Source organism: Streptomyces sp. NPDC007905, assembly GCF_042959345.1.
Taxonomy (GTDB): domain Bacteria; phylum Actinomycetota; class Actinomycetes; order Streptomycetales; family Streptomycetaceae; genus Streptomyces.
Window position 1 is genome coordinate 292,510 of record NZ_JBIBKS010000006.1, and the last position, 55,170, is coordinate 347,679.

Sequence of the window (55,170 nt, forward strand, 5' to 3'; positions counted from 1 at the left end):
GGTGTGAGCGTCGTGCACAGCCACACGTGCAACCATCGTCGCTACCCGGAAGTCCTCATCCATATGCGTCCCTCGCTAGGGTGTGGGGCTGTGATGGCCAGCGAGACCTGTGGGGAAGCCCGTGCGTGAATACCTGCTGACGCTCTGCATCACGGCCGCGGTGACGTATCTGCTGACAGGGCCGGTACGAAAGTTCGCGATCGTGGCCGGAGCCATGCCGGAGATCCGGGCACGTGACGTGCACCGGGAGCCCACTCCGCGCCTCGGCGGTATCGCGATGTTCTTCGGCCTGTGCGCGGGCCTGCTGGTCGCGGAGCACCTCACCAACCTCAACGAGGTGTTCGCCAAGTCCAACGAGCCGCGGGCGCTGCTCTCCGGGGCCGCCCTGATCTGGCTGATCGGCGTCCTGGACGACAAGTTCGAGATCGACGCGCTGATCAAGCTGGGCGGTCAGATGATCGCCGCGGGCGTGATGGTCATGCAGGGTCTGACGATCCTGTGGCTGCCGATCCCGGGCGTCGGCAACGTGGCGCTGACCCAGTGGCAGGGCACGCTGCTGACGGTGGCGCTGGTCGTCATCACGATCAACGCGGTGAACTTCGTGGACGGCCTGGACGGCCTGGCGGCGGGCATGGTCTGCATCGCCGCAGCGGCGTTCTTCCTCTACTCGTACCGGATCTGGTACTCGTACGGCATCGAGGCCGCGGCTCCGGCGACGCTCTTCGCGTCGATCCTGATGGGCATGTGCCTGGGCTTCCTGCCGCACAACATGCACCCGGCGCGGATCTTCATGGGCGACTCGGGCTCGATGCTGATCGGCCTGGTGCTGGCGGCGGGCGCGATCTCCATCACGGGCCAGGTGGACCCGGACGCCCTCGCCCTGTTCACGGGCTCGGAGAAGGCGGCGGTCCACCAGACGGTGCCCGTGTACATCCCGCTGCTGCTGCCGCTGACGATCATCGCCGTCCCGGCGGCCGACCTGGTCCTGGCGATCGTGCGCCGCACCTGGCGCGGCCAGTCCCCGTTCGCCGCGGACCGCGGCCACCTGCACCACCGCCTGCTGGAGATCGGCCACTCGCACAGCCGGGCTGTGTTGATCATGTATTTCTGGTCGGCCCTGATCGGTTTCGGCGCCCTCGCCTACTCGGTGAACTCGGCGTCGATGTGGATCGGGCTGGGCGTGGTGTTCCTGAGCGCGGTGGGCCTGGTCCTGCTGCTGCTCCCGCGCTTCACCCCGCGCACCCCGAGGTGGGCGGAACGGTTCGTGCCGCCGCGCTACCGGCGGCGCCGGGCTGCCGAGGCGCTCGCCCAGCAGGCGGGATCCACCTCGGAGGAGACCTCTGCGCCCGAGGAGCGGGCCCCTGTCACGGCCGGTGCGACGGGGGTCAACGGGGCTACGGCCATCGGCCCGCGCTCCCGTATCAGTAAGGGCCGCAAGGTAAGAATCTGACGAGAGCATTGCCAACTCATGGGGGAACAAAGCCCCCCAATACCAGACAAGTAGGCGCGGTTTCTGCACAGACGCGCGCTGTCACTCTCATGTGTGATGGCAAGCACACGTACCAGGTAAAGACCTCATCAAATAGTTTGTGATACGGTTCACGAGAACCCCGGATAGAACCGAAGGACCGTAGTGCGACGGTCCCTTGGTGTGAGGTCTCGATCACTCAGCCCGGGACTACGCTCGTCCATGACGACACCCTGCCCCCTGTGAAAGCGGAGTTGCCGCCATGCCGTCCAATGACGCCCGGAACCTTCTGCAGATTGCTGTGCCCTCAGCGGCTGCCGGCGTGATCGCCGTCGCCGTGAGCGCCGCGGTCGCGGGAGGCAAGGGTGCGCTCGGGGCGGCCCTCGGCACGGTGCTGGCCATTCTGTTCATGGGAATCGGCCTCTACGTGCTGCAGTGGACGGCAAAAACGCTCCCGCAGCTGTTCCAGGCCATGGGGCTGATGCTCTACATGGCCCAGCTCTTGCTCCTCTTCATCTTCGTCGCCGTCTTCAAGGGCACCTCTCTCTTCAACCCGAAGGCGTTCGCCTTGTCGCTGGTTGTCACGACCGTCGTGTGGATGGCCGCGCAGGCGCGCGCCCACATGAAGGCCAAGATCTTCTATGTCGACCCGGACTCCGAGAAGAGCGAGAAGCACGAGAAGACGGGGCCGTCGTCGTGAGGGGTAGGGGCGGGATAAAGGCCTGTGAGATCTCCTGCTATCGTCCGGTGCCAACTGCGGCATCGCGGGCGCGGGCATCTGAGCTGACGCCTGCTCGATCGCGAGGCTCGATGCCCTCCAGCCGCCCTCACATTCGTAACACCAGTCCGGTGCCGATCCGCGGCCGTGCGCCGCGCCGACACAACGAGGTTGCCGTACCTATGCGTCACGCCGAAGGAGCCCGCGGTGAGTGCTGACCAGACCCAGCTCGCCTTTGACTGGAGTTGTCGGATCATGTCCGACAACGGGTGCGGCTTCCCGGCCCCGGGCCTGCAGTCCTTCCTCTTCAAGCCGCTCGCCACGGTCGGGGGCTTCGAGTTCAACAAGGTGATGCTGCTCGCGCTCGTCACCTCCGTGGTCGTCGTTGCCTTCTTCTGGGCGGCTTTCGGCAAGGCCAAGGTCGTTCCCGGCAAGCTGCAGATGATCGGCGAGGCCGGCTACGACTTCGTGCGCCGCGGGATCGTGTACGAGACGCTCGGCAAGCGCGAGGGCGAGAAGTGGGTGCCGCTCATGGTCTCCCTCTTCTTCTTCGTCTGGATCATGAACATCTGGTCCGTGGTACCGCTGGCCCAGTTCCCGGTCGCCTCGGTCTTCGCCTTCCCCGTGGTCCTCGCCGCGCTCGTCTGGATCCTCTGGGTCGGGCTGACGTTCAAGCGTCACGGCTTCGTCGGGTTCTTCAAGAACATCACCGGCTACGACAAGTCGCTCGGTGCGGTGCTGCCGCTGGTGATGCTCATCGAGTTCTTCTCGAACCTGCTGGTCCGCCCGTTCACGCACGCGGTGCGACTCTTCGCCAACATGTTCGCCGGTCACCTGATGCTGGTGATGTTCACCGTCGCCTCCTGGTACCTGCTGAACAGCTGGATGATCCCGGCCGCCGGTGTCTCCTTCGTGATGACCATGGCCATGATCTGCTTCGAACTTTTCGTTCAGGCCGTCCAGGCGTACGTCTTCGTACTGCTGGCCTGCTCCTACATTCAGGGCGCTCTCGCCGAGCACCACTGAGCCACAACACACCCCCAGCCGTCCGGTGGCCAATCCCCACCGGTCCGTAAAGAGAAGGAAGATTCAGCATGGCTGCCACTGAGACCCTCGCCGCTGTCTCCGGTTCCATCGGCTCCGTCGGTTACGGCCTCTCGGCCATCGGCCCCGGCATCGGCGTCGGCATCATCTTCGGCAACGGCACCCAGGCCCTCGCCCGTCAGCCCGAGGCCGCCGGCCTGATCCGCGCCAACCAGATCCTCGGCTTCGCCTTCTGTGAGGCGCTCGCCCTCATCGGCATCGTCATGCCGTTCGTGTTCGGTACCAAGTAAGACCTCCGTACCGACACGTATCGACGAAAGGCACTGATGTGATCGCCAACCTGGCACAGCTGGCGGCCGAGGAGACGAAGCAGAACCCGCTCGTCCCCGCCGGCCCCGAGCTGCTCATCGGCACCATCGCCTTCGCCATCGTGTTCTTCTTCTTCTGGAAGAAGCTGCTTCCGAACATCAACAAGGTTCTGGAGGAGCGCCGCGCGGCGATCGAAGGCGGTATCGAAGAGGCCGACGCCATGAAGGTCGAGGCCCAGAGCGTCCTTGAGCAGTACAAGGCCCAGCTCGCCGAGGCCCGGCACGAGGCCGCGCGCCTGCGCCAGGAGGCGCAGGAGCAGGGTGCCGCGCTCATCGCCGAGATGCGTGCCGAGGGCCAGCGGCAGCGCGAGGAGATCGTCACCGCCGGTCACGCGCAGATCGAGGCCGACCGCAAGGCCGCCGCGTCCGCTCTGCGTCAGGACGTCGGCAAGCTCGCCACCGAACTGGCCGGCAAGCTCGTCGGCGAGTCCCTCGAGGACCACGCCCGCCAGAGCCGTGTGATCGACCGCTTCCTCGACGAGCTCGAGGAGAAGGCCGAGGCCACCCGATGAACGGAGCGAGCCGCGAGGCCCTGGCAGCCGCACGCGAGCGTCTCGACGCGCTGACGGACTCCACGTCCGTGGACGCGACCGCGCTCGCCGACGAGCTGGCGGCCGTCACCGCGCTGCTCGACCGCGAGGCCGGCCTGCGCCGGGTCCTCACCGACCCGGCGCAGCCCGGAGAGGCCAAGGCACAGCTGGTTCAGCGCCTGATCGGTGGCCAGGTGAGCGGCGCGACCGCCGATCTGGTGGCCGGCCTGGCCCGCTCCCGCTGGTCGCAGCCCCGCGACCTGGTCGACGCGGTGGAGGAGCTGGCGAACATCGCCGACCTCACCACCGCGGAGAAGACGGCCACGCTCGACGACGTCGAGGACGAGCTGTTCCGGTTCGGCCGGATCGTCTCCTCCAACACCGAGTTGCGTGCCGCGCTGACCGACCGCGCCGCGAGCGCCGCGGCCAAGGTCGAACTGCTGCACCGGCTCCTCGGCGGCCGGGCCAAGCCCGTCACCGAGCGTCTGGTGGTCCGCCTCGTCACCGCGCCGCGTGGACGTAGCCTGGAAGCGGGACTGGAGTCCCTGTCCAAGCTCGCCGCCGAGCGCCGTGACCGTCTGGTGGCGACCGTGACCTCGGCGGTACCGCTGAGCGACCCGCAGAAGCGGCGCCTGGGCGATGCCCTGGCGAAGCTCTACGGCCGCCGGATGCACCTCAACCTGGACGTGGACCCCGACGTGATCGGCGGGATCCGGGTGCAGGTCGGGGACGAGGTCATCAACGGCTCCCTCGCGGACCGGCTGGACGACGTCGCCCGCCGCATGGCGAGCTAGCAGCAACTGAAGAAGCAGTACGCAATTACGGCCCTGGTTGGGCCGTGCAGAGGATTCACCTCTTTCAGGGGGGAGTCCCCATCCCCCCAAGTGAAACTTCGGGCCCAACAAGGAGAGCAGGGAACCCAGATGGCGGAGCTCACGATCCGGCCGGAGGAGATCCGGGACGCGCTGGAGAACTTTGTCCAGTCGTACAAGCCGGACGCGGCCTCGCGCGAGGAGGTCGGTACGGTCACCGTCGCCGGCGACGGTATCGCCAAGATCGAGGGTCTGCCCTCGGCCATGGCGAACGAGCTGCTGAAGTTCGAGGATGGCTCCCTCGGTCTCGCGCTGAACCTGGAAGAGCGCGAGATCGGTGCGGTCGTCCTGGGCGAGTTCAGCGGCATCGAGGAGGGTCAGCCGGTCACGCGTACCGGTGAGGTCCTCTCCGTCGCGGTCGGCGAGGGCTACCTCGGCCGTGTCGTCGACCCGCTCGGCAACCCGATCGACGGCCTCGGCGAGATCGAGACGTCCGGCCGCCGCGCCCTCGAGCTGCAGGCCCCCACGGTCATGCAGCGCAAGTCGGTGCACGAGCCGATGGAGACGGGCTACAAGGCCGTCGACGCGATGACCCCGATCGGCCGTGGTCAGCGTCAGCTGATCATCGGTGACCGCCAGACGGGCAAGACCGCCCTGGCCGTCGACACGATCATCAACCAGCGCGACAACTGGCGCACCGGCGACCCGAAGAAGCAGGTCCGCTGCATCTACGTCGCCATCGGCCAGAAGGGCTCCACCATCGCCGGCGTGCGCCGCGCGCTGGAGGAGAACGGCGCCCTGGAGTACACGACCATCGTCGCCGCCCCGGCGTCCGACCCGGCCGGCTTCAAGTACCTGGCGCCGTACACCGGTTCGGCCATCGGTCAGCAGTGGATGTACGAGGGCAAGCACGTCCTCATCATCTTCGACGACCTGTCGAAGCAGGCCGACGCCTACCGCGCCGTGTCGCTGCTGCTGCGCCGCCCGCCGGGCCGTGAGGCCTACCCGGGTGACGTCTTCTACCTGCACTCCCGGCTGCTGGAGCGCTGCGCCAAGCTCTCCGACGACATGGGTGCCGGTTCGATGACCGGTCTGCCGATCGTCGAGACCAAGGCCAACGACGTCTCGGCGTTCATCCCGACCAACGTCATCTCCATCACCGACGGCCAGTGCTTCCTGGAGTCGGACCTGTTCAACGCCGGTCAGCGTCCCGCGCTGAACGTCGGTATCTCCGTCTCCCGAGTCGGTGGTTCCGCGCAGCACAAGGCGATGCGCCAGGTCTCCGGCCGCCTGCGTGTCGACCTCGCCCAGTTCCGTGAGCTGGAGGCGTTCGCCGCCTTCGGTTCCGACCTGGACGCGGCGTCGAAGTCGCAGCTGGAGCGCGGTCAGCGCATGGTCGAGCTGCTGAAGCAGGACCAGTACCAGCCGATGGCCACCGAGGACCAGGTCGTCTCCGTCTGGGCCGGCACCAACGGCCGTATGGACGACGTCCCGGTCGCCGACATCCGCCGCTTCGAGCGCGAGCTGCTGGACTTCCTGCACCGGAAGCACCAGGGCCTGCTCACCTCCATCCGTGAGGGCGCCAAGATGTCGGACGACACGATCCAGGCCATCGACGACGCGATCGCGGAGTTCAAGAAGCAGTTCGAGACCTCGGACGGGAAGCTGCTCGGCGAGGACACTCCTGCCGCCGCTTCCAAGTGACGTAAGGAAGGGACCTGACTCATGGGAGCTCAGCTCCGGGTCTACAAGCGTCGCATCCGATCCGTCACCGCGACCAAGAAGATCACCAAGGCGATGGAGATGATCGCCGCCTCGCGCGTCGTCAAGGCGCAGCGCAAGGTGGCGGCCTCCACGCCGTACGCGAGCGAACTGACGCGCGCGGTCACGGCGGTCGGTACGGGTTCGAACACCAAGCACCCGCTCACCACGGAGGCGGAGAACCCGACCCGTGCCGCGGTCCTGCTCCTCACGAGCGACCGCGGTCTGGCCGGCGCCTTCAACTCCAACGCCATCAAGGCGGCGGAGCAGCTGACCGAGCGCCTGGAGCGCGAGGGCAAGCAGGTCGACACGTACATCGTCGGCCGCCGGGGTGTCGCCCACTACAACTTCCGTGAGCGCAAGATCGCGGAGTCGTGGACCGGGTTCACCGACGAGCCGACGTACGCGGACGCCAAGAAGGTCGCGGCGCCTCTGATCGAGGCCATCGAGAAGGACACGGCCGAGGGTGGTGTGGACGAACTCCACATCGTCTTCACCGAGTTCGTCTCGATGATGACGCAGACGGCGCTCGACGCGCGGCTGCTTCCGCTGCGCCTCGAAGAGGTCGCCGAGGAGGCGAAGCCGCAGGGCGAGATCCTGCCGCTGTACGACTTCGAGCCGTCGGCGGAGGACGTCCTCGACGCCCTGCTGCCGCGGTACGTGGAGAGCCGCATCTACAACGCGCTGCTCCAGTCGGCCGCTTCGAAGCACGCCGCCACGCGGCGCGCGATGAAGTCGGCCACCGACAACGCGGGCGAGCTGATCAACACGCTCTCCCGTCTTGCCAACGCGGCCCGCCAGGCCGAAATCACCCAGGAAATCAGCGAGATCGTCGGTGGCGCGAGCGCCCTGGCCGACGCGACCGCGGGGAGTGACCGATAAATGACCACCACTGTTGAGACCGCGACGGCTACGGGCCGCGTCGCCCGGGTCATCGGCCCGGTCGTCGACGTGGAGTTCCCCGTCGACGCGATGCCGGAGATCTACAACGCCCTGCACGTCGAGGTCGCGGACCCGGCGAACGAGGGCGCGAAGAAGACGCTGACCCTGGAGGTCGCCCAGCACCTGGGTGACGGCCTGGTCCGCACCATCTCCATGCAGCCCACCGACGGTCTGGTGCGCCAGGCCCAGGTGACGGACACGGGCTCCGCCATCTCCGTCCCGGTCGGTGACTTCACCAAGGGCAAGGTGTTCAACACCCTCGGTGAGGTGCTGAACGTCGACGAGACGTACGACGGCGAGCGCTGGCCGATCCACCGCAAGGCCCCGAACTTCGACGAGCTCGAGTCGAAGACCGAGATGTTCGAGACGGGCGTCAAGGTCATCGACCTGCTGACCCCGTACGTCAAGGGCGGCAAGATCGGCCTGTTCGGCGGTGCCGGCGTCGGCAAGACGGTGCTCATCCAGGAGATGATCTACCGCGTCGCCAACAACCACGACGGTGTCTCCGTGTTCGCCGGTGTCGGTGAGCGCACCCGTGAGGGCAACGACCTGATCGAGGAGATGTCGGACTCGGGCGTCATCGACAAGACCGCGCTGGTCTTCGGTCAGATGGACGAGCCCCCGGGCACCCGTCTGCGCGTCGCGCTGGCCGGCCTCACCATGGCCGAGTACTTCCGTGACGTCCAGAAGCAGGACGTGCTGTTCTTCATCGACAACATCTTCCGCTTCACGCAGGCCGGTTCCGAGGTCTCCACGCTGCTCGGCCGCATGCCGTCCGCGGTGGGTTACCAGCCGAACCTGGCCGACGAGATGGGCCTCCTGCAGGAGCGCATCACCTCGACCCGTGGTCACTCGATCACCTCGATGCAGGCGATCTACGTCCCCGCGGACGACCTGACCGACCCGGCCCCGGCCACCACCTTCGCCCACCTCGACGCGACGACGGTTCTCTCCCGTCCGATCTCCGAGAAGGGCATCTACCCGGCCGTGGACCCGCTGGACTCCACGTCCCGCATCCTGGACCCGCGCTACATCGCCGCGGACCACTACAACGCGGCCATGCGGGTGAAGTCGGTGCTGCAGAAGTACAAGGACCTCCAGGACATCATCGCGATCCTCGGTATCGACGAGCTGGGCGAAGAGGACAAGCTCGTCGTCCACCGGGCCCGTCGTGTGGAGCGCTTCCTGTCCCAGAACACCCACGTCGCCAAGCAGTTCACCGGCGTCGACGGGTCGGACGTCCCGCTGGACGAGTCGATCGCGGCCTTCAACGCGATCATCGACGGCGAGTACGACCACTTCCCGGAGCAGGCGTTCTTCATGTGCGGTGGCATTGAGGACCTCAAGGCCAACGCCAAGGAGCTGGGCGTCTCCTGAGCCTCGTGCTCCCGATGAGGGGGCGGGTGCGTCCCGCCCCCTCTTCCACGCCCACTAGAATTGACCCCAACACCCGGCACTACCGCCGGGTGGTGACCCGAGGAGCCACCCTTGGCTGCTGAGCTGCACGTCGAGCTGGTCGCCGCCGACCGCCAGGTCTGGTCCGGCGAGGCCACCCTGGTCGTCGCGCGCACCACGTCCGGCGACATCGGCGTCATGCCCGGTCACCAGCCGCTGCTCGGTGTGCTGGAGTCGGGCCCGGTGACCATCCGTACGAGTGAAGGTGGAACGGTCGTCGCCGCGGTGCACGGCGGTTTCATCTCGTTCGCGGACAACAAGCTGTCGCTGCTGGCCGAGGTCGCCGAGCTGTCGGACGAGATCGATGTCCAGCGCACGGAGCGCGAGCTCGAGCGCGCGAAGGCGGAGGACGACGCCGAGGCCGAGCGCCGGGCGGATGTCCGTCTGCGGGCGGCGACGGCGGCGCGTTGATCCACCGCGCCGTGTGATGACGTCACTCAGCCGCGGTCGGCCCGGAGCAATCCGGTGCCGACCGCGGCTGAGGCAGATGTGGGTGTCTTTTCCGTTCCATTACCTAGTTCGAGCCTAGTTCCATTACCAGGGAGACGAGGAGGTCGGTGCCGATGGTCCTCGCTCTGACTGTGTGCGGGATCGTGATCGCGCTCGTGGTGGTGGGACTGTTCCTGTTCGGGCTGCGCCGCAGGCTGATCCAGCGTTCCGGCGGCACCTTCGACTGTTCCCTGCGCTGGGACGTGCCCGACAAACCGGACGCCAACGGCAAGGGCTGGAGCTACGGGGTCGCCCGCTACAACGGCGACCGCATCGAGTGGTACCGCGTCTTCTCCTACGCTCCCCGCCCCCGCCGCACCCTGGAGCGCGCCGCGATCGAGGTGGCCGGCCGCCGGCTGCCCGAGGGCGAGGAGGAGCTGGCACTGCTCTCCGACGCGGTGGTCCTCGCCTGTACCCACCGGGGCACCCGCCTGGAACTCGCGATGAGCGAGGACGCGCTGACCGGTTTCCTCGCGTGGCTGGAGGCGGCCCCGCCCGGCCAGCGGGTGAACGTGGCCTGACTCCCGCGCTTCACCCTTTCCCCCGGATGACACGCCGGAGGTGCGAAAGGGCGTACAACAGTGCCGCGGGCAGACCCGGAGGTCCACCCGCGGCGCTCTCGTGCGGCGGAACGTGATCGTGCGGCGGAACGTGATCAGCTCAGTCCGCTGTTGATGGCGCTCACCAGCTCACCGTTGCCGGTGTCACCGCTGAACTCCCAGAAGAACGCACCGCCCAGGCCCTGGTTCTTGGCCCACGCCATCTTGGTGGCGATGGTGGCGGGGGTGTCGTACGACCACCAGTTGCTGCCGCAGTGCGCGTAGGCCGTGCCCGCGACGGTGCCGGTGGCCGGGCAGGACGTCTTGAGGACCTTGTAGTCCTCGATGCCCTGCTCGTAGGTGCCCGCCGCCGGGCCCGTGGCGGTGCCGCCCGGGGCGTCCTGGGTGACGCCGGTCCAGCCGCGGCCGTAGAAGCCGATGCCGATGAGCAGCTTGCTCGCGGGGACGCCGATCGCCTTGTACTTGGCCATCGCGTCGGAGGTGGTGTAGCCCGCCTTCGGGATGCCGGAGTACGAGGTGAGCGGGGAGTGCGGGGCGGTCGGGCCCTGTGCGTCCCAGGCGCCGAAGAAGTCGTACGTCATCACGTTGTACCAGTCGACGGACCGGGCGGCGCCCGCGTAGTCCGCGGCCTCGATCTTGCCGCCGGAGGAGCCGTCTGCCGTCACCGCGGCCGTGACCAGGGCACTGGAGCCGAACTTGGCGCGCAGTGCGGCCAGCACGTTCTTGAAGGCGGCCGCCCCGCTGGTGTCACAGCTCAGCCCGCAGGCGTTCGGGTACTCCCAGTCGATGTCGATGCCGTCGAAGACGTCGGCCCAGCGGGGGTCCTTCACCAGGTTGTAGCAGGACTGCGCGAAGGCGGTCGGATTGGCCGCGGCCTGGGCGAAGCCGCCGGACCAGGTCCAGCCGCCGAAGGACCACAGCACCTTGATGTTCGGGTACTTCGCCTTCAGCTCGCGCAGCTGGTTGAAGTTGCCGCGCAGCGGCTGGTCCCAGGTGTCGGCGACACCGCTCACCGACTGGTCGGCGGTGAAGGCCTTGTCGTAGTCGGCGTAGGAGTCGCCGATGGCGCACTGGCCGTTGGTGACGTTGCCGAAGGCGTAGTTGATGTGGGTGATCTTCGCGGCCGAGCCGGACGTCACCAGGTTCTTGACGTTGTAGTTGCGGCCGTAGATGCCCCACTCGGTGAAGTAGCCGAGCTTGACCTTGTTGCCGGTGGGCGGGGGAGTGGTGCCGCCGCCGGTGGTGTGGACGGCGACCGCTGCGCTGACCGGTCCTGTCTGGTCGGCGGTGTCACGGGCCCGCACGGTGTAGGAGTAGTCGGTGCCGGCGCTCAGGCCGGTGTCCGTGTACGACGTCGTCGTCACGGTGCCGACGACCTTGCCGGCGCGCAGGACGTCGTAGTTCTTCACGCCCTTGTCGTCGGTGGCCGCGCTCCAGGAGAGCTTCACCGAGGTGTCGGTGATGCCGGAGGCGGTCGGGGTGCCGGGCGCGGAGGGCGCCGCGTCGCCGGGGACCGTCGTACCGTCGCAACTGTCGCCGTTCAGCTTGCAGTTGGACGGGGAGCCGGGGCCGGCGCCGTTGAAGCCGAAGGAGACGGAGGCGCCGGGGGCGAGGGTGCCGTTGTAGGACTTGTTCTTGGCGGTCCAGTGAGTGCCGGAGTTCGTCACGTCCGCGTCCCACGCGGAGGTGACGGACGTACCGGAAGGGAAGTCCCACTCGACGGTCCAGGAACTGAGGCTGCTGGTACCGGTGTTCTTGATGGTCCACTGACCGCCGAAGCCGGTTCCCCAGTCGCTGGTCTTGGTGAAGCCGGCCGTCGCGTTCGTAGCGGCCTGGGCGGGGCTCGCGAGACCGACCAGGCCGGCCAGGGGGAGCAGCAGGGTCGCGAACCCTGCCGCGGCTCTGTGTCTGAAGCGCATGCTGCGCCTCCCTCTTTATTGGGGGTGTCAGGGGCATGACTGAGCCTTCACGCACACGGTGCCGCGAGAATAGAAAGGTCTGGACCACAGGTCAATAGGTCTGGACCACTTCCCCGTCCGGCCGACTTGATCCTCAACTCCTGCGCCGGCGCGGCCGCTTGGGCACCTGCGCACCGCGGGCTCGGCCCGCACAGGGCTGACGTGCTACTTGTCGGTGTCCTCGGTCCTTCACGGCCGCCCCGCGTACCCTGACCCGACGACGAGGAGGGTGCATGAGTGACACGGTGGGCCCCGGCGCGGTCTTGGTCGTCGACGACGATTCGGCGATCCGGCGCTCGCTCGAGCGGGGCCTCAGGCTGAGCGGCTTCGCAGTGCGGACCGCCGCCGACGGGCCCGAGGCCCTGGCGGCGGTACGGGACGCGCCGCCCGACGTGCTCGTGCTCGATGTGTCGATGCCCGGCATGAGCGGCATCGAGGTGTGCACCCGGCTCCGCGAGGAGGGCCGGGACCTGCCCGTCCTCATGCTCTCCGCACTGGACGAGACCGCCGACCGGATCGCCGGGCTCCAGGCGGGCGGCGACGACTATCTGGTCAAGCCCTTCGCCCTGCAGGAACTGGTGCTGCGGCTGCGGGCCCTGCTGCGCCGCCGGCCGCCGACGGGCCGCGCGGTGCTGCGGGTGTCCGATCTGGTGATCGACCCGGCCGCCCGCACCGCCGAGCGGGCCGGCCGGCCTCTCGACCTGACCCGGCGTGAGTTCGAACTCCTGGAGGTGCTCGCCCGCAACGCGGGGCTGGTCCTCACCCGTGACCAGCTGCTGGAACGGGTGTGGGGCTACGACTTCGACGTGCGCACCGACGCCGTCGACACCTTCGTCAGCTATCTGCGGCGCAAGCTGGAGGCGGACGGGCGCGACCGGTTGATCCACACCGTGCGCGGCGTCGGCTTCGTCCTCCGGGAGCCGCGGGAGATGCGGGGGAGGGGGGAGCCGCGGGAGTCGCGGAGGCGGCGGGAGTCGCGGGACGAGGGGGATATAAGAGATGGGAGAGACGCGCCATGAGACTCTCCACCCGCATTGGCCTCGCCGTCGGCTGCACCGTCCCGCTGCTGGTGCTGGCCGCCGGCTGGCTGCTGCTGCAGCTGGTGGCCCGCGACCTGCACCGCGCCGAGGACCAGCACCTGCGGCAGCGCGCCGTGGCCGTCGCCCCCGACGCCCGGGCGCTGCTGCGGGCCACGGCGAACGGCCGCCCCAAGGCGGCGGACACCCGGGAGCGGCAGCTGTTCAGCGCGGCCCTCGACGTCGGCGTACGTGTCGTCGCACCGGGCGCGACCTTCAGCGGCGGCCCCCAGCCCGGTCCCTCGGTGACCCTGCCCGAGCGAACCACCGGACCCGTCACCGTCCGCGGCGGCGGGCGCGGCTGGCGGGCCCTGGCCCGCCCCGTCCGGGGCGGCACCGTCTCCGGCACGCTGTGGGTCTTCTCGCCCGACACCGCCGACCGCACCCAACTCCGCCTCGTCCGGCGCCGGGTGATCCTCACCGCGCTGCTGGCCGCGCCCCTGTCGGGCCTGCTCGCCTGGGGCCTGGCCGCCGGCACGAGCGCGCCGCTGCGCCGCCTCACCCGCCGTACCGCCGGCCTCGACCCGCGCACCAGCACGGCCCGGCTCCCCGAGGAACGGACCGGGGTGCGTGAGGTGGACGAGCTCGCCGCCACGGTCCGCACCGTCCTCGTCCGCTACGACGAACAGGCCGCACGCACCGCCCAGGCCCTGGACACCGCCCGCTCCTTCTCCTCGGCGGCCGCGCACGAACTGCGCACCCCGCTGATGAGCATGGGCACCAACCTCGACATCCTCGCCGATCACCCCGGCCTGCCCGACCCGGACCGCGCCGAGGTCCTGGCCGACCTGCGCCGCGAACACGCCCGGCTGCTCGGCCTGCTGGTGATGCTGCGGGAGCTCGGGCGCGGCGACCTGGTGGAGGCCGAGGCCTTCCGCGGCGTCGATCTGTCCGACCTCGCCGACGCGGCAGTGGCCGAGGCCCGGCGCCGGGCCCCGGACGCCGCGATCACCCTGGAGGCGGCGCCCGGGCTCACCGTGCACGGCTGGGAGGCGGGCCTGCGGCTGCTGCTCGACAACCTGCTCGCCAACGCCCTGGCCCATGGACGGGATCCGCGGGGCCGGGTCCGGGTGGCGGTCGGGGCGCGGGCCGAGGGGGACCGGATCGTGGTCACCGTGGCCGACCGGGGACCCGGCGTGCCGCCCGCCGCCCGCGAGCGGATCTTCGAGCGGTTCCAGCGGGGGCCCGGCAGCGACGGCTCCGGGCTCGGCCTCACGCTGGTCGCCCAGCAGGCCGCGCTGCACCGGGGGAGCGTCACCGTGACCGACGTGCCGCAGGGCACCGGGGCCTGTTTCGAGGTACGGCTGCCGTCGGGCGGCGGGATCCTGCCCGAACGACGGGACTGGCTGATCGGAACAGCCGGGGCGAACCGGTCACAGAGTTTTCCCAAAGACCGTTCCTAACCTCGCCGCACCGGACGGGCGACCGCCCCGTCCGGCAAGGGAACGGAGAGACGGATGAACGCACGACGACGTACGCGCACGCTGCTTGCCGGTATCGCCGCGGCGGCCGCACTGGCGGGCACCACCGGCGTGGCCGCGGCCGACAGCACCCCCGGGCCCGGCCCCACCGGTGACGGGGCGCACAGGCTCTGCAAGCGGGTGCCCAAGCTCGACCGCCGGATCGAGCGGGCCCTGAAGCGGCTGGACGCGGGGGCCGGTACCCGCGGCTCGGTCGCCCGCTTGCAGCAGCGCGTGGACAACGCGAAGAAGGCGGGCCACACCGAGATCGCCACCTACCTCCAGGACCGGCTGGACTTCCGTAAGTCGCTGGTGACGAACCTGAAGCAGCGCCAGAAGGATCTGAACGACGTCACCACCTGGTGCCAGGACAACGGTGGCGGGAAGGCGGCGGGCTGATGCGGGCGCGGCGGGCGGCGCTGTCGGCGGTGGCCCTGCTCGTGGCGCTCGGCGCGGGCTGCGCGCCCCACGGTGACGCGTCCCCGCGGCCGCCTTCCGGCTCCGGCACGCCCTCCGGATACGCGGAGATGCAGAAGAAGGTGAACGCGGCGCAATCCGCAGCCGCGGCGGCCGACCGCGACGCGGCCGGTGACGCGGACCGGTGACGCGGCGTGGAGTGCTCAGCGCTCCCCGCCCGGCACCCACAGCACGTCCCCGGTCTCCTTGTTCGCGATCCTCGCCAGGATGAACAGCAGGTCGGAGAGTCGGTTGAGGTAGGTCGCGGTGAGCGGGTTCATGTGCTCGCCGTGCTCTTCCAGGGCGGCCCAGGTGGAGCGCTCGGCCCGGCGGACGACCGTGCACGCCTGGTGCAGCAGGGCGGCGCCGGGCGTGCCGCCGGGCAGGATGAAGGAGCGCAGCTTCTCCAGCCGCTCGTTGAAGCGGTCGCAGTCCGCCTCCAGCCGGTCGACGTAGAACTGCTCGACCCGCAGCGGAGGGAACTCCGGGTTCTCCACCACGGGCGTCGACAGGTCCGCGCCCACGTCGAACAGATCGTTCTGGACGCGGGTGAGGACCTTGACGACCTCCTCGTCCAGGCCGCCCAGCGCGATCGCGGTACCGATCACCGCGTTGGCCTCGTTGGCGTCGGCGTACGCCGAGATCCTGAGATCGGTCTTGGCGACCCGGCTCATGTCCCCGAGGGCGGTGGTGCCCTGGTCGCCGGTCCTGGTGTAGATGCGCGTCAGATTGACCATAGAGCCAGCGTAGTTACGCCCCGGCCGTCCGGAACACGCGTGTGCCCACTGTCACGGCGAGTCCCGCGAAGCCGACCGACACGAGGGCGCCGTACAGCATGTGCGCGCTCGTGTACTGGCCCACGTACGCGTCGCGCACCGCGTCCACCAGATAGCGGAAGGGGACGAGGTGCGAGAGCAGGTCCAGCCAGGCGGGCGCGAGGGTCATCGGGAGCATCAGGCCGGACAGCAGCATCGACGGCATGGACAGCGCGTTGATCAGCGGCCCGAACTCCTGCGGGGTGCGGACCCGCATCGCCATCGCGTAGGACAGCGAGGCCAGGGAGAGGGTGAGCAGGGCCACGAACGCGAAGCCGATGAGGATGCCCGGCAGGGGTGCGCGCAGGCCCATCACCACTGCGGCCAGCACCAGGAGCACCGCTTGGAACACGAGGACGGTGGCGTCCCGCAGCACCCGGCCGAGCAGAAGGGCGAGGCGGCTGACCGGGGTCACACGCATCCGCTCCACCACTCCCTGGGCGTTCTCCATGATGATCGTGAAACCCGCGAACAGGGCGCCGAACAACCCGAGTTGGAGCAGCAGGCCGGGGACGAGCATCTGCCAGGAGCTGCCCTCCCCGCCCAGCGGCAGGTCGGTGAGCAGCGGGCCGAAGAAGAGGAGATAGAGCAGCGGCGTCAGCACGCCGAAGAGCAGGGCGAAGCGGGAGCGCAGGGACTGGCGGAGATAGCGGCCGTAGATGAGCGCGGTGTCGTGGAGAAGCATCGGTTCGGTCCTATACGGCTACGGGGGCGACGTCCGCCGGGGCGGGGCCGCGGCCGGTGATGGCGAGGAAGGTGTCCTGGAGGGTGGCGTCGATCGAACCGCCGTGCGCCAGCTTCAGCGCGCTCGGCGTGCCCTCGGCCGCGACGACTCCCCGGTCGACCACGACCAGCCGGTCGGCGAGGGTTTCGGCTTCGTCCAGGTAGTGGGTGGTCAGGAAGACGGTCGTGCCGTACTCGTCGCGCAGCCGGCGGACCAGATCCCACAGGTCGGCGCGGCTGCCGGGGTCGAGGCCGGTCGTTGGCTCGTCCAGGAACAGCACCTTTGGGCGGTGGGTGAGCGCCATCGCGATGTCCAGGCGCCGGCGCTGGCCGCCGGAGAGCGCGGCCGCCTTCCGGTCGAGCAGGTCGGTCAGGTCCAGGTCCCGGGCGAGTTCCGCGGTGCGCTCGACCGCCTCGGCCTTCGGCAGGCGGTACATCCGGCCCTGGGTGACCAGCTCCTCCCGCACGGTGATCTGCGGGTCGACGCCACCGGACTGGGCGACGTACCCGCAGGCCCTGCGCACCCCGACGGGGTCGCTCGCCAGGTCGTGCCCGGCGATGGCCGCCGCGCCGCCGGTGGGCCTCAGCAGGGTGGTGAGCATCCGCAGGGTGGTCGTCTTGCCGGCGCCGTTGGGGCCGAGGAAGCCGAGGATCTCGCCCTCGCGGACGGTGAGGTCGATGCACCGTACGGCCTCCACGGGACCTGATGTCGTCTGGAAGGTGCGGGCCAGGCCGACCGCGCTGATGACTGCTGCCATGCCTCCAGAAAAACAGAGACACTTAAATTTTACAATGCCCCCAACTTTCCAGCGGCCCCAGCGAAGCTAGGATGCGGACATGGCTGAGGGGCTGAGGGAGCGGAAGAAACGGCAGACGCGGCAGTACATCTCGGACGTCGCCACGGGGATGTTCGTCGAGCGCGGGTTCGACGCGGTCACGGTCGCGGAGATCGCCGACGCCGCCGACGTCTCCGTGAACACCGTCTACAACTACTTCCCCGCCAAGGAGGACCTCTTCTTCGACCGCTCCGCCGGCCTGGTCGACCGGCTGGCGCGCTGGGTGCGAGGCCGCCCCGACGGCGAGTCCGCCGCCGCCGCGGTCCTGCGCGAGCTGCGCGAGGAGGTCGAGGCGGTCTCGCCCCGGGTCGGCCTGATCCCCGGGTACGCGAGCTTCGTGCGGGTCATCGAGGAGGCCCCCGCCCTGCGCTCCCGGCTCTGGGCCATCGCCCAGGAGGTGCAGGGCAACCTGGAGAAGGCGCTGCGCGAGGAGACCGGCGCGGCCGACGGCGACGAACTGCCGAACCTGATGGCGGGTCAGATCGCCTGGGTGCACGGATCGGTCATGGCAGTCATCTCACGCGAGATGGTCAAAGGTCGCGAACCACGCGAAGTGTCACGAGAGGTGTTGATCCTCCTCGATGACATCGAGGACCTGTTGAGTGAAAAGGTCCTCAACTACGCCGTCCGTGGCGCGTCCTGACCCCTCCCGGTGTGATGTCCGTCAATTGAGACGTGACGCGCATTACTTACCGGTCACACAGCCGCTCCGGAGCGCTATGGTCCGCCGAAGAGGCAGACGTCACCAGCGTTCAAGGAGTCGGAGTGGCACGGAAGCTCGCCGTCATCGGGGCCGGTCTCATGGGGTCCGGCATCGCCCAGGTCGCCGCGCAGGCGGGCTGGGACGTCGTTCTGCGCGACGTCACCGACGAGGCACTCAAGCGTGGCACCGACGGCATCAAGGCCTCGTACGACAAGTTCGTCGGCAAGGGCAAGCTGGAGGCGCACGACGCCGACACCGCCCTCGGCCGCATCACCGCGACCACCGACCTGGACGCCGCCGCCGACGCCGACATCGTCGTGGAGGCCGTCTTCGAGAAGCTGGAGGTCAAGCACGAGATCTTCCGTGCGCTCGACAAGATCGTACGCGAGGACACCGTGCTCGCCTCCAACACCTCCGCCATCCCGATCACCAAGATCGCGGCGGCCACCGAGCGTCCCGAGCGGGTCGTCGGTGTGCACTTCTTCTCGCCGGTGCCGATGATGCAGCTCGTCGAGCTCGTCCGCGGCTACAAGACCAGCGACGAAACCCTCGCCACCGCACGGGAGTTCGCCGAGTCCGTCGGCAAGACCTGCATCGTCGTCAACCGGGATGTCGCAGGGTTCGTGACGACCCGGCTCATCTCCGCCCTCGTCGTCGAGGCGACCAAACTCTACGAGTCGGGCGTCGCGACCGCCGAGGACATCGACCTCGCCTGCAAGCTGGGCTTCGGTCACGCGATGGGCCCGCTGGCCACCGCGGACCTGACCGGCGTGGACATCCTCCTGCACGCCACCGGCAACATCTACACCGAGTCCCAGGACGAGAAGTTCGCCCCGCCGGAGCTGATGCGCCGGATGGTGGACGCCGGTGACATCGGGCGCAAGAGCGGGCAAGGCTTCTACAAGTACTGACCCGTACACGACCGGACGCACCACCCCGGGAGTATCACTCCCGGGGGTGAATTCGGTATCGGTTCGCTTACAAACAGCAACCGCTCTGCCACTCAGGCAGTCAGACGTTGCAACAACATGAGCACCGTCACGGAGTACGCCACACCGCACTCAACGGGGAGCGCATATGTACATCAGGGGCGACCACGCCGAGCTGGTCGTCGGGGGCCGCCTCGACGTCCGCAGCGCGGCGGACGCCCGTACGGCCCTGCACTCGGCCGTCGACGACGGCGTCGGCGACCTGGTGCTCGACCTGTCCGAACTGGACTCCTGGGACGCCACCGGACTCGGGGTGATCATGGGTGCCCACCGGCGGGCCGGCCGCTGCGGTCGCCGCCTGGTGTTGCGCGGTGTTCCGCCGCAGATGCAGCGCCTGCTGGTCGCCACCCGGCTGCACCGCATCCTCGCCATCGAGGGCGGCATCGGGGTCGAGTCGCTGCCCCGGGTGTAAGGCGACGACCGGGTGTGAACCGGGCGACGGGGGAGACCCGGACGCAGCCGCCGAACCGCACGTCGAGGGCAATCCTCACCGGACTGTGATGTCTCGGGCCGCGCGGCACCCCGCCCTGTCGTAGATACTGTGCGAAGGTTTAGGGTTCGGTCGCCCGCAGCCTCATGAACCCTCGAGCGGGCCCGGACCAGAAGCGACAGCGCGGTGTGCAACAGGCCGGGAGGGGCCGCTAATAGGGCACACAACGCTTTTGGGGGCTTGAACCTATGGACCCGATCACTCCGGGACCCGAGGAGCGCGGCCAGGCTCAGGGCCGCCGCCCGCCCCGGGAATCCCTCACCTCCGACTTCGGCCAGAGCACGCCCGCGCTCGCCCGCACGGCGCAGCTCGTCTCCGGCGACTTCCTGCTGACCGTCAACCCCGTCGACGGCAGCGAGATAGAACCCTGCCCGCCGCACGAACGGCCCGGACGGCCCCGCAGGCGCACCACCGCCGAGCGCACCGGGACGGAGCGCGCCGCCCGGCCTCCCGTGCCGCCGGGCCCGGCGCAGCCCGCACTCGCCCTCCTGGAACGCCAGGACGAGCGCGAGCGCCTGGTCCGCCTCCTCGCCCGCGGCCGCTCCGTGCGCCTCACCGGCCCCGGCGGCTCCGGCCGCACCGCCCTGCTCGACCTGGTCGCCGAGGACTGCCTGGACCTCGCCCCCGACGGCGTCGTCCGGCTCACCGGCTTCCGCCGCACGGCCACCGATCTCCTGTACGACCTCTTCCACGCCGTCCACGACGCCCCCCGGTACCGGCCGGAACGGGAGCAACTGCTCGAACTGGTCCGTGAGATCGGCGCGGTCGTCGTCGTGGACGACCTGGAGTTCGGCGGCGCCGCCCTCGGCGAGCTGCTCGACTCCACCCCCGAGTGCGCCTTCCTGCTCGGTGCCACCCCGGACGTCCCCGCCCCCTCCGCCGACTCCGAGGTCGAGGAGGTGCTCCTCGGCGGCCTCGACCGCGCGGCCGGCGTGGAGATCCTGGAGCGGGCCGTCGGCCGCGTGCTCACCGAGGAGGAGGCCAACTGGGCCGGTGACCTGTGGTTCGAGTCCGAGGGGTTGCCCCTGCGGTTCGTCCAGGCCGGCGCCCTGCTGCGGCAGCGCGAGCAATTGCGCGCCAGCAACGGGGCCGTGGACGAGTACGGCGTCTTCGAGGACGTACGGTCACCCGTCGACCCGGTGCTCGACGCCGCCGAGGGCGAGCAGGTGCCCCTGCCCTCCCTCGCTGAGGCGGCCGCGCCCGCCCCCCTGCTCGCCTCCCGGCTCAGCACCTCCGCCCGCGCCACCCTGCGCTTCGCCGTCGCCCTCGGCGGCGAGGTGCCGCACCAGGCGCATCTGCCCGCGCTGGTCGGCGACACCCACGCGGACGCCGCGCTCGGCGAACTCGCCGGCTGCGGACTGGTCTCCCCGGTCGGCTCCCGCTACCGTCTCGCGGCCGGTGTGCAGACGCAGCTGGAGGCCGCCGGTTACGACGCCGACGCCCTGGCCCAGGGCCTCACCGCGGCCGAGCACTACGCCTGGTGGGCCGGACACCCCTCGGTCACCCCCGAGCGGGTGTGCGCCGAGGCCGACGCGGTCCTCGCCGCGCTCGCCGCCGTGGTGCCGTCCCCGGTGCCGCCCGCCGACGGCGAGGAGAGCGTCGCGGTACGGCTCGCCCGTACGGCCGCGCCCGCCTTTGCCGCCGGGCTGCACTGGAGCGCCTGGGAACGCGCGCTGCGGGCCGGCGCCGAGGCTTCCCAGCTGTCCGGTGACGTCCCCGAACAGGCCTACTTCCACCACGAGTTGGGCATCCTCGCGCTCTGCGGCGGACGGCTCGACCGGGCGCGTGCCGAGCTGGAGGCCTCGGGCGGCCTGCGCGGGGCGCTCGCCGACAAGCGGGGCACCGTGGCCGGGCGGCGCGCCCTGGCGCTGGTCGCCGACCTGGCGGGCGAGGTGCCCGGGGTGACGGCGATGGCGGGCGAGGAGGTGCCGGACGCACGGCACGAGGAGTCCGCGTCGCCTCCGGGCGGCGTACCGGCGGCCTACTTGCCCTACGGCCCCGCCGGCGACCCCCTGGTCACGCATCGGCCCTCCGCTGCCGCGCCCGCGGGCGGCATCCGCCGGCTGGCCCGCCGCAACCTGGTGGCGGCCGGCTCCGGCGCCCTGCTCGCGGTGGTACTCGGCACCATCGTGACCCTCGGCATGACGTCCAACGAGAACGGGGACCGGAACCCGGCCGGCAAGGTCGACGTCAACCCGTCGGCGAGCCAGGGCCTGGACGACGGCAGTCTGGGCGCGGACCCGAAGAAGGACACCGGCGCCGGCGGCAGCACGGCCACTCCCACCAGCAGCCCGACCGACCCGGGCCCCGACGGCACGTACGGCACCTCGGACGACCCGACCCCACCGGCGCACACCACCGGCCCTTCCGCCCATCCGAGCGGCACGAAGGGATCGGGGGGCGGGGGTGCCACTCCGAAGCCGTCCGGGACCAGGAAGAAGCCGAGTTCACCGACGCCGACGAGGTCGACTCCGTCGAGTCCGCCGAGCAGTCCCTCGCCCAGCCCCGACCCGTCGGGTTCCGCGTCTCCCTCCGCCAGCACGTCGTCGTCCCCGGCCACGTCCACCTCGGCCAGCGGCCCGGCGGCAGCGAGCAGCTCGGCGAGCGCACCGGGCAGCGGCGGCCCGGGTTCCGTGATGTGACCCTTCCCGGCTCGACGGACGAGCGCCGGTGCCCCGCGGGGCACCGGCGCTCGTCCGTACACGGAAAGCCGTTCAGAACAGCCGCAGCTTGTCGTCCTCGATGCCCCGGAGGGCGTTGTAGTCCAGGACTTGGCAGTTGATGCCCCGGTCCGTGGCGAGGACCCGGGCCTGGGGCTTGATCTCCTGGGCGGCGAAGACGCCGCGGACGGGGGCGAGATGCGGGTCGCGGTTCAACAGCTCGAGGTAGCGCGTGAGTTGCTCCACGCCGTCGATCTCACCGCGCCGCTTGATCTCCACCGCGACCGTCTGCCCGTCCGCGTCCCGGCACAGGATGTCCACCGGACCGATCGCGGTCATGTACTCGCGGCGGATCAGGGTGTAGCCCTTGCCCAGCGTCTCGATGCGGTCGGCGAGCAGCTCCTGCAGGTGCGCCTCCACGCCGTCCTTGATCAGACCCGGGTCCACGCCCAGTTCGTGTGAGGAGTCGTGGAGGATTTCCTCCATCGTGATGATCAGTTTCTCGCCCGTCTTGTTGACGACGGTCCACACCCCCTCGTCCTCGCCCGCGCCCTCCTTGAGCGTGCAGGGCGGCGACATCCAGTTGAGGGGCTTGTAGGCCCGGTCGTCCGCGTGGATGGAGACGCTGCCGTCCGCCTTGACCAGGATCAGGCGGGGCGCCGAGGGCAGGTGGGCGGTGAGCCGGCCGGCGTAGTCGACCGAGCATCGGGCAATCACGAGACGCATGGTCGGCAACGCTACTCGACAGCTGTGGGTGCACGCGATTCGCCCTCCTCCCGCCCGCCTCCGCCGTCCACCGCGACCCGGTGGGCCACCCTATTCATCCTGGAAACTCTTGTTCATCCCTGGCCGATTGTGCGCCTAAAGGGACCGTTCCATATACCCATTCTGCTGGTGTGGTCACCTACCGTTGCCTACCGTAGGGAACGGGAGGTCGCGACCTGTGTACTGAGCGTGTTCGATATCGCGAACTTCCCTATCTGTCCGGCAACCCCTGCTCGTCGGGGGTGCGAGAGGAGAACCCATGTCGCTCGACGTCTCACCGGCCCTACTGGAACAGGCCGAGCGAGGCGAGGTCGACGAAGCAGCATTCGTCGACTGCGTCCGGACCTCCCTGCCCTATGCGTGGGAGATGATCAGCTCCCTGGTGGCCCAGCTGAAGGTGGACGGCGGACCCTTCGCCGACAACCAGACGCCCCCGCCGGACGAGCAGGCACGCGGTCAGCTGCTGCGCGCGCTCGCGAGTGACGCCATACGCGGCGCGCTGCAGCGGCACTTCGGTGTGCGGCTGGCCTTCCAGAACTGCCACCGGGTGGCGGTGTTCCCGCTGGACGCCTCGGTCGACGAGACGTTGACCCGCTTCACCTCGGTGCGCAGCCAGTTGCTGAACCAGTCGCCGGAGTTTCGGGACTGCTGACGCGCGGCTCCCGGGCTGCTGACGCAGTGAGCCGCTTGCTTGCCGCTCCACCCCACGGGAGGTGCATTCGTACTGGGGCGGCAAGCCCCCCATGCCGCAGCGGCGACTGCCCCGTGCCTCAAGGGAGTCGGTGGCCGGTCACCGCAGCTGGGGCAGTACTTCGGCGCCGAGCCGCCGCAGGTTCTCCTCCGTCGCCGCGAGGTCGCCCGAGCCCTCGACGAGCAGGGCGAAGCGGGAGATGCCGGTGCGTTCGGACGTGGCCGCGAGCCGGTCGGCGGCGAGTCGCGGGGTGCCCACGGGGTGCAGCCCGCAGAGCAGTTCGGTGTAGGCGAGCGGATCGCGCATCGCGCGCGCCCGGCCGTCGACCGTGACATGGGCCTCCAGGCCCTGCTTGAGCCAGCCCGGCATCGCCTTCACCAGCGTCTCCACGGCGTCGGTGCGCCGGTCCGCGATCTGGCAGACGCCGGCCGAGACATGAGCCGCGCCCGCGATCTCCTCGGCCGGCCGTCCCGCGGCCCGCGCGAACTGCCGCCACAGGGCGACCATCTCGGCCTTTTCCTCGTCCCCGATGTGCATCCCGAGCAGCATCGGCAGCCCGCGCTCGGCGGCCAGCCGTACGCTCGCCGGCGAGGTGCAGGCGACGACGACCTCCGGTCCGGGAGTCTCCGTCAGTGCCTCCGAGGGGCGGGGCACGACGGGCACCTCGCGGAAGGAGAAGCGCTCACCCGACGCCGACACCGATGGGTCGCTCAGCCAGCGCACCAGCAGATCGAGTGATTCCGGGAAGCCCTGCTCGTACGCGGCGAGGCCCGCGCCGAACACCTCCAGGTCCACCCAGGGCCCGCCGCGGCCCACGCCCAGCGTGAACCGACCGCCGCTCGTCAGGTGCAGCAGCGCGGCCTGTTCCCCGAGGGCGACCGGGTGCGCGGTGGGCAGCACACTGACCGCCGTACCGACGCGGATGCGGTGGGTGCGGCCGAGCAGTAAGGCGGCCAGGGTGACCGCGGACGGACAGGTGCCGTACGGGACGAAGTGGTGCTCTGCCAGCCACACCGCGTCCAGACCGGCCTCCTCGGTGACCTCCGCCGAGCGGACCGCCCGGTACAGTGCCTCGCCCTGACCCTGACCCGGGAACTGTGCCGCCAGCACAAAACTACCTACGTGCATCGCATTTCCTGCTTCCTTGGCTCCGACCGGAGCTCCCCCACCGGGCATAACCGTCGGACACGTGCCGAGGACACGGCCTCGCGGCAAGATTGGCGGATTGTCTGCAGAATGCGCCGCCCCGCAGGGAGACTTGTGCGGGTTGGAGCGCTACGGGTACCCCCGTGGGCGCCGCGTACGCTGGAAGCAGCCCGTGCTTCCTGTATAGCCCCGAGAGGTGTCCCGTGTCCCCGCGTCGCAACCGACCCAAGGCAGCCGGATCGTCCGGGTGGAGTGCCGAGGACGACCGGACCGGCCGGTACGGCGGCTGGCAGTCCACAGAGAGCTGGCAGGGCGAGGAGTGGAGCGTGCGCCATGTCGCCGGGGCGAGCGCCGGGGGCAAGACCTACCGCTGCCCCGGCTGCGGCCAGCTGATCCCCTCCGGCGTCCCGCACGTGGTGGCCTGGCCGGAGCACGAGGGCGTCGACGACCGCCGCCACTGGCACAAGGCGTGCTGGAACGCGAAGGACCGCCGCACCACCCGGGTGCAGCGGTCCCGTAACGCGCCGAGGTTCTGAGCTACACGTCCCGGCTCTGCAGTAGCGCGTAGGCACCGGCGTACGCGGCAGCCGTCACGCCAAGCATGATCCACAGCGGGTCCCAGCCCGAGGGGCCGGACTGGCTCAGGGTGTTGTCGTAGAAGACACCCATCTGGCTCGGGATCGAGTACTCCAGCAGGGCCCGCTGCACCTTCTCCAGCGACTGCGCGTTCATGAACAGCGCGATCACCAGCGGGGCGAGCACCGCGCCGATCATGATCGTGATGGCGCCCGCCGAGTGCCGGATGATCGAGCCGACGAGCAGCGAGAGCAGTCCGAGCAGCGCGATGTAGAGGCTGATGCCGACCGTGGCCTTCAGCCATTCCCCGGTGGAGGGGCTGCGGCCGCCGTGGCCCGTCAGCATGGACGACTGCACCATCGCCACGAACGACACGGTGGCCAGCGTCACCACGAAGGCGATCACGAAGAACACGATCGCCTTGGCGGCCAGCACCCGGCCCCGGCTCGGGCACGCGGTCATCGTCGTACGGATCATGCCCGTGCCGTACTCGGACGCCGTGGTCAGCACGCCCAGCGTGATGATGCACATCATGCCGATCAGCAGGCCGAAGAAGCCGAGGGTCAGCGGGCTCTGGCCGCTCACGTCGCCGGAGCCGCGGACCGCGACACCGGCCAGCAGGCCGATGCCGACCACGAGCAGGACGAAGACGCCGAGCGTCCACATCGTCGAACGCACCGACTTGATCTTCGTCCACTCGGAGGCGAGCGCGTGCCCGAGGTGGGTGCGCACGACCGGGATCGGCGAGCTGTAGCCGGGGTACGGCCCGCCGGGCGCCGCCTGCCAGTCGGGCGCGGCGGCAGGTGCCTGCGGCATCGGGGGCTGGTGGGTGCTCATCGGGCGTCCTCGGGCTGGGTCTGGGTGGGGGTACCTCCCTGCTCGAGCGAAGTCGAGAGCTCGGGGGAGGCGGGGGTCGCGGGAGCGGACTGGGACGGTTCTGCGGCCGGGGCCGGGGGAGCGGCCACCGGTGACTGGCCCTGCGGGGCCCGGGCGTCCGGCGCCGCGTACGGGTTGGGGGCGCCGGCGCCGGGAGCGCCGTACACGCCCGCGGGCGCACCGCCGTACGGCCCGGAAGACGGCGTCGGCATCGCGAACGGCTGCCCGCCCTGCTGGGGCGGGGGCGGGGCGTACCAGCCCGGCTGACCCTGGCCCGGCACCGGCATGGGCGGCTGGGCACCGGGCGGCAGGGGCTGCTGCAGCCCCGCCCGCTGGTCGATGGTCGAGCGGTAGTCGACGGCGCCCTGCGTCATCCGCATGTACGCCTCCTCCAGCGAGGCCTGGTGCGGCGACAGCTCCCACAGCCGTACGCCCGCCTCGTGCGCGAGGTCGCTGATGCGGGGCAGCGCCAGGCCGGTCACGCGCAGCGCGCCGTCCTGCTCGGGCAGGACGTGGCCGCCCGCCTCGGTGAGCGCCGAGGACAGCTTCTCGCGCAACTGGGGCTCGGTGTCCGGGGTGCGGACGCGCGCGAAGTCGGCCGAGTTGGCCGAGATGAAGTCCTTCACGCTCATGTCGGCCAGCAGCTGTCCGCGTCCGATCACGATGAGGTGGTCGGCGGTCAGCGCCATCTCGCTCATCAGGTGCGAGGAGACGAAGACCGTACGGCCCTCGGCCGCGAGGGCCTTCATCAGGTTGCGCACCCAGAGGATGCCCTCGGGGTCGAGGCCGTTGACCGGCTCGTCGAACAGCAGCACCTGGGGGTCGCCGAGCAGCGCGGCGGCGATGCCGAGGCGCTGGCCCATGCCGAGCGAGAAGCCCTTGGAGCGCTTGCCGGCCACCTCCTGGAGTCCGACGACCCCGAGCACCTCGTCCACCCGGCGGGCCGGGATGCCGGACAGCTGGGCGAGGCTGAGGAGGTGGTTGCGGGCGGCCCGGCCGCCGTGCACCGCCTTGGCGTCGAGCAGCGCGCCGACCTGGCGGGGGGCGTTGGGCAGCTTGCGGTACGGGTAGCCGCCGATGGTCACCGTGCCGGACGTCGGGTTGTCCAGCCCGAGGATCATCCGCATGGTCGTGGACTTGCCCGAGCCGTTCGGCCCGAGGAAGCCGGTCACGGCCCCCGGTCGCACCTGGAAGGAAAGGTTGTACACGGCGGTCTTGTCGCCGTAGCGCTTGGTCAGGCCTACAGCCTCGATCATGCTCCGCACCCATCGAAAGGTTCAGGACAGCGGGGCACACGCCCCCGTAAGGGTTAGGAGGATATCCGGGCGCTGACGGTTCCGCTCAAGAGAAAGCAAAGCCAGAGCATCACCGAGCGTGCACGCACGGCTCACTGGGCGTCCCGGCGCTTGAGCAGGAGGTAGCCGCCCGCGACCGCCGCGACCACCCACAGCGCCATGATCCCGAGCCCGGCCCAGGGGCCGTAGGGCGTGTCGTCGCCGACCCTCGGCACCACCTGCATGATCCGGCTGCCGGCCTGGTCGGGCAGGAAGCGGCCGACCTTCTTCGTGGCGTCGACGTTGCCGAGGATGTTGGAGATCAGGAAGAAGAACGGCATCAGGATGCCGAGCGAGAGCATCGGCGAGCGCAGCATCACGGCGACGCCCATGGAGAACATCGCGATGAGGGTCATGTAAAGGCCGCCGCCGATGACCGCGCGCAGCACGCCGGGATCGCCGATCCGGGTCCCGAGGGAGCCGAGCATCGCCTGCCCGAGGAAGAAGGCGGCGAAGCTGGTGACCATGCCGACGACCAGCGCGAGCGCGGTGGCCACGGTGATCTTGCCGAACAGGAAGGTGCCGCGCTGCGGTACGGCGGCCAGCGAGACGCGGATCATGCCGGTGCTGTACTCGTTGGAGACGACGAGCACCCCGAACACGATCATGGCCAGCTGGCCGAGGGTCATCCCGGCGAAGCTGACGACCGTGGGGTCGAAGGAGAGCCGATCCGTCACGGGCAGGTCGTCGTACTGGCTCCGGGACAACGCGGAGATGAGCATCCCGAGGGCGAGGGTGACCACCACGGCCAGCGACAGCGTCCACACCGTGGACGCGACAGACCGGATCTTGGTCCACTCGGACCGGATGACCTGAACGGCCGCCATGACTTCAGGCCCCCTTCCATCCGGCGCCCCAGTCCTGCGGGACGGGAGCGGGTCCGGCGTGTGCGTGGTACTCCACCGACTCCGCCGTCAGCTGCATGAACGCCTCCTCCAGCGAGGCCTGCCGCGGGCTCAGCTCGTGCAGCACGATCCCGTGCCGCGCGGCCAGCTCCCCGATCCGCTCGGCCTTGCCGCCCTCCACCTCCAGCGCACCACTGCCCGCCTCCACCACGGTGACGCCGGCCTCGCGCAGCACGTCCAGGAGCCGCTCACACTGCGGGGACCGGATCCGGACATAACTGCGCGAGTTCTGCCGGATGAAGTCGGCCATGGAGGTGTCGGCGAGCAGCCGCCCCTGTCCGATGACCACCAGGTGATCGGCGGTCAGCGCCATCTCGCTCATCAGATGACTCGACACGAACACGGTCCGCCCCTGCGCGGCCAGCGACTTCATCAGGTTCCGGATCCAGTGGATGCCCTCGGGGTCGAGCCCGTTGACCGGCTCGTCGAACATCAGGATCCGTGGATCCCCGAGCAGCGCGACCGCGATCCCGAGCCGCTGGCCCATCCCGTACGAGAACCCCTTGGCCTTCTTCTTCGCCACGGCTGTGAGCCCCACGGTGTCGAGCACCTCGGCCACCCGCCGCTTCGGGATCCCGTTGCTCTGCGCGAGGCAGAGGAGGTGGTTGTAGGCGCTCCGCCCGCCGTGCACGGCCTTCGCGTCCAGCAGCGCCCCGACGTACGTGAGCGGATCCTTCAGCTGGGCGTAGTGTCTGCCATCGATCCGGACGTCACCGGCGGTGGGCCGGTCCAGCCCGAGGATCATCCGCATGGTCGTGGACTTCCCGGCCCCGTTCGGCCCCAGAAACCCCGTCACGATGCCCGGGCGCACGGTGAAGGTGAGGTGGTCCACCGCGACCTTCTCGCTGTACCGCTTGGTCAGCCCCTCGAGCTCGATCATGCGGCCACGCTAGAACGGGACAAAGCCCCCTGCCACTTGAAGCAGGGGGCCTCGACGCGCCCGAAGGGGCGCGGGGAACCGCGCGATCGGCCACCGCCGACCCGCAGCTCCGCCGCAGCCCGCGGTTACCGGGTCTGCTGAGCCGGAACCCCACGAGAGACGGGCTCGTCATCGGCCGGCGTGCCCGCGGCGGCGACGGCCGCACCGGTCAGCGTGGCGAGCATCTCCCGGACGTTCGTCAGCTGAGCGTTGATCGAGTCGCGGCGGTTGGTGAGGGCGGCCAGCTCGCGCTCGGATTCCGAGCGGATGCGGTCGGCCTTGGCGTTGGCGTCGGCCACGATGTCCTCGGCCTGGCGCTGGGCCGTCTCCACCGTCTGGCGGGCGCGGCGCTCGGCGTCCGTGCGCAGCTTCTCCGCCTCCAGGCGGAGCTGCTCGGCGCGGTGCTCGATCTCGGCGAGGCGCTTCTCGGCCTTCTGCTGACGCGAGGCCAGGTCGCGCTCGGACTGCTCGCGGCGCTTGGCGAGGTTCGTCTCGAAGTCGGCGGCGGCCTGCGCGGCCTTGGCGCGGGTCTCCTCGAAGAGGGCGTCCGCCTCCTCGCGCTTGGACTGCGCGTCCTTCTGCGCCTCGGCGCGCAGCTGGGAGGCGTCACTCTTGGCCTTCTCGACGATCCGGACGCCCTCGTCCTCGGCCTTGGCCTTGCGCTCGGCCGCGAAGGACTCGGCGTCGTTGCGGACCTGCTGGGCCGCCGACTCGGCGAGCTCGCGGTGCTGCTCCGACGCGCGCCGGGCCTCGTCACGCAGATCCTTCGCCTCTTCCTCGGCGAGGCGCAGGATCTTCTCGACCCGCGCGCCGAGACCCGCGTACGACGGCTCCGCGTCGGTGATCTGGGCCTGGGCGTTCTGCGTCTCGAGGTGGAGCTCCTCGATGCGCTTCTCCAGAGCGGTGATGCGGGCGAGAGCGCTGTCACGGTCGGAGACGAGCTTGGAGATACGTTCGTCCACCTGAGCGCGGTCGTACCCACGCCGCACAAGCTCGAAGCCGTAGGGGGAAGTGTCGCTCATGGGGTTCCTGTCGAATGAGACCGGTGAGGTGATAGGTGGAATCCTAGGGGCCGAAGCGGTGTGTCATCGAGCGGATACGTGTTTGATCTGGAGAATGACACCTCTTTTGAGTGGCTGACCGCCGGACGGCTTGCCAAAGACCAGGACAAAGCCCCCAGAAGACCCCGGAACGCGCCTCACCCGCTAGCTGTCTGACGACTTGCCACCCGATCGAGGGGGACCGACGGTGGCGCCCGCCTTGACAACACCGTCCTTGCCGGCCGACGGGGCCTCGAAGGACTCCAACGCCTCCAGGACGTCCTGGACACGGGAGATCTCGGCGTTGATGTCCTCGCGCCGGCGCACCAGGATCTCCAGCTCGCGCTTGCCCTCCTCGACCGTGCGCCGGGCCTCGCGGATCGCCTCGGCCTTCAGCTCCTCGGCCTCCCTGACCAGGCTGGCCTTCTTCTGCTCGGCCTCCTTGAGCAGACCCTCCGCCTTCTTGACGGCGGCGATCCGGACCTTGCCCGCCTCGGAGCTGGCCTCCGACACCAGCTCCTTGGCCTTCGCCTGCGCCTTGGCCAGCTGTTCCTCGGCCGCCTTGATGAGCGCGTCGCAGCGGTCGCCGGTCGACTTCATCGTCTCGGCGGCCTCACGGCGGGCCCGCTCGTGCAGCTCCTCGATCTCGGTGGTGATGCGGTCGCGCAGCTCCTCCGCGCGCTCCCTGATGGCGGTCGCGTCCCGGCGGGCACCGACCAGCAGCTCGTCCGCGTCCGTACGGGCCTTCTCCACCAGCGAGTTGCCCACCACGGTCGCCTCGGAGACGATCCGCTCGGCCTCGCTGCGGGCCGCGCCCACCATCGTGTCGGCCTGCGACTCGGCGTCCGCGGTGGCCTTCAGCGCCTGCTGCTGGGCCTCGGTGAGCAGCTTGTCGGCCTCGGCCGTGGTCTCCGTGATGAGCGTGTCGACCTGCTCGGCCGCCTCCGAACGCCGCTTGTTGGCCTCCTTGCGGGCCTCGTCGAGGGTCCGCTCGGCCTCCTCGCGCGCGGAGTTGACGAGCCGCTCGGCCTCCGTCTCCGCGTCCGCCCTGAGCCGCTCGGCCTCACTGCGCAGCCGCTCGGCGTGCTGCTGGGCCGAGCCGACCGTCTCGGCGGCGTCGGCGCGCAGCCGCTCGGCGTCGCCGGTGGCGTCCGCGATGAGCTGCTCGGCGTTCGCGACGGCCTCGGCGCGGACGCGCTCGGCCTCGGCGGCCGTCTCGTTCTGCAGCCGCTCCGCCTCGTTGGCGGCCTCGGTGATGAGCGTGTCGGCCTGGGTCGCCGCGTCCGAGCGGATGCGGTTGGCGTCCTCGCGGGCGTCCGCCCGGGTGCGGGCCGCGGCCTGGTCGGCCTCGGCGAGCTTGTCCGACGCCTCCGTGCGCACCCGCTGGGAGTAGTCGCCCGCGTCGGAGCGCAGCCGCTCGGACTCCGCGATCGCCTCCGCGACCGTACGCTCGGCCAGCGCCTTGGCGGCCTCCGTCTCCTCGTTCGCCTCGCGCCGGATCCGCGAGGCGTCCTCGCTCGCCCGCTCCCGCTCGGCGTACGCGTCGGCGCGGACCCGGTCCGCCTCCTCCTCGGCCTCACGGCGGGTACGGTCCGCCGCGTGCTCGGCGGCCGAGCGCAGCCCGGTGATCTCCTCCTGGGCCTGCTCGTGCAGTCCCGCGACGGACTCCCGTACCTGCTGGGCGTGCTGCTCGGCGGCGGACACCATGTCGGTGGCGCGCCGGTCGGCCTCCTCGACCAGCCGGGTCGCCTCGGTCTGCGCGTCCTCCACGCGCCTGCGCGCCGAGGCCAGCAGCTCCTCGCTCTGCTCGCGGGCCCGCTCGCGCTCCTGGTCCGCCTCGGCGCGCGCGGCACCGAGCAGCTCCTCGGCCTCGCGGCGGCGCCGGGCGGCCTCCTCCTGGGCGGCGGCGAGCGTCTCGGACGCCTCGGTGCCCAGCCGTTCGGCGGCGGCCTGCGCCTCCGCGCGGACGCGGTCGGCGGTGTCCTGCGCCTCGACCTTCAGCCGCTCGGCCTCGGCGGCGGCCTCCGAACGCAGTCGTACGGCGATGGCCTCGCCCTCGGCACGTGAGGCGGACGCGTCGGACGCGGCCTCGTCGCGCAGCCGCTCGGCCTCGGCCTCGGCCTGCTGCTGCAGCGTTCGGATCCGCTCGGCGGCCTCCGCGCGCAGCCGCTCGGCCTCCTCGGCGGCCTCCCGGCGGATCCGGGCCGCCTCCTCGCGGGCGTCGGCGAGCGCCTGTTCGGCCGACGCCAGCCGGTCCTGGGCCTCCGACTGCAGCCGGGTCAGTTCCTCGGCCGCCTCGTTACGGCGGGCCTCGACCGCCCGCTCGGTCTCCTCGCGCAGCTCGCGCGCGGCCTTCTCGGCGTCCGCCCTGACCGTCTCGACCTCTTCGGCGGCCTCCCCGCGCAGCCGCTCGGCGTCCTTGCGGGTGCGATCCAGGGTCTCCTCGGCCTGCCGGCGCAGGGTGGTGGCCCGCTCGATGGCCTCCGTGCGGACCTTCTCGCTGTCCGTGGTGGCCTTCTGCCGCAGCTCGTCGGCGTCCGCCTTGGCCTTGGCCAGCAGCTCCTCGGCCGACCTGGCGGCCTCCTCGATCTGCGCCACCGCCTCGCGCCGGGCCTCGGCGCGGATGGACTCGCCCTCGGCGACCGCGTCGGCGCGCAGCTGCTCGGCCTCGCCGCGCAGCCGGCGGGCCTCCTCCTGCAGCTCGACCGTCTTGGCGCGGTACTCCTTGGTGTCGTCCTTCGCCGCGCCCTTGAGCTGCTCGGCGATGTCGTGCGCCTCGGCGCGCAGCCGGTCCGCCTCGGCCTCGGCCTCCCGGCGGATCCGCTCGGCCTCCTCGGCCGCGGCCCGGGTGGTCTTCTTGGCGTCCTCCGACGCCTTGTTGAGGACGTCCTCGGCGGTCTTCGCCGCCTTGGACAGCTGGGTCGCGCTCTCCTCGGCGGTGATCGCCCGGGCCTTCTCCGCGGCCTCCGCGACGATCTTCTCGGCCTCGGCCCGCGCGTCGGCGACCAGCTGCTCGGCCTCGGACCTGGTGTTCTCGGCCTCCTTGGTGGCCTCCTCGACCAGCCGGGCGACCTGCTCCTTGGCGGTACGCGTACGCGTCTCGTTGGCGGCCTCGGCGCTGGAGAGCGCCTTGGATGCGCTCTCCTTGGCCTCGGTGACCAGCTTCTCGGCCTCGGACTGGGCCTTGCGCAGCGCCTCCTCGGCCTCCGCCATGCGCTGCTGGGCGGCCCGGCTCAGCTCGGCGGCCTGCCGACGGGCGGCGTCCGACTCGGTGACGGTGGAGGTGCGCAGCTGCTCGGCGTGGTCCGTGGCCTCCTGGGCCTGGGTGGAGGCGGCGTTCAGCAGCCGCTCGGCGTCCGTGCGGGCACGGCGCAGGATCTGCTCGGCCTCCGCCCGGGCGGCCTCGGCGTCGGTCTGCAGCCGCTCGCGCGCCTCCCGGGTCAGCCGCTCGGCCTCCGCGCGGGCGGCGGCCATGGCCTGCTCGGCCTCGGCGCGGGACTCGTCAAGGAGGCGGCGGGCCTGGGCCTCCGTCCGGGCGCGCAGCTGCTCGGCCCACGCCACGTTCTCGTTGACGTGCGACTCGACGGTCTGCCGGCGCTCGGCCAGCTCCTGGTCCAGCTGCTGGCGGCGGGTGACCGCCTCCTGGTGCAGCTCGGCCTGCAGGCGGGCGGCCTGCTCGGCGTGCTCCTGCAGGATGCGCTGGGTCTGCGCGCGGGCCTGGCTCAGCTCGCGTTCGGCGTCCTGGCGCAGCTGATCGGCCTGGATCTGGGCATTACGGAGCAGCTGCTCGGCCTGATAGCCGATGTCACCGCCGTCGTAGGCGGGCCGGGTCATCAGGGTGCGGCGCGCCTCGTGCAGCTTGGCGCGCAGCACCTCGACCTGGTAGCCGAGGTCCTCGGCGTGCTGGATCGCCTTTTCCCGCTCGGTCCTCAGCCGCTTCATCTCGGCCTCGAACCGAGAGAGGTGGTCGACGTCAGCCGCCGGCTCTCGCTCCTGGCTCTCGTAGCCCCGCACTGCGCGGTCCCATCCGTCCCCTGGTCAGCTTCTTCGACGAGCTCCGTCCATCCGCCGAACGGGGCCCCCGGGGAATGGTGTCAGATCAACGGCGGAGCACGGGCTGTTGCCCCGACGCTCGTCCCCCGAAACCCGGACCCCGGCATGCGGTCGTCCCCCGCCTGGAGGGACGACCGCCCCCAACCCTACCGGCCCCTATGTACGGGGGTCAGTGCTCGGGCGACTCAACAGGGGCCGAAGTGACCAGTTCTGTCAGGACGCCGTGGCAATCCTTGGGGTGCAGGAAGGTGATCCGCGACCCCATGGAGCCGCGTCGTGGCTCGTCGTACAGCACGCGTACGCCCTTGCCGCGGATCTCCTCGGAGTCCCCGTCCACATCCGCCGTACCGAATGCGATGTGGTGGACGCCCTCCCCGTTCTTGGCCAGCCACTTGCCGACCGCGGAGTCCTCCCGGGTCGGTTCCAGCAGCTGGAGGTAGGAGGCGCCGCCGTCGGACGTCTCGTTGATCTTGAGCATGGCCTCGCGCACGCCCTGCTCTTCGTTGACTTCGGTGTGGAACACCTCGAAGCCGTACGTGGCCCGGTAGAACTCGACGGTCGTGTCGAGGTCGTGGCAGGCGATCCCGATGTGGTCGATTCGCGTCAGCATGGATTCAGTGCAGCGCCATGGAGGTGGTTACGCAACGTGCGCGCGATCACACCGTAAGGCCGATGACGGGTTCCGGTACCGGTCAGTACATTCGAAGTAAACCCTCGTTCACTCCTCGGCTGTGCAGGCCGGTAAGGGGATCGCAGCTCATGTCTTCTGGAACGAACACCTCGGTGATCGTCGCGGGCGCGCGTACGCCCATGGGACGGTTGCTCGGCTCGCTGAAGTCCTTCTCCGGGGCCGATCTCGGCGGCTTCGCGATCAAGGCCGCCCTCGACCGTGCGGGGATCGGCGGCGACCAGGTGCAGTACGTGATCATGGGCCAGGTGCTGCAGGCCGGGGCGGGGCAGATCCCGGCCCGCCAGGCCGCGGTCAAGGCCGGCATCCCGATGAGCGTCCCGGCGCTCACCATCAACAAGGTGTGTCTGTCCGGCCTGGACGCCATCGCCCTCGCCGACCAGCTGATCCGCGCCGGCGAGTTCGACATCGTCGTCGCCGGCGGGCAGGAGTCCATGACCAACGCCCCCCACCTGCTGCCGAAGTCCCGTGAGGGCTACAAGTACGGCGCGGTGGAGGTGCTCGACGCGATGGCCCACGACGGCCTGACCGACTCCTTCGAGGGCATCGCCATGGGCGAGTCCACGGAGAAGCACAACACCCGCCTCGGCATCAAGCGCCCCGAGCAGGACGAGATCGCCGCCCTGTCCCACCAGCGGGCCGCCGCCGCGCAGAAGAACGGCATCTTCGAGGCCGAGATCACCCCGGTCGAGATCCCGCAGCGCAAGGGCGAGCCGGTCGTCTTCAGCAAGGACGAGGGCATCCGCGGCGACACCACCGCCGAGTCGCTGGGCAAGCTGCGCCCGGCCTTCGCCAAGGACGGCACGATCACGGCCGGCTCCTCCTCGCAGATCTCGGACGGTGCGGCGGCCGTGGTCGTGATGAGCAAGGCCAAGGCCGAGGAACTGGGCCTTCAGTGGCTCGCGGAGATCGGCGCCCACGGCAACGTGGCCGGGCCGGACAACTCGCTGCAGTCCCAGCCGTCCAACGCCATCCAGCACGCCCTGAAGAAGGAGGGCCTGGAGGTCTCCGACCTCGACCTGATCGAGATCAACGAGGCCTTCGCCGCGGTCGCCGTGCAGTCAATGAAGGACCTCGGCGTGTCCACGGAAAAGGTGAACGTCAACGGCGGCGCGATCGCCCTGGGTCACCCGATCGGCATGTCCGGCGCCCGTCTCGTGCTCCACTTGGCGCTGGAGCTCAAGCGCCGGGGCGGCGGCGTCGGCGCGGCCGCGCTGTGCGGCGGCGGCGGTCAGGGTGACGCGCTCATCGTGCGGGTGCCGAAGGCCTGAGTTTCCAGTACGTCGGTGAAGTGAACGGAGCTGTGATGCAGGACGTCTCCTCCCTGGTGGCCCAGGCCAGGGAAGGCCGGCCGCGGGCCGTGGCCCGGTTGATCTCCCTGGTGGAGGGGGCGTCCCCGCAGCTCAGGGAGGTCATGGCGGCACTGGCGCCGCTGACCGGCAACGCCTACGTGGTGGGCCTGACGGGCTCACCCGGCGTCGGCAAGTCGACCTCCACCTCCGCCCTCGTCACGGCCTACCGCAAACAGGGCAAACGGGTCGGGGTCCTGGCCGTCGACCCGTCGTCGCCGTTCTCCGGCGGCGCCCTGCTCGGTGACCGGGTCCGCATGTCGGACCACGCCTCCGACCCCGGTGTCTACATCCGCTCCATGGCGACCCGGGGCCACCTGGGCGGCCTGGCCTGGGCCGCGCCGCAGGCGATCCGCGTGCTGGACGCGGCGGGCTGCGACGTGATCCTGGTCGAGACGGTCGGCGTCGGCCAGTCGGAGGTGGAGATCGCCTCCCAGGCGGACACGAGCGTGGTGCTGCTGGCCCCGGGCATGGGCGACGGCATCCAGGCCGCGAAGGCAGGCATCCTCGAGATCGGCGACGTCTACGTCGTCAACAAGGCCGACCGCGACGGCGCCGACGCCACGGCCCGCGAGCTGAACCACATGCTGGGTCTCGGTGAGTCCCGCGGCCCCGGCGACTGGCGTCCGCCCATCGTCAAGACGGTCGCGGCCCGGGCACAGGGCGTCGACGAGGTGGTCGAGGCGCTGGAGAAGCACCGCGCGTGGATGGAGGAGCGCGGCGTCCTCACCGACCGCCGCACGGCCCGCGCGGCCCGCGAGGTGGAGACGATCGCGGTCACGGCCCTGCGCGAACGCATCGGAGACCTCCACGGCGACCGCCGGCTCAGCGCCCTCGCGGAGCGGATCGTCGCCGGGGAGCTGGACCCGTACCGCGCCGCGGACGAACTGGTGGCGGGACTGACGGAAGGCTGAAGGCCGTCAACGCGGCGGGCTCGTCGCCAGGGTGACGGCATGTTCCTCTCCTTGGCGTAGAGCGCACCGGATCGCGGGGGCCCGACTGCGGGCCGCCGCGTCTTCGGTGTCCCCTCTCCGCCTCCCCGGGGACTCCAGGGTGCCCCCGCACCTCTCCCGGCCCTCGTACGCCGCCGTCCTGCGCGTCCCGCACGCGCGCCGCACCTTCGCCGCTGCCCTGACCGCGCGCCTGCCCTACGGCACCGTCGCACTCGCGGTGATGCTGTCCGTCACCCGGGCCACCGGCTCCTATGCCGTCTCCGGTGCCGTGATGTCCACGACGGTCTTCCTGATGCCCCTGCGGGCTTCCCTCGTCGACCGGCACGGCCCGCGCCGCGCCCTGCCGCCCATGGCGGCGTTCTACGGCATCCTGCTGGGCGTCCTGGCCGCCCTGACCTGGCGCCCGGGTGCCCCCAGCACCGCTCATCGCCGCGGCCGCGGCCCTCGCGGGCGCCTGCGCGCCCCGCTGGGCCCGACCATGCGCGCCCTGTGGGCCCGCCTCGTCGCCGACCGGGGTTTGTTGCGGCGCGCCTACAGCCTGGACGCGATAGCGGAGGAGCTGCTGTACGTCCGGCTCTGCTGGTTCGCGGTGGCCCTCGGTGCGGTGATCGCGGCCGCGGGACGAGCACCGGGCCTGTGGACGCTCACGGCGGCGATGGCCTGCGCGGGCGCGGGCCGGCCCCCGCCTCGCCGGCATGATCCAGAAGACACCCCCTGGGTCAGACCGGCCGCGGATCGGGCCGGCTCCGGGCCACGGTGTCCTGTCGGCAGGTGAGCCGGGCGTGGTGCGTCCGGCCGCAGGGCGGAGGAGGGCGCCGACGTGGCGGGGGTTCCCCCGCGCGAGCGCGGCGAGCGTGGGGGAGCCGGCAACCGACGACAACGCCGCGGATGGGCGCGCCGAGCGCCGCGCTTCCGGCATGATCCGCCGGACGGGCCCTGGCGCCGGTCGCGCGACCCACCCCCGCCCAGCGGCTACGGCCCGAGGTGCTCAGCCGGCCTCAGGGACGCCCCCGCTGCCCCCTCAAGTGCTCCGCGATCGGCTTGAGCGCCTTGTCCAGCTCTATCAAGGCCTCCGGCGACAGCAGATCGATGAAGTGGCGTCTGACCGACGCCACGTGATGCGGCGCGACTTTTTTCATCGTCTCCATGCCGTGCTCCGTCAGCACGGCGTACAGTCCTCGCCGGTCCGACTCGCAGTTCTCCCGCCGCACGAGGTTCGCGTTCTCCATCCGCGTGATCTGGTGCGAGAGCCGGCTCTTGGACTGCAGGGTCGCGGAGGCCAGGTCGCTCATCCGCATCCGTACGTCGTCCGACTCGGAGAGGTTCACGAGGATCTCGTAGTCGTTCATTGTCAGGCCGAACGGCTGCAGATCCTTCTCGAGCTGGTACGTCAACAGCCTGTTGACCTCCAGGTGGGTGCGCCAGGCGCACTGCTCCGCATCGGTCAGCCAGCGCGTGGCCGTCTCGGTCTCCATGAATGAAGTCTACCTAAGAAGTTGAATGGCGAACTACTTCGGGTGGTGTGACAGTGCGCACGCGTTCGACGTCACACTCCGCAGACTACCGCTCACAGCCCGAAGCGACGCTGGAGGTCCCCCAGCTGTCCGGGAAGGCGCGGTCCGTCCGATGATTGCGGACCGTGTCCATGCGGTGCCGCTCCGCCACCACCGGGCACCCCTGGTTCGTGCGGAACCAGCCCCGTCGCCGGCTCGGCCATGAGCGTCTCGCTCGACTGCAGCAGGACCGTCCCGGCTCCCACGAACTCGAACTGGTGCTCCTCGCCGGAGGCCCCACCGAGGCCCGTCATCGCACGTAGACCGCCCATGACGCCCGTCAGGTACCCGTGGTCGTAGTGATGACACGGTGACGGGCAGTCGGCCCACCCGACCAGCGCCTGGGGGTCCACCCGGATCGGAGGTTCCATGAACACCACCGGACCGTTAGATGCGGCCACGAACTTTCCGGTTCCGATAAGGGTTAGAAAACCGGGCACGATCGACTGTTTGAGCGCGAGACTTGGCTGAAAAGCGAGCAGATTGCCCGCGCGAATGGTCAAGTTCCCGTCGTCCAGGTCGTAGGAGTTGACGTCGAAGGCCCGGTCGGCCAGCAGCATCTTGCCCGAGCCCTCCGCCACGACCCAGTCGCTCGCGTGCAGTGGCGAATGGAACGAGGTGCGAACAACTCGGTCGAGTCGGCCGTGCCCGATGCCGTTGAACTCGATCGCCCCGTAGTAGGCGATCATCTTCCCCTTCTGCAGGAACCACTGCCCGCTCTTGAGCTCGACGCAGAACGTGTACGTGTTCACGTTGTCGTCGGCGGGGAGGGTCATCGGGTCGTACACCACGGGGCCGCCGGGAGTTCCGTAGGTGCTCACAGCTTCTCCTCCGAGGCCTGGACGTACACCGTGCCGCTGCCGCTCAGCTCCAGCTGGAACGCCTCACCGGAGCCGCGGCCCACCATGTCCCGCCAGCCGAGCGCGGTGGACAGCTTGTTGCGTACGTCGCCGTGGTGGGCGACGTACGCCTGCGGGTCCACATGGACCGGGCGCTGCGGTGTGATCGGGATCTCGAAGACGCCGCCGTGCGCCATCACGGCCACCGAGCCCTGACCCTGGAGCGTGGTGGTGAACAGGCCCTGCCCGGTGACCTGGCCCCGGACCAGGCCCATGACCCCGCCCTGCGAGCCCAGGAACATCGTGCCCTGCCGCAGGGTGCCCTCGAAGGCGAGCAGCCGGTCGGCCTCGACGCACAGGGTGTCGCCGGAGAGGTTGATGACGTGCACGTGGTGGCCACCGTGCCCGAAGAAGACGGTGCCGCTGCCCTCGACGGTCATCAGCGGGGTCGCCTCGCCGGCCACCCGCCGCCCGATCATGGACATCAGGCCGCCCCGGCCGCCCTGGAGATTGGGTGTGAAGGACACGTCCCCCTTGTAGGCGAGCATCGCGCCGCGCTGGCTGAACAGCCGCTGCCCGGGCAGCACGGCCGCCTCGACCATCTTGGAGTTGATCTCCCTGAAGCTCATCTCACAGGTCCCCCGCGATCGTGTTCCGCTCGCTCGGCTGCACGTACACCAGTCCGTCGCCCTCGAAGCGGATCTGGAAGGCCTCGCCGCCGCCCTCACCGAAGAAGGTGCGGAACGTCACACCCGACTGGAAGGACTGCCGCACATTGCCCTGGTGGGCGATGTAGGCGCCGGGGTCGACGATCAGCGGGTACTGCGGGCTGACACGGAGCACCACCGCGGGCCCGTCGGAGATGATCGCCGCCTGCCCGTGTCCCTCGACGGTCGTCGTGAACAGCCCGTTGCCCTGCGAGGCGCCGCGCAGGCCGGTGAACGTCGTGCCCGTCCTGAGGCCCGCGTCGGTGGCGAGCAGGTTGCTCGACTCGACGTAGAGCCTGTCCCCCTGGAGGCCGACGAGATTGATCTCCGAGGCCCGGTCCGCGAACCAGCAGGTCCCCTGGCCTCTCACCTCCATCACCGTCATCCGCTCGCCGGTGAGCCGCCGGGTCACCATCCCGCGCAGCCCCTCGCCGCCACCGCTCAGCTTCTTGAAGGCCATCTGCCCGTCGTACGCGACCATCGAGCCGTTCTTCGCCTTCACGGCGTCCCCGGTCATGTCGACGGCGAGCACCTTGCTCCCTTGGAGTCGGAACATCGCCACGCTGGGAAAGTATCGGCCGAGCGGGTGGGCGGAACAGGTCCCGTGGGTGGACGGCGACCCTGACCGCTCCCCTAGGGGCAGGGTTTGTCACAATGGCGGAGCGTTTGTGCGTGCGTTCACAAACCGGCAGTCCGTAACCGGCAGGCCGTCGTCGCAACTCCCACCGAAGGTGATCCGTGGACCTCAAGACCGCCACCGCCCTCCGCCGCCTCCGCCTGGTCTCCGCGCCGGAGGCCGTGTCCTTCCTGGTCCTGCTCGTCTGCTCGGTGCTGAAGCGCACCACGGACTTCAACGCGGTGCCCGTGATGGGCGCGGTCCACGGCGTCCTGTTCCTCCTGTACGTGATCTTCTGGGCGGACGCCTGGAACCGCACCAAGTGGAGCTTCGGCACCGCGGCCCTCTACTTCGTCCTCTCCGTGCTGCCCACCGGCGGCTTCTTCGCGGAGCGCAGGCTGCGCCGCGAGACCGAGGCCGCCGTCATCGCGGCCCGGGCCCGCAAGGAAGGAATCGTGAACGCATGATCGTCGCCTTCTCCGTGACGCCCCTGGGCGTCGGTGAGGACGTGGGGGAGTACGTCGCCGACGCCGTCCGTGTGGTCCGCGAGTCGGGTCTGCCCCATCGCACCGACGCCATGTTCACCTCTGTCGAGGGGGAGTGGGACGAGGTCATGGACGTCGTCAGGCGCGCCGTCGCCGCCGTCGAGGCGCGGGCGCCCCGTGTGTCGCTCGTCCTCAAGGCCGACATCCGGCCCGGCGTCACCGACGGGCTCACCTCCAAGGTCGAGACCGTCGAGCGGCACCTGGCGCGGTAGCTCCGGCCGAAGCGCGCGCGAACCCCGGTCCTGGCGGGCCGGGGTTTTCCGCGTCCCTGCCGTTGAGCGATCGCTCAAGGAGGTGTACGTTGCCTCTCAGACAAGTTTGAGCAGTCGCTCAAACGCCCGTCTGACGTGGGGGAACAGCATGGGTCTCTACATAGAGACGTACATACGCGCCGACCTGGACGACCTCTGGGCGACCACCCAGGACCCCGCCCGGCACCAGCGCTGGGACCTGCGGTTCACCGAGATCGCCCACCTCCCGCGCGCGGAGGGCGAGCCGCAGCGCTTCCGGTACGCCACCCGCGTACTGCCGTTCCTGGCGGTGTCGGGCACCGGCGTCGCCGCGGGCGAGAAGGAGCGCCCCGACGGCACCCGCACCTCCGCCCTGCGCTTCGCCTCCCCCCACCCGCTCTCGCCGCTCGCCGAGGGCAGCGGCTACTGGCGCTACGTGCCCGACGCGCACGGCGTCCGTTTCCTCACCGGGTACGACTACCGCCCCCGCTGGGGCGCCTTCGGCGCGGTCGCCGACCGGCTGGTGTTCCGGAGGCTGATGGGGTGGGCGACCGCCTGGTCCTTCGACCGGCTGCGGCTGTGGCTGGAGCGGGGCATCACCCCCGAGCGGGCCCTGGTCAACTGGCTGGCCGAGCTGGCGGTCCGTGCCCTGGTGCTCACCGTGTGCCTGACCGGGCTGGGGCTGGAGTCCGTCATCCGCGTCTTCGGTCCCTTCGGGGCCACCGTGGCCTACCTGTGCCCGCTGCTGATGGTGGTCGTGATGTCGCTCGCCCTCCTCAAGGCGCCGCTCGCCTGCACTCCGGCCGCCCGCCGCTGCCTGCGCGCGCCGCTCACCCAGGCACGCGCACCCCGCGTCCTGCGCACCCTGGAGAAGCACGGATGACCACGACGACCCCGGCGCGATCGATGTTCCGCACGGTGATGGGCGACGACTTCGACCGTCTCCACCCGCAGCTCCGGCGCCGCTTCTCGGTGGGCCTGGCGAGCGGCGAGACCTGCACCGGCCGGGGCGTCATGCACCGGATCTGGCACGGCCCGGCGTTCGTGAAACCGTTCCTGGCCCTCGGCGCCACCCGCAACGTCCTCGTCCCGCGGTCCGGCCGCGACATCCCCTTCGTCATCGAGAACGTCCCGTACACCGACAGCTTCGGCCGTGAGACGGTGAGCTTCGTGCGCACCTTCGACCTGCCCGGCCGAGCCCGCCGCTTCGACGCCCAGATGGTGCTCAGCCCCAAGGGCGACCGCATCCTCGACTACCTCGGCACCCACCAGCACCTGGCCTGTGAACTGCGCTTCGCCGCCGAGCCCGACGGTTCGCTGCTCATCCGTTCCGGCGAGTGCCGCTTCCGGGAGGGCCCGGTGGACGTGCGCGTGCCGGAACTCATCGGCGCCACGGCCGAGGTGCGCGAGTCCTACGACGACGGCGCCGGCCGCTTCCGCGTCCGGGTGAGGGTGGTGAACCGCTACTTCGGGCCGCTCTTCGGCTACGAGGGCTCGTTCACGGCGTCGTACACGAGCGTGGGCTCCTGCGGGGTGCGGCCCGGACTGCGCCCGGTGCGGGAGGAGGCGCGCGCATGAGCCCGGAGACGGTGAAGTCCCAGGAGACGAAGGCCAAGCTCCTCGAGGGCGCCCTGCGCACGCTCACCGAGCAGGGCATCGCCAAGACCTCGGCCCGTACGGTGGCCGCGGCGGCCGGGGTCAACCAGGCGCTGGTCTTCTACCATTTCGGATCGGTGGACGAACTGCTCGCGGCCGCCTGCCGTTACGGCGCCGAGAAGGCCGTGGCGAGCTACCGCACCCGGCTCGCCGCCGTCTCCTCCCTGTCCGAGCTGCTCGCCGTCGGCCGCGAGATCCACGAGCGGGAGCGGGCCGACGGTCACGTCGCCCTGCTCGGCCAGCTTCTGGCCGGCGCGCCCACCCACGCCGCCCTGGGCCCGGCCGCGGCGGGCGGTCTCGATCTGTGGATCGCCGAGATCGAGCAGGTCCTGCGCCGGGTACTCGCCGCGACCCCGTTCGGCGAGTTCGCCGACCCGGTGGGGCTGGCCCGCGCGATCGCCGCCTCCTTCGTCGGTATCGAGCTGTACGAGGGCGTGGACGAGGCGGGCGCGCACGCGGCCCTGGACGCTCTCGAACAGCTGGGCGCGCTGGTCGCGGCCCTGGAGGAGCTGGGCCCGGTGGCCCAGCGCGCGGTCCGCCTCCACCTGCGCCGCACGAGCCGCCGCTGACGGGGGGGACGGCGTTCTTTCCGTCACCCTCGGCAAGACGAGGGTGACGCATCTCACCGGGATGCCGGCCGGGCGACCGAAAGCCGAGACAGGGCTGACCGGCATATGACCGGCCGGTAGGGTCTGATGACGTGCCGAAGCCTCTCAGCCTTCCCTTCGACCCCATCGCCCGCGCCGACGAGCTCTGGAAGCGGCGCTGGGGAAACGTGCCCTCCATGGCCGCGATCACCTCGATCATGCGGGCGCAGCAGATCCTGCTGGCCGAGGTCGACGCGGTGGTCAAGCCGTACGGACTGACCTTCGCGCGCTACGAGGCGCTGGTGCTGCTCACCTTCTCCAAGGCCGGCGAGCTGCCGATGTCCAAGATCGGCGAGCGGCTGATGGTGCACCCCACGTCCGTGACGAACACCGTGGACCGGCTGGTGAGGTCAGGCCTGGTGGCCAGGCGCCCCAACCCCAACGACGGCCGCGGCACCCTCGCCGTCATCACCGACAAGGGCCGCGAGGTGGTCGACGCGGCCACCCGCGACCTGATGGCGATGGACTTCGGCCTCGGGGCGTACGACGCCGAGGAGTGCGCGGAGATCTTCGCGATGCTGCGCCCGCTGCGGATCGCGGCACACGACTTCGACGAGGAGTGACCCGGGACAAGATCTCCCGGAACGGGCGGTTACGCTCGACGGCATGAAGAAGAGCGTGCTGACCCGCTACCGCGTCATGGCCTACGTCACCGGTGTGCTGCTGGTCCTGCTGACCCTGGGCGTGATCGCCAAGTACGGGCTGCACATCGACGGGGCGGAGAAGTTCACCACCGTCGTCGGTATCGCGCACGGCTGGCTGTACGTCGTCTACCTGGTCTTCGCCTTCGACCTGGGCGCCAAGGCGAAGTGGCCGGTCGGCAAGCAGCTGTGGGTGCTGCTCGCGGGCACGATCCCGACCGCCGCCTTCTTCGTCGAGCGCAAGGTCAGCCGCGAGCTGGGGACCAGGGTCGCCGACCCGGCCCCGGCCGTCGCCAAGGTGTAGTTTCCACCGCCACACGGGTGTCGTGTGGCGGTTCCCCATCGACATTTACTAGGACGTCCAAGTAAATTCGATGGTATGGACGCTCACGCCATCGAGGAGGGCCGCCGACGCTGGCAGGCCCGATACGACGCCGCGCGCAAGCGCGACGCAGATTTCACCACGCTCTCCGGCGATCCCGTGGAGCCGGTGTACGGGCCCCGACCTGGGGACGCGTACGAGGGATTCGAACGGATCGGCTGGCCCGGGGAGTACCCCTTCACGCGCGGGCTCCATCCGACCGGCTACCGCGGCCGCACCTGGACGATCCGCCAGTTCGCCGGCTTCGGCAACGCCGAGCAGACCAACGAGCGGTACAAGATGATCCTCGCCGCGGGCGGCGGGGGCCTCTCCGTCGCCTTCGACATGCCGACGCTCATGGGCCGCGACTCCGACGACCCCCGCTCGCTCGGCGAGGTCGGGCACTGCGGGGTGGCGATCGACTCGGCAGCCGACATGGAGGTCCTGTTCAAGGACATCCCGCTCGGTGACGTCACGACGTCGATGACGATCAGCGGGCCGGCCGTCCCGGTCTTCTGCATGTACCTGGTCGCCGCCGAGCGGCAGGGCGTGGACCCCTCGGTCCTGAACGGCACCCTGCAGACCGACATCTTCAAGGAGTACATCGCCCAGAAGGAGTGGCTGTTCCAGCCGGAGCCGCATCTGCGCCTCATCGGCGACCTCATGGAGCACTGTGCGGCCGGCATCCCCGCCTACAAGCCGCTGTCCGTCTCCGGCTACCACATCCGGGAGGCGGGCGCGACGGCCGCACAGGAGCTGGCGTACACCCTGGCGGACGGCTTCGGGTACGTGGAGCTGGGGCTCTCGCGCGGGCTCGACGTGGACGTCTTCGCGCCGGGACTGTCCTTCTTCTTCGACGCGCACGTCGACTTCTTCGAGGAGATCGCCAAGTTCCGGGCGGCCCGGCGCATCTGGGCCCGCTGGATGCGGGACGTGTACGGCGCGAAGAGCGAGAAGGCGCAGTGGCTGCGGTTCCACACGCAGACCGCCGGTGTCTCGCTGACCGCGCAGCAGCCCTACAACAACGTGGTGCGTACGGCTGTGGAGGCGCTGGCCGCCGTGCTCGGCGGGACCAACTCGCTGCACACCAACGCCCTGGACGAGACGCTGGCGCTGCCGAGCGAGCAGGCCGCAGAGATCGCGCTGCGCACGCAGCAGGTTCTGATGGAGGAGACCGGGGTCGCCAACGTGGCCGACCCGCTGGGTGGTTCCTGGTACGTCGAGCAGCTGACGGACCGGATCGAGGCCGACGCGGAGAAGATCTTCGAGCAGATCAAGGAGCGGGGGCTGCGGGCCCACCCGGACGGGAAGCACCCCATCGGGCCCATCACCTCCGGGATCCTGCGCGGGATCGAGGACGGCTGGTTCACCGGGGAGATCGCGGAGTCCGCGTTCCGCTACCAGCAGGCGCTGGAGAAGGGCGAGAAGAGGGTCGTGGGCGTCAACGTCCACACCGGGTCGGTCACCGGGGACCTGGAGATCCTCCGCGTCAGCCATGAGGTGGAGCGGGAGCAGGTCCGCGTGCTGCGCGAGCGGAAGGGGACGCGGGACGAGGCGGCCGTGCGTTCGGCGCTGGACGGGATGCTGGCGGCAGCCCGGTCCGGGGCGAACATGATCGAGCCGATGCTGGAGGCCGTGCGGGCCGAGGCGACGCTGGGTGAGATCTGTGGGGTGCTGCGGGACGAGTGGGGGGTGTACACCGAGCCCCCGGGCTTCTAGGCGCCGTCGCCCGGCGTGCGGACACCAGGGGGCGGGGTCCCGTCCCCTGGGTTCCGGACCCCTGTCCACTCGGCCCGCGACCCGGTGGGCCGAGAGGCGGCCGCCTGGTCCGACCCGGTGGGCGGGGAGGCCAGGCCCTGGAGCAGTACCCGGGTGAAACCGCGTACCCACTCCTCGTCCGCCGGCTTGCCGCTCACCAGGGTGCGGTGGACCACCGCACCCGCCACCATGTCGAAGATCAGCTCCCCCGTTCGCGCGGCCTCGGCCGGGTCCGGTTCGGCGGGGAGTTCGCCGCGGCTCTGGGCCCGGGCGCGACCCTCCAGAACCAGCCGCATCTGGCGGTCCACGATCGAGGCGCGGATGCGCTCGCGCAGGGCGTCGTCCCGGGTGGACTCCGCGACCACCGCCATCAGGCCGCTTCTGGCCTCGGGGCGCGCCAGTATGGCCGCGAACTGCAGGACCACGCCCTCGATGTCGGCGGCCAGGCTGCCGCGGTCGGGCAGTTCCAGTTCGTCGAAGAGTTCGGCGACCGCGTCCACCACCAGCTCGTGCTTGCCGGCCCAGCGGCGGTACAGCGTCGTCTTCGCGACCCCGGCCCGCGTGGCCACGTCTCCCAGCGTGAGCCTGGACCAGCCCAGTTCGACCAGGGCATCCCGCGTGGCGGCCAGGATCGCGGCGTCCGCGGCGGCGCTGCGCGGGCGTCCGGTACGGCTGGCGGGGGTGCGGCTCTGCATCCCTTGACCATAAACCGGCGGTTCCTGCGCCGTCGTGAGGGAGATCACCGGGGCGTGGTGTCGCGAGGGGTCCTCCTGCCGTTACGCTACGACTCGTAGCGAAAGCTCGTGGCGGACGTACACGGGCGACGACCACCGGCGTGGGGTGGGGACCCGGCGCCAACCATCGCTTTTTCCTTCATGCGCAGGAACGGGGGAGGATAGACGCATGCAGCCACGGAACATGTCCATGAGCGGCGTCGTCGACCTCGCCGCGGTGAAGGCGGCCCAGGAGGCCAAGGCCAAGGCCGAGCAGGCGCGCGCCGAAGCCGCCCGGCAGGGCGGGACGGGGGCCGTCTCTCCGGCCGATCTCGTCATTGACGTCGATGAAGCCGGCTTCGAGCGCGATGTCCTGCAGCGCTCCGCAGAAGTCCCCGTCGTCATCGACTTCTGGGCCGAGTGGTGTCAGCCCTGCAAACAGCTGAGCCCGGTCCTGGAGCGGCTGGCCGTCGAGTACAACGGGCGCTTCCTCCTCGCCAAGATCGACGTCGACGCCAACCAGATGCTGATGCAGCAGTTCGGGATCCAGGGGATCCCGGCCGTGTTCGCCGTTGTGGCGGGACAGGCCCTGCCGCTCTTCCAGGGGGCCGCCGACGAGCAGCAGATCCGGCAGACCCTGGACCAGTTGGTTCAGGTCGCCGAGCAGCGCTTCGGGCTGACCGGCCTGACCGTCGACCCGGACGCGCAGCCGGGCAGTGCGCCCCTGCCCGAGGTGCCGGCGGGGCCGTACGACGCCCTGCTGGAGGCCGCCGCACAGGCTCTCGACGCGGGCGACCTGGGCGGGGCCGTCCAGGCCTACAAGAACGTACTGAGCGACGACCCGGCCAACCCGGAAGCCAAACTCGGGCTCGCGCAGGCCGAGTTGCTCCAGCGGGTGCAGGACATGGATCCGCAGCGGGTGCGCAAGGAGGCCGCCGAGAAGCCGGGTGACGCGGACGCGCAGATCGCGGCCGCCGACCTGGATCTGGTGGGCGGTCATGTCGAGGACGCCTTCGGGCGGCTCATCGAGACCGTGCGGCGCACAGCGGGTGACGACCGGGACGCGGTGCGGCGCCGGCTGCTGGAGCTGTTCGAGGTCGTGGGCCCCGAGGACCCTCGGGTGGTCGGGGCGCGCCGGGCGCTGGCGCGGGCGCTGTTCTGACCAGTCACTAAACGCCACGGCTTGTGTTGTCGGGGTGAAAGATTCGCCGACGAGCCGTCAGGGCGGCCGCGCTTTACCAAAGCTTGGTAATCGCGGCCGCTGTTACTCGCAGTAAATCGAGGCCGTTGATCTGTCTGGTTTCGTCCAAGGATCAACGGCTTTGTTCTGCCCCGGAAGGCCACCCACCGTTGCATTCCGAGACCGGTGGGTCGTTGTTCGGTTATCCGGCCGTTACTAGCGAGTAACGAACCCCCTTGTGCCCGGCGCGAGAATGCACCACGATCGGCGACGCTCGGTCCATTCCCATACCCCGGCAGCCGGTCGGGTCACGGGAGACTCTGGGTCCCCACCGAGCAGAGCCGGCGGCAGTGGCGCCGGCTCTAGGGCAGGGGGGTCTTCGCCACCGGCGAAGCCTGTCCAGAGGTTGTGCGTGATGCGTGTCAGGCGCGACCAGTGGTTGTCGCTCGGGGGTGATCGCCGGTGATTCGGGCGCGGTTCGCGCCTGAGGGCGCGGGCGCTCTCCTTCCCGAGGACGTAGCACTTCTCCCATCCCTGCCCGGCTGAGCCGCCGACTGTGGCGAGTCCGGGCCAGGAGATGTACGTCCGAGAAGGAGGAAATATGGAGTCCCAGGTGCGTGGCGGGACCAGATGGAAGCGGTTCGCTGTGGTCATGGTGCCCAGCGTTGCCGCTACGGCCGCGATAGGTGTCGCCCTCGCGCAGGGCGCTCTCGCTGCTTCGTTCAGCGTTTCCGGCCAGCAGTTCAAGGTGACGGCCGACCAGCTCCACGGCCAGGGTTTCGCCCAGTACGGGGCGATCGACAGCGGTTACACGCTCGACGGGAAGAAGACGGCTCACGCCGTCGCCGTCTCGTCGTTCAACGACGCCACGATCACCAACATGTGCCAGTCCGTGGTCACCCCGGATGTGCCGTTCCTCGGTTCGGTCACCCTCCGTCTGGAGGCCGGTGGCGCGGGGCACGAGAAGGTCCAGGCCCACAACCTCTACATCGATGTCGACGACCTGAGCGCCGACGCGACGTTCAACAACATCGACATCGGTGTGGCCGCCAAGGACGCCAGCAAGGGTCCGGGCATGAAGGGCAACGGGGAGCAGGCCAACCCGTACGGCTTCGCCCAGCAGGCCGATTCGGCCGACCTGAGCAAGGTGCAGCAGACGGCGTGGGCGACCACCGCCGGCACCTTCAAGCTCAGCGGCCTGCACATGTCGCTCCACAAGGGCGACGGCAAGGGAATCGAGTGCTACTGAGCACTCCGTGACGGGCGGGGGAGCCGACGGCGCCCCCGCCCGTTGCACCTTCGGCCGCGTCTTCACGCGCGGCACACATCACGACCACAGCAACGCCGCACCAGGGAGCTGTTTTCCATGAGCGCCGAGACCCCTGCCGCCGAATCCGGCACGTTCCCCCGCCGGAGGCTGCAGTTCCGCGCCTGGCGGGGCACCCGTCCGTTCTGGGCCGGTCTGTACGTCCTGCTCAGCGGTCTTCCGATCATGTACTTCCCGTACTTCCATCTCCAGCTCGGTCATCTCACGCTGGCGATGGCGACCACGGCGGGGGCCGGCTCCCTGATCATCGGCGTGCTGCTCGTCGTCCTGGGCATCAGCCTCTGGTACCAGAAGCACGTACGGACGTTCGCGGGCGTCGCCGCGATCCTGCTGGCGCTGGTGTCCCTCCCCGTGTCCAACTTCGGCGGCTTCATCGCGGGCTTCCTGCTCGCCCTCGTCGGCGGAGCGATGGCCATCGCCTGGAGCCCGGGCGGCACGCCGCAGCAGGAGCCGCCGGCCGCGGCCGCCCCGGGCGAGGGGGGTGCGCCCCAGGCCGCCCCGCTGTTCGAGAAGGCCCCGGACGGGGTGAGCGAGCCGTACGACCTGTCAGGAACGAGCCCGGGCAACGAGGCGAACGGGAGGCACAGTGCCGGCTGACGAGGTGACCCACGGGACCGATGTGGACGGGTCCCGTGCGAGAACCGGGCCCCGCCACGCGGCACCCAAGAAGCCGCTGTTCACCAGGTTCCACATGCCGGCCGGCAAGGCGATAGCCTCCGTGGCGATGCCCACGGCGGTCCTCATGGGCATGGGCTTCACGTCCACGCTCGCCCTCGCGGACAACAACACCTCGACGACCCCGTCGTCGTCGAAGAGTCTGTCGGCCGACGAGTACAAGGACTGCGTCAAGGCGCTGGACGACTCCAAGGACGCGTCGGCCTCCCCCTCGCCGTCCGCGAGCGAGTCCACCGACAAGGCGACGCCGACCCCCACGGCGACCGCCGGCACGAAGGACTCGGGCAAGACCTCCCCGTCGGATTCAGGTTCCGACGACACGGCCACGCCCAAGCCGACGGCGACGTCCGGTTCCTCCGACTCCGGTTCGGACTCCGGTTCCTCCGGATCCGGCTCCTCGGGCTCCGGTGGCGGCGCCCCCGCCACGCCGACCCCCTCGGCGTCCCAGAGCAGCGGTGGCGGCCTGCTGGAGACCATCGGCGACACGATCGGTGACGTCCTCACCGGCGGCAGCAAGGACTCCGGCACGTCCGCGAGCCCGACTCCGTCGGCGACCCCGTCGTCCTCGGACACCTCGACCTCGTCCGGTTCCTCGGACGCGTCCGGGTCCTCCGGCAAGGGCAGCGCCACCGACACCGTCAAGGACACCGCCACCAAGGCCGCCAAGACGGTCACGGACACGGTGAAGGACACCACCGACAAGGTCTCCAAGACGGCCGAGGACACCACGAAGGCGGTCAAGGACGCGGCCGAGTCGGCCACGCCGAGCCCCTCCGCGAGCTCCACGACGTCCGCGGACGACTGCCCGGTGGCCACCGACGACGAGAGCGGCGTCGACAACAAGGTGCCGGTGGCGGACGACCCCTGGTACCTGAACGCCAGCTCGCTGCTGCTGAAGGGCGCCGACTACCAGGGCATCGTCGAGGTGAAGACGGCGAACGGCACCAAGAAGAAGGTGCTCAAGTACGTCATCTCCGGCGGGACCGACATCGGCGACCTGCACCAGACGGTGAACGACAAGCAGGCGAACAAGACCTACCACGTGCAGGCGTCCAAGGGCTCGACGTCCACCATCCGCGGTGGCGACACCGTGATGTACACCGAGAGCATCTCCGGCAACCTGTTCGGCCTGATCCCGGTGACGTTCAGCCCGGACAGCCCGCCTCCGCTGAACATCCCGCTGATCTACTTCACCCACGTGAAGGTCGTCCAGGCGGCCCAGTTCGGCGGCAACCTGCACGTGCCCGGCATGCACGTGTACACCACCGACTGACCGGCCCTTCAAGCCCGTTCGGGAGCCGCACACAGCTGAGGGCGACCCCTGTCGCAGGGGGCGCCCTCAGTGCCGTGCGAGCCCTTGCGGGCAGCGTCAGCTGGTCGTGCCGCCCAGGTGGTGGACCCGGACCATGTTGGTGGTGCCGGGGACGCCGGGGGGCGAGCCGGCGGTGATGATCAGCGTGTCACCGGGGCTGAAGCGGCCAAGGTTGGCCAGCTCCTGGTCCACCATGTCGACCATCTCGTCGGTGCTGTTGACGAAGGGGACGACGTGCGACTCCACGCCCCAGCTGAGGGTCAGCTGGTTGCGGGTGCCCTCGTCGGTGGTGAACGCGAGGATCGGCTGGGCCGCGCGGTAGCGGGACAGCCGGCGGGCGGTGTCACCGGACTTGGTGAAGGCGATCAGGCCCCTGCCGCCGAGGAAGTCGGCGATCTCGCAGGCCGCGCGGGCCACCGAACCGCCCTGGGTGCGCGGCTTCTTGCCGGGCACGAGGGGCTGCAGGCCCTTGGAGAGCAGTTCCTGCTCGGCCGCGGTGACGATCTTCGACATCGTCTTGACCGTCTCGATCGGGTAGGCGCCCACCGAGGACTCCGCCGACAGCATGACCGCGTCCGCGCCGTCCAGGATCGCGTTGGCGACGTCGGAGGCCTCGGCGCGGGTCGGGCGGGAGTTGGTGATCATCGACTCCATCATCTGGGTCGCCACGATCACCGGCTTGGCGTTGCGTCGGCACAGCTCGATCAGGCGCTTCTGCACCATGGGGACCTTTTCGAGCGGGTACTCGACGGCGAGGTCGCCACGGGCGACCATCACGCCGTCGAACGCCATCACGACGTCCTCCATGTTCTCGACCGCCTGCGGCTTCTCCACCTTGGCGATGACGGGGACCCGGCGGCCCTCCTCGTCCATCACCTTGTGGACGTCGCCCACGTCCTTGGCGTCCCGGACGAAGGACAGCGCGACCATGTCGCAGCCCATGTGGAGGGCGAAGCGCAGGTCCTCCACGTCCTTCTCGGACAGCGCGGGCACGTTCACGGCCGTGCCGGGCAGGTTGATGCCCTTGTGGTCGGAGACGACACCGCCCTCGATGACGATCGTCCGCACCCGCGGGCCCTCGACGTCCAGGACCTTCAGCTCGACGTTGCCGTCGTTGATCAGGATCTGGTCGCCGCGCGAGACGTCGCCCGGCAGCCCCTTGTAGGTCGTACCGCAGATGTGTTTGTCGCCCGGCACGTCCTCGGTCGTGATGATGAACTCGTCACCGCGCTCCAGCTCCACCGGGCCCTCGGCGAAGGTCTCCAGACGGATCTTCGGGCCCTGCAGGTCGGCGAGGACACCGATGGCCCGGCCGGTCTCCTTGGCGGCGGCCCGGACGCGGTCGTACCGCGCCTGGTGCTCGGCCTGGGAGCCGTGACTGAAGTTGAAACGGGCCACATTCATGCCCGCCTCGATCATGGTGACGAGCATCTCGTGGGAGTCGACCGCGGGGCCGAGAGTACAGACGATTTTCGAACGGCGCATGGGGCGATCCTATCGGTTTGTTTCGCTGCGGAATATTCCGTCTGGCGGAAGATACAAATGGGCGGACATGCGCTCAGGCGTGTTACTGCGGTGTATTGCTAACTCTTCTTTCCGACCAGTGCGTAGGTCTGCGTGGCGATCTCCAGTTCCTCGTCGGTCGGCACCACGGCGACCGCGACCCGCGCGTCCTTCGGCGAGATCAGCCGCGGCTCGCCGCCGCGCACGGCGTTCAGCCCGTCGTCGACCGCGAGGCCAAGCCCCTCCAGGCCGGCGATCGCCGCCTCGCGCACCGGCGCGGCGTTCTCGCCGACCCCGGCCGTGAACGCGACGGCGTCCACCTGCCCGAGCACCGCGTAATAGGCGCCGATGTACTTCTTGAGGCGGTGAATGTAAATACCGAAGGCCAGCTCGGCTTCTTCGTCGCCCTCGTCGATCCGGCGGCGGATCTCCCGCATGTCATTGTCCCCGCACAGACCGAACAGGCCGCTCCTCTTGTTGAGAAGAGTGTCGATCTCGTCCATGGACATTCCGCCAACACGCTCCAAATGGAAGATGACCGCCGGGTCCAGATCACCGGAGCGCGTACCCATCACGAGTCCCTCCAAAGGCGTCAGCCCCATGGAGGTGTCCACGCAGCGGCCCTTGGCGACGGCCGACGCCGAGGCACCGTTGCCGAGGTGCAGGACGATCACGTTCACCTCCGAGGGGTCCTTGCCAAGCAGCCGCGCGGTCTCACGGGAGACGTAGGCGTGCGAGGTGCCGTGGAACCCGTAGCGGCGGATGCGGTACCGGTCCGCGATCTTCGGGTCGATCGCGTAGCGCGCCGCGGACTCCGGCATGGTCGTGTGGAACGCCGTGTCGAAGACGGCGACCTGGGGCAGGTCGGGGCGCAGCGCCTGCGCGGTGCGGATGCCGGTGAGATTCGCCGGGTTGTGCAGCGGTGCGACCGGGATCAGCCGCTCGATCTCGGTGAGCACCGCCTCGTCGATCACGGTCGGCTCGGTGAAGAACATGCCGCCGTGCACCACCCGGTGCCCGATCGCGGCGAGTTCCGCCGAGTCCACACCCAGACCGTCCCGGGCCAGCTCCTCGGCGACGGCCTTGAGGGCGGCGTCGTGGTCGGCGATCGGCCCGTCCTGCTCCCGGGTCGCGCCGCCGGCGACGCAGGTGTGCTTGATCCGCGAGGTCTGCTCGCCGATGCGCTCGACCAGACCCATCGCCAGCCGGCTGCTGTCCCGCATGTCCAGCAGTTGGTACTTCACCGACGAGGAGCCGGAGTTGAGGACGAGGACACGGGTGGGGGTGGTCACTGCTCGG

Annotated in this window: 57 protein-coding genes (1 of these 57 only partly in view); 36 read left to right on the top strand and 21 right to left on the bottom strand. The window is 70.4% G+C overall.

Translation table 11 applies throughout. The features are described 5' to 3' along the window. The first annotated feature begins 121 nt into the window (after positions 1–121). From ACFZDC_RS13680 to ACFZDC_RS13730, 11 genes are all read left to right on the top strand, one after another. Positions 122–1,450 carry an MraY family glycosyltransferase gene (locus ACFZDC_RS13680; protein WP_391323319.1) on the top strand — a complete coding sequence of 443 codons (1,329 nt, stop codon included), beginning with the start codon at positions 122–124 and terminating at the stop codon, positions 1,448–1,450. A gap of 280 nt (positions 1,451–1,730) precedes the next feature. Next, positions 1,731–2,168: a hypothetical protein gene (locus tag ACFZDC_RS13685; RefSeq protein WP_391323321.1), complete on the top strand. Its 438-nt coding sequence runs from the start codon at positions 1,731–1,733 to the stop codon at positions 2,166–2,168. A gap of 273 nt (positions 2,169–2,441) precedes the next feature. Next, on the top strand, positions 2,442–3,212 hold the full coding sequence (gene atpB / locus ACFZDC_RS13690) for a F0F1 ATP synthase subunit A (protein ID WP_391323323.1): 771 nt from the start codon (positions 2,442–2,444) through the stop codon (positions 3,210–3,212). A gap of 68 nt (positions 3,213–3,280) precedes the next feature. Beyond that, the gene (locus tag ACFZDC_RS13695; RefSeq protein ID WP_053670587.1) at positions 3,281–3,520 is read left to right on the top strand and encodes an ATP synthase subunit C; all 240 of its coding nucleotides are present in this window, start codon (positions 3,281–3,283) and stop codon (positions 3,518–3,520) included. Between the two features lie 38 nt (positions 3,521–3,558). Then, on the top strand, positions 3,559–4,110 hold the full coding sequence (locus tag ACFZDC_RS13700; RefSeq protein WP_391323324.1) for a F0F1 ATP synthase subunit B: 552 nt from the start codon (positions 3,559–3,561) through the stop codon (positions 4,108–4,110). Continuing rightward, positions 4,107–4,922, top strand: a complete 816-nt coding sequence (locus ACFZDC_RS13705) for a F0F1 ATP synthase subunit delta (RefSeq protein ID WP_391323326.1) — start codon at positions 4,107–4,109, stop codon at positions 4,920–4,922. The genes ACFZDC_RS13700 and ACFZDC_RS13705 overlap by 4 nt, the downstream gene beginning before the upstream one ends. Positions 4,923–5,051: 129 nt before the next feature. Continuing rightward, on the top strand, positions 5,052–6,644 hold the full coding sequence (atpA, locus tag ACFZDC_RS13710; RefSeq protein ID WP_391323328.1) for a F0F1 ATP synthase subunit alpha: 1,593 nt from the start codon (positions 5,052–5,054) through the stop codon (positions 6,642–6,644). Positions 6,645–6,665: 21 nt separating this feature from the next. Further along, positions 6,666–7,583 (top strand): F0F1 ATP synthase subunit gamma, encoded by a 918-nt coding sequence (locus ACFZDC_RS13715; protein WP_391323330.1) that lies wholly within the window; start codon positions 6,666–6,668, stop codon positions 7,581–7,583. After that, entirely contained in the window at positions 7,584–9,020 is a 1,437-nt protein-coding gene (gene atpD, locus ACFZDC_RS13720; RefSeq protein WP_391323332.1) for a F0F1 ATP synthase subunit beta, read from the top strand. It abuts the gene before it with no gap. Positions 9,021–9,131: 111 nt separating this feature from the next. Further along, a complete protein-coding gene (locus ACFZDC_RS13725) occupies positions 9,132–9,509 on the top strand; it encodes a F0F1 ATP synthase subunit epsilon (protein WP_355984806.1) in 378 nt (125 codons plus the stop codon). Between the two features lie 152 nt (positions 9,510–9,661). Then, positions 9,662–10,108 (top strand): DUF2550 family protein, encoded by a 447-nt coding sequence (locus tag ACFZDC_RS13730; protein ID WP_391323335.1) that lies wholly within the window; start codon positions 9,662–9,664, stop codon positions 10,106–10,108. A gap of 134 nt (positions 10,109–10,242) precedes the next feature. Here ACFZDC_RS13730 and ACFZDC_RS13735 read toward each other — a convergent pair whose 3' ends face one another. Then, entirely contained in the window at positions 10,243–12,066 is a 1,824-nt protein-coding gene (locus tag ACFZDC_RS13735; protein ID WP_391323337.1) for a glycosyl hydrolase family 18 protein, read from the bottom strand. A 272-nt stretch (positions 12,067–12,338) separates the two neighbouring features. Between ACFZDC_RS13735 and ACFZDC_RS13740 the strand changes: the two genes are divergently transcribed. From ACFZDC_RS13740 to ACFZDC_RS13755, 4 genes are read left to right on the top strand one after another with little or no spacing between them, the layout of a single operon-like run. Beyond that, positions 12,339–13,124 carry a response regulator gene (locus tag ACFZDC_RS13740; protein WP_391323339.1) on the top strand — a complete coding sequence of 262 codons (786 nt, stop codon included), beginning with the start codon at positions 12,339–12,341 and terminating at the stop codon, positions 13,122–13,124. Continuing rightward, positions 13,121–14,584 carry an ATP-binding protein gene (locus tag ACFZDC_RS13745; RefSeq protein ID WP_391323341.1) on the top strand — a complete coding sequence of 488 codons (1,464 nt, stop codon included), beginning with the start codon at positions 13,121–13,123 and terminating at the stop codon, positions 14,582–14,584. Before ACFZDC_RS13740 ends, ACFZDC_RS13745 begins: the two co-directional genes overlap by 4 nt. A gap of 54 nt (positions 14,585–14,638) precedes the next feature. After that, complete coding sequence (locus ACFZDC_RS13750) at positions 14,639–15,040, top strand: hypothetical protein (RefSeq protein ID WP_391323343.1); 402 nt, start codon at positions 14,639–14,641, stop codon at positions 15,038–15,040. Beyond that, complete coding sequence (locus ACFZDC_RS13755) at positions 15,040–15,246, top strand: hypothetical protein (protein ID WP_391323345.1); 207 nt, start codon at positions 15,040–15,042, stop codon at positions 15,244–15,246. The genes ACFZDC_RS13750 and ACFZDC_RS13755 overlap by 1 nt, the downstream gene beginning before the upstream one ends. 15 nt (positions 15,247–15,261) lie before the next feature. Here the strand turns inward: ACFZDC_RS13755 and ACFZDC_RS13760 are convergent, their stop codons facing one another. The 3 genes from ACFZDC_RS13760 to ACFZDC_RS13770 are packed head-to-tail and all read right to left on the bottom strand — an operon-like array spanning position 15,262 to position 17,393. Continuing rightward, positions 15,262–15,834, bottom strand: coding sequence for a cob(I)yrinic acid a,c-diamide adenosyltransferase (locus ACFZDC_RS13760; RefSeq protein WP_391323347.1), 573 nt, complete (start codon positions 15,832–15,834; stop codon positions 15,262–15,264). A 13-nt stretch (positions 15,835–15,847) separates the two neighbouring features. Continuing rightward, the gene (locus tag ACFZDC_RS13765) at positions 15,848–16,597 is read right to left on the bottom strand and encodes an ABC transporter permease (RefSeq protein WP_391323349.1); all 750 of its coding nucleotides are present in this window, start codon (positions 16,595–16,597) and stop codon (positions 15,848–15,850) included. Positions 16,598–16,607: 10 nt separating this feature from the next. Beyond that, complete coding sequence (locus ACFZDC_RS13770; protein ID WP_391323351.1) at positions 16,608–17,393, bottom strand: ATP-binding cassette domain-containing protein; 786 nt, start codon at positions 17,391–17,393, stop codon at positions 16,608–16,610. Between the two features lie 79 nt (positions 17,394–17,472). On the opposite strand from ACFZDC_RS13770, the gene ACFZDC_RS13775 reads away from it, so the two are divergent. The 4 genes from ACFZDC_RS13775 (at position 17,473) to ACFZDC_RS13790 (ending at position 22,295) form a co-directional block, all read left to right on the top strand. Then, entirely contained in the window at positions 17,473–18,114 is a 642-nt protein-coding gene (locus ACFZDC_RS13775) for a TetR family transcriptional regulator (protein WP_391323353.1), read from the top strand. A 122-nt stretch (positions 18,115–18,236) separates the two neighbouring features. Next, positions 18,237–19,085, top strand: a complete 849-nt coding sequence (locus tag ACFZDC_RS13780; protein WP_391323355.1) for a 3-hydroxybutyryl-CoA dehydrogenase — start codon at positions 18,237–18,239, stop codon at positions 19,083–19,085. A gap of 166 nt (positions 19,086–19,251) precedes the next feature. After that, complete coding sequence (locus tag ACFZDC_RS13785; RefSeq protein WP_031171888.1) at positions 19,252–19,575, top strand: STAS domain-containing protein; 324 nt, start codon at positions 19,252–19,254, stop codon at positions 19,573–19,575. A gap of 266 nt (positions 19,576–19,841) precedes the next feature. Further along, positions 19,842–22,295 (top strand): ATP-binding protein, encoded by a 2,454-nt coding sequence (locus ACFZDC_RS13790; protein ID WP_391323357.1) that lies wholly within the window; start codon positions 19,842–19,844, stop codon positions 22,293–22,295. 72 nt (positions 22,296–22,367) lie between these two features. Here the strand turns inward: ACFZDC_RS13790 and nucS are convergent, their stop codons facing one another. Beyond that, positions 22,368–23,039, bottom strand: coding sequence for an endonuclease NucS (gene nucS, locus ACFZDC_RS13795; protein ID WP_391323359.1), 672 nt, complete (start codon positions 23,037–23,039; stop codon positions 22,368–22,370). Positions 23,040–23,337: 298 nt separating this feature from the next. On the opposite strand from nucS, the gene ACFZDC_RS13800 reads away from it, so the two are divergent. Beyond that, positions 23,338–23,730 carry an SCO5389 family protein gene (locus ACFZDC_RS13800; RefSeq protein WP_391323361.1) on the top strand — a complete coding sequence of 131 codons (393 nt, stop codon included), beginning with the start codon at positions 23,338–23,340 and terminating at the stop codon, positions 23,728–23,730. Positions 23,731–23,868: 138 nt separating this feature from the next. On the opposite strand, the gene ACFZDC_RS13805 is transcribed toward ACFZDC_RS13800, so the two are convergent. After that, positions 23,869–24,897, bottom strand: coding sequence for an LLM class flavin-dependent oxidoreductase (locus ACFZDC_RS13805; RefSeq protein ID WP_391323363.1), 1,029 nt, complete (start codon positions 24,895–24,897; stop codon positions 23,869–23,871). Positions 24,898–25,118: 221 nt separating this feature from the next. On the opposite strand from ACFZDC_RS13805, the gene ACFZDC_RS13810 reads away from it, so the two are divergent. Beyond that, on the top strand, positions 25,119–25,451 hold the full coding sequence (locus tag ACFZDC_RS13810) for an ATP/GTP-binding protein (protein ID WP_391323365.1): 333 nt from the start codon (positions 25,119–25,121) through the stop codon (positions 25,449–25,451). Between the two features lies 1 nt (position 25,452). Here ACFZDC_RS13810 and ACFZDC_RS13815 read toward each other — a convergent pair whose 3' ends face one another. The 7 genes from ACFZDC_RS13815 to mce form a co-directional block, all read right to left on the bottom strand. Next, positions 25,453–26,328: an ABC transporter permease subunit gene (locus ACFZDC_RS13815; RefSeq protein ID WP_391323367.1), complete on the bottom strand. Its 876-nt coding sequence runs from the start codon at positions 26,326–26,328 to the stop codon at positions 25,453–25,455. Further along, positions 26,325–27,623 carry an ATP-binding cassette domain-containing protein gene (locus ACFZDC_RS13820; protein WP_391323369.1) on the bottom strand — a complete coding sequence of 433 codons (1,299 nt, stop codon included), beginning with the start codon at positions 27,621–27,623 and terminating at the stop codon, positions 26,325–26,327. Before ACFZDC_RS13820 ends, ACFZDC_RS13815 begins: the two co-directional genes overlap by 4 nt. Positions 27,624–27,754: 131 nt before the next feature. After that, entirely contained in the window at positions 27,755–28,528 is a 774-nt protein-coding gene (locus tag ACFZDC_RS13825; RefSeq protein ID WP_391323371.1) for an ABC transporter permease, read from the bottom strand. A gap of 4 nt (positions 28,529–28,532) precedes the next feature. After that, complete coding sequence (locus ACFZDC_RS13830; RefSeq protein WP_391323373.1) at positions 28,533–29,486, bottom strand: ATP-binding cassette domain-containing protein; 954 nt, start codon at positions 29,484–29,486, stop codon at positions 28,533–28,535. A 125-nt stretch (positions 29,487–29,611) separates the two neighbouring features. Next, positions 29,612–30,547 (bottom strand): cellulose-binding protein, encoded by a 936-nt coding sequence (locus ACFZDC_RS13835; RefSeq protein WP_391323375.1) that lies wholly within the window; start codon positions 30,545–30,547, stop codon positions 29,612–29,614. A gap of 183 nt (positions 30,548–30,730) precedes the next feature. Next, positions 30,731–34,579: a polarized growth protein Scy gene (scy, locus tag ACFZDC_RS13840; protein WP_391323376.1), complete on the bottom strand. Its 3,849-nt coding sequence runs from the start codon at positions 34,577–34,579 to the stop codon at positions 30,731–30,733. A 208-nt stretch (positions 34,580–34,787) separates the two neighbouring features. Continuing rightward, positions 34,788–35,228 carry a methylmalonyl-CoA epimerase gene (gene mce / locus ACFZDC_RS13845; protein ID WP_391323377.1) on the bottom strand — a complete coding sequence of 147 codons (441 nt, stop codon included), beginning with the start codon at positions 35,226–35,228 and terminating at the stop codon, positions 34,788–34,790. Between the two features lie 149 nt (positions 35,229–35,377). On the opposite strand from mce, the gene ACFZDC_RS13850 reads away from it, so the two are divergent. The 3 genes from ACFZDC_RS13850 (at position 35,378) to ACFZDC_RS13860 (ending at position 38,383) form a co-directional block, all read left to right on the top strand. Further along, a complete protein-coding gene (locus ACFZDC_RS13850) occupies positions 35,378–36,577 on the top strand; it encodes an acetyl-CoA C-acyltransferase (protein ID WP_391323378.1) in 1,200 nt (399 codons plus the stop codon). 35 nt (positions 36,578–36,612) lie between these two features. Next, a complete protein-coding gene (meaB, locus tag ACFZDC_RS13855) occupies positions 36,613–37,569 on the top strand; it encodes a methylmalonyl Co-A mutase-associated GTPase MeaB (protein WP_391323379.1) in 957 nt (318 codons plus the stop codon). Between the two features lie 139 nt (positions 37,570–37,708). Next, positions 37,709–38,383: a hypothetical protein gene (locus tag ACFZDC_RS13860; protein ID WP_391323380.1), complete on the top strand. Its 675-nt coding sequence runs from the start codon at positions 37,709–37,711 to the stop codon at positions 38,381–38,383. 223 nt (positions 38,384–38,606) lie between these two features. Here ACFZDC_RS13860 and ACFZDC_RS13865 read toward each other — a convergent pair whose 3' ends face one another. From ACFZDC_RS13865 to ACFZDC_RS13880, 4 genes are all read right to left on the bottom strand, one after another. Then, positions 38,607–39,083, bottom strand: a complete 477-nt coding sequence (locus ACFZDC_RS13865) for a MarR family winged helix-turn-helix transcriptional regulator (RefSeq protein WP_031171854.1) — start codon at positions 39,081–39,083, stop codon at positions 38,607–38,609. A gap of 92 nt (positions 39,084–39,175) precedes the next feature. After that, on the bottom strand, positions 39,176–39,982 hold the full coding sequence (locus tag ACFZDC_RS13870; protein WP_391323381.1) for an AIM24 family protein: 807 nt from the start codon (positions 39,980–39,982) through the stop codon (positions 39,176–39,178). Next, positions 39,979–40,629 (bottom strand): AIM24 family protein, encoded by a 651-nt coding sequence (locus tag ACFZDC_RS13875; protein WP_391323383.1) that lies wholly within the window; start codon positions 40,627–40,629, stop codon positions 39,979–39,981. The genes ACFZDC_RS13870 and ACFZDC_RS13875 overlap by 4 nt, the downstream gene beginning before the upstream one ends. A gap of 1 nt (position 40,630) precedes the next feature. Beyond that, positions 40,631–41,263 carry an AIM24 family protein gene (locus ACFZDC_RS13880; protein ID WP_391323478.1) on the bottom strand — a complete coding sequence of 211 codons (633 nt, stop codon included), beginning with the start codon at positions 41,261–41,263 and terminating at the stop codon, positions 40,631–40,633. Positions 41,264–41,445: 182 nt separating this feature from the next. Between ACFZDC_RS13880 and ACFZDC_RS13885 the strand changes: the two genes are divergently transcribed. The 8 genes from ACFZDC_RS13885 to ACFZDC_RS13920 all read left to right on the top strand — a co-directional run bounded on the left by ACFZDC_RS13885 (position 41,446) and on the right by ACFZDC_RS13920 (position 47,122). After that, entirely contained in the window at positions 41,446–41,790 is a 345-nt protein-coding gene (locus tag ACFZDC_RS13885; RefSeq protein WP_391323385.1) for a DUF3817 domain-containing protein, read from the top strand. Then, complete coding sequence (locus ACFZDC_RS13890; protein ID WP_391323387.1) at positions 41,787–42,080, top strand: MTH1187 family thiamine-binding protein; 294 nt, start codon at positions 41,787–41,789, stop codon at positions 42,078–42,080. Before ACFZDC_RS13885 ends, ACFZDC_RS13890 begins: the two co-directional genes overlap by 4 nt. A 148-nt stretch (positions 42,081–42,228) precedes the next feature. Next, positions 42,229–42,981 (top strand): hypothetical protein, encoded by a 753-nt coding sequence (locus ACFZDC_RS13895; RefSeq protein WP_391323388.1) that lies wholly within the window; start codon positions 42,229–42,231, stop codon positions 42,979–42,981. Beyond that, the gene (locus ACFZDC_RS13900) at positions 42,978–43,676 is read left to right on the top strand and encodes a DUF4166 domain-containing protein (protein ID WP_391323390.1); all 699 of its coding nucleotides are present in this window, start codon (positions 42,978–42,980) and stop codon (positions 43,674–43,676) included. The genes ACFZDC_RS13895 and ACFZDC_RS13900 overlap by 4 nt, the downstream gene beginning before the upstream one ends. Beyond that, positions 43,673–44,323, top strand: coding sequence for a TetR family transcriptional regulator (locus ACFZDC_RS13905; RefSeq protein ID WP_391323392.1), 651 nt, complete (start codon positions 43,673–43,675; stop codon positions 44,321–44,323). Before ACFZDC_RS13900 ends, ACFZDC_RS13905 begins: the two co-directional genes overlap by 4 nt. A gap of 131 nt (positions 44,324–44,454) precedes the next feature. After that, positions 44,455–44,964 (top strand): MarR family transcriptional regulator, encoded by a 510-nt coding sequence (locus ACFZDC_RS13910; protein ID WP_391323393.1) that lies wholly within the window; start codon positions 44,455–44,457, stop codon positions 44,962–44,964. Positions 44,965–45,007: 43 nt separating this feature from the next. Further along, entirely contained in the window at positions 45,008–45,346 is a 339-nt protein-coding gene (locus ACFZDC_RS13915; RefSeq protein WP_391323395.1) for a DUF3817 domain-containing protein, read from the top strand. 75 nt (positions 45,347–45,421) lie between these two features. Next, positions 45,422–47,122, top strand: coding sequence for a methylmalonyl-CoA mutase family protein (locus ACFZDC_RS13920; protein WP_391323396.1), 1,701 nt, complete (start codon positions 45,422–45,424; stop codon positions 47,120–47,122). Here ACFZDC_RS13920 and ACFZDC_RS13925 read toward each other — a convergent pair. Then, positions 47,119–47,856 carry a TetR/AcrR family transcriptional regulator C-terminal ligand-binding domain-containing protein gene (locus ACFZDC_RS13925; protein ID WP_391323397.1) on the bottom strand — a complete coding sequence of 246 codons (738 nt, stop codon included), beginning with the start codon at positions 47,854–47,856 and terminating at the stop codon, positions 47,119–47,121. The genes ACFZDC_RS13920 and ACFZDC_RS13925 overlap by 4 nt on opposite strands. 208 nt (positions 47,857–48,064) lie before the next feature. Here ACFZDC_RS13925 and ACFZDC_RS13930 point away from each other — a divergent pair, with 208 nt between their 5' ends. From ACFZDC_RS13930 to ACFZDC_RS13945, 4 genes are all read left to right on the top strand, one after another. After that, the gene (locus ACFZDC_RS13930; RefSeq protein WP_391323399.1) at positions 48,065–49,036 is read left to right on the top strand and encodes a tetratricopeptide repeat protein; all 972 of its coding nucleotides are present in this window, start codon (positions 48,065–48,067) and stop codon (positions 49,034–49,036) included. A gap of 619 nt (positions 49,037–49,655) precedes the next feature. Beyond that, positions 49,656–50,303 carry a DUF6230 family protein gene (locus ACFZDC_RS13935; RefSeq protein WP_391323401.1) on the top strand — a complete coding sequence of 216 codons (648 nt, stop codon included), beginning with the start codon at positions 49,656–49,658 and terminating at the stop codon, positions 50,301–50,303. A gap of 117 nt (positions 50,304–50,420) precedes the next feature. Continuing rightward, a complete protein-coding gene (locus tag ACFZDC_RS13940; RefSeq protein ID WP_391323403.1) occupies positions 50,421–50,978 on the top strand; it encodes a DUF6114 domain-containing protein in 558 nt (185 codons plus the stop codon). Next, the gene (locus ACFZDC_RS13945) at positions 50,968–52,329 is read left to right on the top strand and encodes a hypothetical protein (RefSeq protein WP_391323405.1); all 1,362 of its coding nucleotides are present in this window, start codon (positions 50,968–50,970) and stop codon (positions 52,327–52,329) included. The genes ACFZDC_RS13940 and ACFZDC_RS13945 overlap by 11 nt, the downstream gene beginning before the upstream one ends. 96 nt (positions 52,330–52,425) lie before the next feature. On the opposite strand, the gene pyk is transcribed toward ACFZDC_RS13945, so the two are convergent. The 3 genes from pyk to pta form a co-directional block, all read right to left on the bottom strand. After that, positions 52,426–53,853 (bottom strand): pyruvate kinase, encoded by a 1,428-nt coding sequence (pyk, locus tag ACFZDC_RS13950; RefSeq protein WP_391323407.1) that lies wholly within the window; start codon positions 53,851–53,853, stop codon positions 52,426–52,428. 98 nt (positions 53,854–53,951) lie between these two features. Then, complete coding sequence (locus ACFZDC_RS13955; RefSeq protein WP_391323409.1) at positions 53,952–55,163, bottom strand: acetate/propionate family kinase; 1,212 nt, start codon at positions 55,161–55,163, stop codon at positions 53,952–53,954. Continuing rightward, on the bottom strand, positions 55,160–55,170 hold the 3' end of the coding sequence (gene pta / locus ACFZDC_RS13960; RefSeq protein WP_391323411.1) for a phosphate acetyltransferase. The gene runs 2,080 nt beyond the window's last position; 11 of the gene's 2,091 nt are visible here — the last part of the coding sequence; its start codon lies off the right edge, out of view; the stop codon is at positions 55,160–55,162. Before pta ends, ACFZDC_RS13955 begins: the two co-directional genes overlap by 4 nt.

Coding starts and splice junctions, on each gene's coding strand:
- ACFZDC_RS13895 (WP_391323388.1), top strand. CDS start 42,229: ATGGGTCTCTACATAGAGACGTACATACGCGCCGACCTGGACGACCTC.
- pyk (WP_391323407.1), bottom strand. CDS start 53,853: ATGCGCCGTTCGAAAATCGTCTGTACTCTCGGCCCCGCGGTCGACTCC.
- ACFZDC_RS13800 (WP_391323361.1), top strand. CDS start 23,338: ATGTCGCTCGACGTCTCACCGGCCCTACTGGAACAGGCCGAGCGAGGC.
- ACFZDC_RS13715 (WP_391323330.1), top strand. CDS start 6,666: ATGGGAGCTCAGCTCCGGGTCTACAAGCGTCGCATCCGATCCGTCACC.
- nucS (WP_391323359.1), bottom strand. CDS start 23,039: ATGCGTCTCGTGATTGCCCGATGCTCGGTCGACTACGCCGGCCGGCTC.
- ACFZDC_RS13900 (WP_391323390.1), top strand. CDS start 42,978: ATGACCACGACGACCCCGGCGCGATCGATGTTCCGCACGGTGATGGGC.
- ACFZDC_RS13750 (WP_391323343.1), top strand. CDS start 14,639: ATGAACGCACGACGACGTACGCGCACGCTGCTTGCCGGTATCGCCGCG.
- ACFZDC_RS13875 (WP_391323383.1), bottom strand. CDS start 40,629: ATGAGCTTCAGGGAGATCAACTCCAAGATGGTCGAGGCGGCCGTGCTG.
- ACFZDC_RS13825 (WP_391323371.1), bottom strand. CDS start 28,528: ATGGCGGCCGTTCAGGTCATCCGGTCCGAGTGGACCAAGATCCGGTCT.
- ACFZDC_RS13760 (WP_391323347.1), bottom strand. CDS start 15,834: ATGGTCAATCTGACGCGCATCTACACCAGGACCGGCGACCAGGGCACC.
- ACFZDC_RS13925 (WP_391323397.1), bottom strand. CDS start 47,856: ATGCAGAGCCGCACCCCCGCCAGCCGTACCGGACGCCCGCGCAGCGCC.
- ACFZDC_RS13940 (WP_391323403.1), top strand. CDS start 50,421: ATGAGCGCCGAGACCCCTGCCGCCGAATCCGGCACGTTCCCCCGCCGG.
- ACFZDC_RS13790 (WP_391323357.1), top strand. CDS start 19,842: ATGGACCCGATCACTCCGGGACCCGAGGAGCGCGGCCAGGCTCAGGGC.
- ACFZDC_RS13850 (WP_391323378.1), top strand. CDS start 35,378: ATGTCTTCTGGAACGAACACCTCGGTGATCGTCGCGGGCGCGCGTACG.
- ACFZDC_RS13815 (WP_391323367.1), bottom strand. CDS start 26,328: ATGAGCACCCACCAGCCCCCGATGCCGCAGGCACCTGCCGCCGCGCCC.
- ACFZDC_RS13705 (WP_391323326.1), top strand. CDS start 4,107: ATGAACGGAGCGAGCCGCGAGGCCCTGGCAGCCGCACGCGAGCGTCTC.
- meaB (WP_391323379.1), top strand. CDS start 36,613: ATGCAGGACGTCTCCTCCCTGGTGGCCCAGGCCAGGGAAGGCCGGCCG.
- atpD (WP_391323332.1), top strand. CDS start 7,584: ATGACCACCACTGTTGAGACCGCGACGGCTACGGGCCGCGTCGCCCGG.
- atpA (WP_391323328.1), top strand. CDS start 5,052: ATGGCGGAGCTCACGATCCGGCCGGAGGAGATCCGGGACGCGCTGGAG.
- ACFZDC_RS13745 (WP_391323341.1), top strand. CDS start 13,121: ATGAGACTCTCCACCCGCATTGGCCTCGCCGTCGGCTGCACCGTCCCG.
- ACFZDC_RS13730 (WP_391323335.1), top strand. CDS start 9,662: ATGGTCCTCGCTCTGACTGTGTGCGGGATCGTGATCGCGCTCGTGGTG.
- ACFZDC_RS13865 (WP_031171854.1), bottom strand. CDS start 39,083: ATGGAGACCGAGACGGCCACGCGCTGGCTGACCGATGCGGAGCAGTGC.
- ACFZDC_RS13915 (WP_391323395.1), top strand. CDS start 45,008: ATGAAGAAGAGCGTGCTGACCCGCTACCGCGTCATGGCCTACGTCACC.
- ACFZDC_RS13820 (WP_391323369.1), bottom strand. CDS start 27,623: ATGATCGAGGCTGTAGGCCTGACCAAGCGCTACGGCGACAAGACCGCC.
- ACFZDC_RS13805 (WP_391323363.1), bottom strand. CDS start 24,897: ATGCACGTAGGTAGTTTTGTGCTGGCGGCACAGTTCCCGGGTCAGGGT.
- ACFZDC_RS13930 (WP_391323399.1), top strand. CDS start 48,065: ATGCAGCCACGGAACATGTCCATGAGCGGCGTCGTCGACCTCGCCGCG.
- ACFZDC_RS13775 (WP_391323353.1), top strand. CDS start 17,473: ATGGCTGAGGGGCTGAGGGAGCGGAAGAAACGGCAGACGCGGCAGTAC.
- ACFZDC_RS13835 (WP_391323375.1), bottom strand. CDS start 30,547: ATGAGCGACACTTCCCCCTACGGCTTCGAGCTTGTGCGGCGTGGGTAC.
- ACFZDC_RS13740 (WP_391323339.1), top strand. CDS start 12,339: ATGAGTGACACGGTGGGCCCCGGCGCGGTCTTGGTCGTCGACGACGAT.
- mce (WP_391323377.1), bottom strand. CDS start 35,228: ATGCTGACGCGAATCGACCACATCGGGATCGCCTGCCACGACCTCGAC.
- ACFZDC_RS13685 (WP_391323321.1), top strand. CDS start 1,731: ATGCCGTCCAATGACGCCCGGAACCTTCTGCAGATTGCTGTGCCCTCA.
- ACFZDC_RS13695 (WP_053670587.1), top strand. CDS start 3,281: ATGGCTGCCACTGAGACCCTCGCCGCTGTCTCCGGTTCCATCGGCTCC.
- ACFZDC_RS13905 (WP_391323392.1), top strand. CDS start 43,673: ATGAGCCCGGAGACGGTGAAGTCCCAGGAGACGAAGGCCAAGCTCCTC.
- ACFZDC_RS13755 (WP_391323345.1), top strand. CDS start 15,040: ATGCGGGCGCGGCGGGCGGCGCTGTCGGCGGTGGCCCTGCTCGTGGCG.
- ACFZDC_RS13920 (WP_391323396.1), top strand. CDS start 45,422: ATGGACGCTCACGCCATCGAGGAGGGCCGCCGACGCTGGCAGGCCCGA.
- ACFZDC_RS13880 (WP_391323478.1), bottom strand. CDS start 41,263: ATGTTCCGACTCCAAGGGAGCAAGGTGCTCGCCGTCGACATGACCGGG.
- ACFZDC_RS13890 (WP_391323387.1), top strand. CDS start 41,787: ATGATCGTCGCCTTCTCCGTGACGCCCCTGGGCGTCGGTGAGGACGTG.
- ACFZDC_RS13735 (WP_391323337.1), bottom strand. CDS start 12,066: ATGCGCTTCAGACACAGAGCCGCGGCAGGGTTCGCGACCCTGCTGCTC.
- ACFZDC_RS13935 (WP_391323401.1), top strand. CDS start 49,656: ATGGAGTCCCAGGTGCGTGGCGGGACCAGATGGAAGCGGTTCGCTGTG.
- atpB (WP_391323323.1), top strand. CDS start 2,442: ATGTCCGACAACGGGTGCGGCTTCCCGGCCCCGGGCCTGCAGTCCTTC.
- ACFZDC_RS13765 (WP_391323349.1), bottom strand. CDS start 16,597: ATGCTTCTCCACGACACCGCGCTCATCTACGGCCGCTATCTCCGCCAG.
- ACFZDC_RS13785 (WP_031171888.1), top strand. CDS start 19,252: ATGTACATCAGGGGCGACCACGCCGAGCTGGTCGTCGGGGGCCGCCTC.
- ACFZDC_RS13830 (WP_391323373.1), bottom strand. CDS start 29,486: ATGATCGAGCTCGAGGGGCTGACCAAGCGGTACAGCGAGAAGGTCGCG.
- ACFZDC_RS13770 (WP_391323351.1), bottom strand. CDS start 17,393: ATGGCAGCAGTCATCAGCGCGGTCGGCCTGGCCCGCACCTTCCAGACG.